Origin of the sequence: Providencia sp. 2023EL-00965 (assembly GCF_033550225.1) — a bacterium.
GTDB classification, from domain to species: Bacteria; Pseudomonadota; Gammaproteobacteria; order Enterobacterales; family Enterobacteriaceae; genus Providencia; species Providencia manganoxydans.
Map to the genome: position 1 here is coordinate 1 of NZ_JAWUEH010000018.1, position 54,664 is coordinate 54,664.

General features: G+C 49.1%; 73 protein-coding genes and 1 pseudogene (1 of these 74 cut by a window edge). 10 read left to right on the plus strand and 64 right to left on the minus strand.

What is annotated here, in order from left to right:
- The first annotated feature begins 32 nt into the window (after positions 1–32).
- Positions 33–365, plus strand: a complete 333-nt coding sequence (qacE, locus tag SC428_RS18760) for a quaternary ammonium compound efflux SMR transporter QacE (protein WP_053515552.1) — start codon at positions 33–35, stop codon at positions 363–365.
- A gap of 248 nt (positions 366–613) precedes the next feature.
- Here qacE and SC428_RS18765 read toward each other — a convergent pair whose 3' ends face one another.
- Together SC428_RS18765 and SC428_RS18770 are read right to left on the minus strand one after the other, a co-directional pair.
- Positions 614–1,237, minus strand: coding sequence for a recombinase family protein (locus tag SC428_RS18765; protein WP_003155741.1), 624 nt, complete (start codon positions 1,235–1,237; stop codon positions 614–616).
- 61 nt (positions 1,238–1,298) lie between these two features.
- Positions 1,299–2,405, minus strand: a complete 1,107-nt coding sequence (locus SC428_RS18770) for a TniQ family protein (RefSeq protein ID WP_053515549.1) — start codon at positions 2,403–2,405, stop codon at positions 1,299–1,301.
- A 120-nt stretch (positions 2,406–2,525) separates the two neighbouring features.
- On the opposite strand from SC428_RS18770, the gene SC428_RS18775 reads away from it, so the two are divergent.
- Positions 2,526–5,441 (plus strand): Tn3-like element IS1071 family transposase, encoded by a 2,916-nt coding sequence (locus tag SC428_RS18775; protein WP_015061186.1) that lies wholly within the window; start codon positions 2,526–2,528, stop codon positions 5,439–5,441.
- A gap of 143 nt (positions 5,442–5,584) precedes the next feature.
- On the opposite strand, the pseudogene SC428_RS18780 reads toward SC428_RS18775, so the two are convergent.
- The 3 genes and pseudogenes from SC428_RS18780 to SC428_RS18790 all read right to left on the minus strand — a co-directional run.
- Positions 5,585–5,725, minus strand: a pseudogene (locus SC428_RS18780) (TniQ family protein); the annotation flags it as partial.
- On the minus strand, positions 5,722–6,630 hold the full coding sequence (locus SC428_RS18785; protein WP_003155746.1) for a TniB family NTP-binding protein: 909 nt from the start codon (positions 6,628–6,630) through the stop codon (positions 5,722–5,724). The gene SC428_RS18785 and the pseudogene SC428_RS18780, both read right to left, overlap by 4 nt.
- 2 nt (positions 6,631–6,632) lie before the next feature.
- Positions 6,633–8,312, minus strand: a complete 1,680-nt coding sequence (locus SC428_RS18790; protein ID WP_000179844.1) for a Mu transposase C-terminal domain-containing protein — start codon at positions 8,310–8,312, stop codon at positions 6,633–6,635.
- Between the two features lie 305 nt (positions 8,313–8,617).
- Between SC428_RS18790 and SC428_RS18800 the strand changes: the two genes are divergently transcribed.
- From SC428_RS18800 to SC428_RS18810, 3 genes are all read left to right on the plus strand, one after another.
- Complete coding sequence (locus tag SC428_RS18800) at positions 8,618–10,195, plus strand: methyl-accepting chemotaxis protein (RefSeq protein ID WP_067423937.1); 1,578 nt, start codon at positions 8,618–8,620, stop codon at positions 10,193–10,195.
- 247 nt (positions 10,196–10,442) lie between these two features.
- The gene (locus SC428_RS18805) at positions 10,443–10,676 is read left to right on the plus strand and encodes a hypothetical protein (protein WP_210790443.1); all 234 of its coding nucleotides are present in this window, start codon (positions 10,443–10,445) and stop codon (positions 10,674–10,676) included.
- A gap of 186 nt (positions 10,677–10,862) precedes the next feature.
- Positions 10,863–11,006, plus strand: coding sequence for a Hok/Gef family protein (locus SC428_RS18810; protein WP_072035187.1), 144 nt, complete (start codon positions 10,863–10,865; stop codon positions 11,004–11,006).
- A gap of 87 nt (positions 11,007–11,093) precedes the next feature.
- Here SC428_RS18810 and umuC read toward each other — a convergent pair whose 3' ends face one another.
- From umuC to SC428_RS18830, 4 genes are all read right to left on the minus strand, one after another.
- On the minus strand, positions 11,094–12,359 hold the full coding sequence (gene umuC / locus SC428_RS18815; RefSeq protein WP_210790451.1) for a translesion error-prone DNA polymerase V subunit UmuC: 1,266 nt from the start codon (positions 12,357–12,359) through the stop codon (positions 11,094–11,096).
- The gene (umuD, locus tag SC428_RS18820; RefSeq protein ID WP_042847304.1) at positions 12,359–12,775 is read right to left on the minus strand and encodes a translesion error-prone DNA polymerase V autoproteolytic subunit; all 417 of its coding nucleotides are present in this window, start codon (positions 12,773–12,775) and stop codon (positions 12,359–12,361) included. The genes umuC and umuD overlap by 1 nt, the downstream gene beginning before the upstream one ends.
- Before the next feature lie 69 nt (positions 12,776–12,844).
- The gene (locus SC428_RS18825) at positions 12,845–13,195 is read right to left on the minus strand and encodes a hypothetical protein (RefSeq protein WP_042847307.1); all 351 of its coding nucleotides are present in this window, start codon (positions 13,193–13,195) and stop codon (positions 12,845–12,847) included.
- Between the two features lie 4 nt (positions 13,196–13,199).
- Positions 13,200–13,910 (minus strand): GntR family transcriptional regulator, encoded by a 711-nt coding sequence (locus tag SC428_RS18830; protein ID WP_196053751.1) that lies wholly within the window; start codon positions 13,908–13,910, stop codon positions 13,200–13,202.
- Between the two features lie 185 nt (positions 13,911–14,095).
- Between SC428_RS18830 and SC428_RS18835 the strand changes: the two genes are divergently transcribed.
- Positions 14,096–14,788: a helix-turn-helix transcriptional regulator gene (locus SC428_RS18835; protein ID WP_042847308.1), complete on the plus strand. Its 693-nt coding sequence runs from the start codon at positions 14,096–14,098 to the stop codon at positions 14,786–14,788.
- Between the two features lie 14 nt (positions 14,789–14,802).
- Here SC428_RS18835 and SC428_RS18840 read toward each other — a convergent pair whose 3' ends face one another.
- From SC428_RS18840 to SC428_RS19085, 50 genes are all read right to left on the minus strand, one after another.
- Positions 14,803–15,471, minus strand: coding sequence for a hypothetical protein (locus tag SC428_RS18840; RefSeq protein ID WP_042847309.1), 669 nt, complete (start codon positions 15,469–15,471; stop codon positions 14,803–14,805).
- A gap of 44 nt (positions 15,472–15,515) precedes the next feature.
- On the minus strand, positions 15,516–15,866 hold the full coding sequence (locus tag SC428_RS18845; protein ID WP_210790439.1) for an acyl-CoA dehydrogenase family protein: 351 nt from the start codon (positions 15,864–15,866) through the stop codon (positions 15,516–15,518).
- Positions 15,797–16,669, minus strand: coding sequence for an acyl-CoA dehydrogenase family protein (locus SC428_RS18850; protein ID WP_210790436.1), 873 nt, complete (start codon positions 16,667–16,669; stop codon positions 15,797–15,799). The genes SC428_RS18845 and SC428_RS18850 overlap by 70 nt, the downstream gene beginning before the upstream one ends.
- Positions 16,670–16,678: 9 nt before the next feature.
- The gene (locus SC428_RS18855) at positions 16,679–18,112 is read right to left on the minus strand and encodes an FAD-binding oxidoreductase (protein ID WP_072035188.1); all 1,434 of its coding nucleotides are present in this window, start codon (positions 18,110–18,112) and stop codon (positions 16,679–16,681) included.
- Positions 18,113–18,142: 30 nt separating this feature from the next.
- Positions 18,143–18,991 carry a GNAT family N-acetyltransferase gene (locus SC428_RS18860; protein WP_166267800.1) on the minus strand — a complete coding sequence of 283 codons (849 nt, stop codon included), beginning with the start codon at positions 18,989–18,991 and terminating at the stop codon, positions 18,143–18,145.
- Between the two features lie 182 nt (positions 18,992–19,173).
- On the minus strand, positions 19,174–19,452 hold the full coding sequence (locus SC428_RS18865) for a hypothetical protein (RefSeq protein ID WP_226617167.1): 279 nt from the start codon (positions 19,450–19,452) through the stop codon (positions 19,174–19,176).
- Between the two features lie 71 nt (positions 19,453–19,523).
- Positions 19,524–19,847: a hypothetical protein gene (locus tag SC428_RS18870; protein WP_042847315.1), complete on the minus strand. Its 324-nt coding sequence runs from the start codon at positions 19,845–19,847 to the stop codon at positions 19,524–19,526.
- Positions 19,847–20,410, minus strand: coding sequence for a hypothetical protein (locus SC428_RS18875; protein WP_042847318.1), 564 nt, complete (start codon positions 20,408–20,410; stop codon positions 19,847–19,849). Before SC428_RS18875 ends, SC428_RS18870 begins: the two co-directional genes overlap by 1 nt.
- Entirely contained in the window at positions 20,407–20,889 is a 483-nt protein-coding gene (locus SC428_RS18880) for a hypothetical protein (protein WP_166267802.1), read from the minus strand. The genes SC428_RS18875 and SC428_RS18880 overlap by 4 nt, the downstream gene beginning before the upstream one ends.
- 32 nt (positions 20,890–20,921) lie before the next feature.
- A complete protein-coding gene (locus tag SC428_RS18885; RefSeq protein ID WP_042847321.1) occupies positions 20,922–21,341 on the minus strand; it encodes a hypothetical protein in 420 nt (139 codons plus the stop codon).
- Positions 21,342–21,349: 8 nt separating this feature from the next.
- The gene (locus tag SC428_RS18890; RefSeq protein ID WP_042847323.1) at positions 21,350–22,120 is read right to left on the minus strand and encodes a hypothetical protein; all 771 of its coding nucleotides are present in this window, start codon (positions 22,118–22,120) and stop codon (positions 21,350–21,352) included.
- A gap of 25 nt (positions 22,121–22,145) precedes the next feature.
- The gene (locus SC428_RS18895; RefSeq protein WP_042847325.1) at positions 22,146–22,508 is read right to left on the minus strand and encodes a hypothetical protein; all 363 of its coding nucleotides are present in this window, start codon (positions 22,506–22,508) and stop codon (positions 22,146–22,148) included.
- 123 nt (positions 22,509–22,631) lie between these two features.
- A complete protein-coding gene (locus SC428_RS18900; RefSeq protein ID WP_166267804.1) occupies positions 22,632–22,961 on the minus strand; it encodes a hypothetical protein in 330 nt (109 codons plus the stop codon).
- Between the two features lie 152 nt (positions 22,962–23,113).
- Positions 23,114–23,995, minus strand: a complete 882-nt coding sequence (locus SC428_RS18905; protein WP_042847328.1) for an AbaSI family restriction endonuclease — start codon at positions 23,993–23,995, stop codon at positions 23,114–23,116.
- A gap of 50 nt (positions 23,996–24,045) precedes the next feature.
- On the minus strand, positions 24,046–25,761 hold the full coding sequence (locus SC428_RS18910) for a DUF4942 domain-containing protein (RefSeq protein ID WP_052219395.1): 1,716 nt from the start codon (positions 25,759–25,761) through the stop codon (positions 24,046–24,048).
- Positions 25,762–25,885: 124 nt separating this feature from the next.
- Positions 25,886–26,494 carry a hypothetical protein gene (locus SC428_RS18915; protein ID WP_042847330.1) on the minus strand — a complete coding sequence of 203 codons (609 nt, stop codon included), beginning with the start codon at positions 26,492–26,494 and terminating at the stop codon, positions 25,886–25,888.
- Positions 26,495–26,566: 72 nt separating this feature from the next.
- Entirely contained in the window at positions 26,567–27,019 is a 453-nt protein-coding gene (locus SC428_RS18920; protein ID WP_042847331.1) for a hypothetical protein, read from the minus strand.
- A gap of 12 nt (positions 27,020–27,031) precedes the next feature.
- Positions 27,032–27,499, minus strand: a complete 468-nt coding sequence (locus SC428_RS18925) for a hypothetical protein (RefSeq protein WP_042847333.1) — start codon at positions 27,497–27,499, stop codon at positions 27,032–27,034.
- A gap of 88 nt (positions 27,500–27,587) precedes the next feature.
- Positions 27,588–28,235 carry a DUF2726 domain-containing protein gene (locus SC428_RS18930; protein WP_052219397.1) on the minus strand — a complete coding sequence of 216 codons (648 nt, stop codon included), beginning with the start codon at positions 28,233–28,235 and terminating at the stop codon, positions 27,588–27,590.
- Positions 28,236–28,272: 37 nt separating this feature from the next.
- Positions 28,273–28,641: a hypothetical protein gene (locus SC428_RS18935; protein ID WP_042847335.1), complete on the minus strand. Its 369-nt coding sequence runs from the start codon at positions 28,639–28,641 to the stop codon at positions 28,273–28,275.
- Positions 28,638–28,958: a DUF1064 domain-containing protein gene (locus SC428_RS18940; RefSeq protein WP_052219416.1), complete on the minus strand. Its 321-nt coding sequence runs from the start codon at positions 28,956–28,958 to the stop codon at positions 28,638–28,640. Before SC428_RS18940 ends, SC428_RS18935 begins: the two co-directional genes overlap by 4 nt.
- A 242-nt stretch (positions 28,959–29,200) precedes the next feature.
- On the minus strand, positions 29,201–30,196 hold the full coding sequence (gene rdgC, locus SC428_RS18945; protein WP_042847513.1) for a recombination-associated protein RdgC: 996 nt from the start codon (positions 30,194–30,196) through the stop codon (positions 29,201–29,203).
- Between the two features lie 239 nt (positions 30,197–30,435).
- Positions 30,436–31,257 (minus strand): DNA adenine methylase, encoded by an 822-nt coding sequence (locus SC428_RS18950; protein WP_166267806.1) that lies wholly within the window; start codon positions 31,255–31,257, stop codon positions 30,436–30,438.
- Between the two features lie 54 nt (positions 31,258–31,311).
- A complete protein-coding gene (locus SC428_RS18955; RefSeq protein ID WP_052219399.1) occupies positions 31,312–31,953 on the minus strand; it encodes a nucleoside triphosphate pyrophosphohydrolase family protein in 642 nt (213 codons plus the stop codon).
- Between the two features lie 226 nt (positions 31,954–32,179).
- Entirely contained in the window at positions 32,180–33,448 is a 1,269-nt protein-coding gene (locus SC428_RS18960) for a DNA polymerase III subunit beta (RefSeq protein ID WP_226617165.1), read from the minus strand.
- A gap of 148 nt (positions 33,449–33,596) precedes the next feature.
- The gene (locus tag SC428_RS18965; RefSeq protein ID WP_166267808.1) at positions 33,597–33,929 is read right to left on the minus strand and encodes a hypothetical protein; all 333 of its coding nucleotides are present in this window, start codon (positions 33,927–33,929) and stop codon (positions 33,597–33,599) included.
- On the minus strand, positions 33,926–34,387 hold the full coding sequence (locus SC428_RS18970; protein WP_042847339.1) for a hypothetical protein: 462 nt from the start codon (positions 34,385–34,387) through the stop codon (positions 33,926–33,928). Before SC428_RS18970 ends, SC428_RS18965 begins: the two co-directional genes overlap by 4 nt.
- A 54-nt stretch (positions 34,388–34,441) precedes the next feature.
- On the minus strand, positions 34,442–34,963 hold the full coding sequence (locus SC428_RS18975) for a hypothetical protein (protein ID WP_042847341.1): 522 nt from the start codon (positions 34,961–34,963) through the stop codon (positions 34,442–34,444).
- Positions 34,964–35,069: 106 nt separating this feature from the next.
- Entirely contained in the window at positions 35,070–35,495 is a 426-nt protein-coding gene (locus SC428_RS18980; RefSeq protein ID WP_042847343.1) for a hypothetical protein, read from the minus strand.
- Between the two features lie 856 nt (positions 35,496–36,351).
- Positions 36,352–36,834 carry a hypothetical protein gene (locus SC428_RS18985; RefSeq protein WP_162762209.1) on the minus strand — a complete coding sequence of 161 codons (483 nt, stop codon included), beginning with the start codon at positions 36,832–36,834 and terminating at the stop codon, positions 36,352–36,354.
- A gap of 420 nt (positions 36,835–37,254) precedes the next feature.
- Positions 37,255–37,605 carry a hypothetical protein gene (locus tag SC428_RS18990; RefSeq protein WP_042847355.1) on the minus strand — a complete coding sequence of 117 codons (351 nt, stop codon included), beginning with the start codon at positions 37,603–37,605 and terminating at the stop codon, positions 37,255–37,257.
- 67 nt (positions 37,606–37,672) lie between these two features.
- Positions 37,673–38,194 (minus strand): single-stranded DNA-binding protein, encoded by a 522-nt coding sequence (gene ssb / locus SC428_RS18995; RefSeq protein ID WP_052219401.1) that lies wholly within the window; start codon positions 38,192–38,194, stop codon positions 37,673–37,675.
- 248 nt (positions 38,195–38,442) lie between these two features.
- A complete protein-coding gene (locus tag SC428_RS19000; protein WP_162762210.1) occupies positions 38,443–38,718 on the minus strand; it encodes a hypothetical protein in 276 nt (91 codons plus the stop codon).
- 164 nt (positions 38,719–38,882) lie between these two features.
- Entirely contained in the window at positions 38,883–39,167 is a 285-nt protein-coding gene (locus SC428_RS19005; RefSeq protein WP_042847360.1) for a hypothetical protein, read from the minus strand.
- Between the two features lie 110 nt (positions 39,168–39,277).
- Positions 39,278–40,198, minus strand: a complete 921-nt coding sequence (locus SC428_RS19010; protein ID WP_042847363.1) for an SPFH domain-containing protein — start codon at positions 40,196–40,198, stop codon at positions 39,278–39,280.
- Positions 40,199–40,221: 23 nt separating this feature from the next.
- The gene (locus SC428_RS19015; protein ID WP_042847366.1) at positions 40,222–40,653 is read right to left on the minus strand and encodes an NfeD family protein; all 432 of its coding nucleotides are present in this window, start codon (positions 40,651–40,653) and stop codon (positions 40,222–40,224) included.
- Between the two features lie 282 nt (positions 40,654–40,935).
- Positions 40,936–41,097, minus strand: coding sequence for a hypothetical protein (locus tag SC428_RS19020; protein WP_162762211.1), 162 nt, complete (start codon positions 41,095–41,097; stop codon positions 40,936–40,938).
- Between the two features lie 50 nt (positions 41,098–41,147).
- Entirely contained in the window at positions 41,148–42,053 is a 906-nt protein-coding gene (locus SC428_RS19025; RefSeq protein ID WP_042847368.1) for a hypothetical protein, read from the minus strand.
- Positions 42,050–42,577 (minus strand): hypothetical protein, encoded by a 528-nt coding sequence (locus SC428_RS19030; RefSeq protein WP_042847371.1) that lies wholly within the window; start codon positions 42,575–42,577, stop codon positions 42,050–42,052. Before SC428_RS19030 ends, SC428_RS19025 begins: the two co-directional genes overlap by 4 nt.
- Before the next feature lies 1 nt (position 42,578).
- A complete protein-coding gene (locus SC428_RS19035; RefSeq protein ID WP_113767330.1) occupies positions 42,579–43,217 on the minus strand; it encodes a hypothetical protein in 639 nt (212 codons plus the stop codon).
- Positions 43,214–43,804, minus strand: coding sequence for a hypothetical protein (locus SC428_RS19040; protein WP_042847373.1), 591 nt, complete (start codon positions 43,802–43,804; stop codon positions 43,214–43,216). The genes SC428_RS19035 and SC428_RS19040 overlap by 4 nt, the downstream gene beginning before the upstream one ends.
- 161 nt (positions 43,805–43,965) lie before the next feature.
- Positions 43,966–44,397: a hypothetical protein gene (locus SC428_RS19045; protein WP_316928216.1), complete on the minus strand. Its 432-nt coding sequence runs from the start codon at positions 44,395–44,397 to the stop codon at positions 43,966–43,968.
- A 267-nt stretch (positions 44,398–44,664) separates the two neighbouring features.
- Positions 44,665–45,270: a DUF2913 family protein gene (locus SC428_RS19050; protein ID WP_042847377.1), complete on the minus strand. Its 606-nt coding sequence runs from the start codon at positions 45,268–45,270 to the stop codon at positions 44,665–44,667.
- A gap of 161 nt (positions 45,271–45,431) precedes the next feature.
- Positions 45,432–46,022, minus strand: a complete 591-nt coding sequence (locus SC428_RS19055; RefSeq protein ID WP_166268309.1) for a hypothetical protein — start codon at positions 46,020–46,022, stop codon at positions 45,432–45,434.
- Between the two features lie 63 nt (positions 46,023–46,085).
- Entirely contained in the window at positions 46,086–46,625 is a 540-nt protein-coding gene (locus SC428_RS19060; RefSeq protein ID WP_042847383.1) for a hypothetical protein, read from the minus strand.
- Positions 46,626–46,639: 14 nt separating this feature from the next.
- Positions 46,640–47,344, minus strand: coding sequence for a hypothetical protein (locus tag SC428_RS19065; protein WP_042847384.1), 705 nt, complete (start codon positions 47,342–47,344; stop codon positions 46,640–46,642).
- 28 nt (positions 47,345–47,372) lie between these two features.
- Positions 47,373–47,762, minus strand: coding sequence for a hypothetical protein (locus tag SC428_RS19070; RefSeq protein ID WP_042847385.1), 390 nt, complete (start codon positions 47,760–47,762; stop codon positions 47,373–47,375).
- 88 nt (positions 47,763–47,850) lie between these two features.
- Positions 47,851–48,177, minus strand: coding sequence for a PerC family transcriptional regulator (locus SC428_RS19075; RefSeq protein WP_042847386.1), 327 nt, complete (start codon positions 48,175–48,177; stop codon positions 47,851–47,853).
- A gap of 278 nt (positions 48,178–48,455) precedes the next feature.
- On the minus strand, positions 48,456–48,803 hold the full coding sequence (locus SC428_RS19080; protein WP_042847387.1) for a hypothetical protein: 348 nt from the start codon (positions 48,801–48,803) through the stop codon (positions 48,456–48,458).
- 130 nt (positions 48,804–48,933) lie between these two features.
- Positions 48,934–49,497, minus strand: coding sequence for a recombinase family protein (locus tag SC428_RS19085; protein ID WP_042847388.1), 564 nt, complete (start codon positions 49,495–49,497; stop codon positions 48,934–48,936).
- Between the two features lie 184 nt (positions 49,498–49,681).
- Between SC428_RS19085 and SC428_RS19090 the strand changes: the two genes are divergently transcribed.
- The 3 genes from SC428_RS19090 (at position 49,682) to SC428_RS19100 (ending at position 51,490) form a co-directional block, all read left to right on the plus strand.
- The gene (locus SC428_RS19090) at positions 49,682–50,032 is read left to right on the plus strand and encodes a type II toxin-antitoxin system RelE/ParE family toxin (protein WP_042847389.1); all 351 of its coding nucleotides are present in this window, start codon (positions 49,682–49,684) and stop codon (positions 50,030–50,032) included.
- Position 50,033: 1 nt separating this feature from the next.
- Positions 50,034–50,333 carry a helix-turn-helix domain-containing protein gene (locus SC428_RS19095; RefSeq protein ID WP_042847390.1) on the plus strand — a complete coding sequence of 100 codons (300 nt, stop codon included), beginning with the start codon at positions 50,034–50,036 and terminating at the stop codon, positions 50,331–50,333.
- A gap of 140 nt (positions 50,334–50,473) precedes the next feature.
- Complete coding sequence (locus SC428_RS19100) at positions 50,474–51,490, plus strand: hypothetical protein (protein ID WP_042847391.1); 1,017 nt, start codon at positions 50,474–50,476, stop codon at positions 51,488–51,490.
- A gap of 50 nt (positions 51,491–51,540) precedes the next feature.
- Here SC428_RS19100 and SC428_RS19105 read toward each other — a convergent pair whose 3' ends face one another.
- The 5 genes from SC428_RS19105 to SC428_RS19125 form a co-directional block, all read right to left on the minus strand.
- Positions 51,541–51,942 (minus strand): hypothetical protein, encoded by a 402-nt coding sequence (locus SC428_RS19105; protein WP_042847392.1) that lies wholly within the window; start codon positions 51,940–51,942, stop codon positions 51,541–51,543.
- A gap of 431 nt (positions 51,943–52,373) precedes the next feature.
- Positions 52,374–52,898, minus strand: a complete 525-nt coding sequence (locus SC428_RS19110; RefSeq protein ID WP_052219403.1) for a hypothetical protein — start codon at positions 52,896–52,898, stop codon at positions 52,374–52,376.
- 33 nt (positions 52,899–52,931) lie between these two features.
- Positions 52,932–53,150: a hypothetical protein gene (locus SC428_RS19115; RefSeq protein ID WP_042847394.1), complete on the minus strand. Its 219-nt coding sequence runs from the start codon at positions 53,148–53,150 to the stop codon at positions 52,932–52,934.
- A gap of 273 nt (positions 53,151–53,423) precedes the next feature.
- Positions 53,424–53,738, minus strand: a complete 315-nt coding sequence (locus SC428_RS19120; protein WP_042847396.1) for a hypothetical protein — start codon at positions 53,736–53,738, stop codon at positions 53,424–53,426.
- 76 nt (positions 53,739–53,814) lie between these two features.
- The gene (locus SC428_RS19125; RefSeq protein ID WP_042847397.1) at positions 53,815–54,024 is read right to left on the minus strand and encodes a hypothetical protein; all 210 of its coding nucleotides are present in this window, start codon (positions 54,022–54,024) and stop codon (positions 53,815–53,817) included.
- A gap of 215 nt (positions 54,025–54,239) precedes the next feature.
- On the opposite strand from SC428_RS19125, the gene SC428_RS19130 reads away from it, so the two are divergent.
- A protein-coding gene (locus SC428_RS19130; protein WP_094962948.1) for a PAAR domain-containing protein crosses the window boundary here: on the plus strand, positions 54,240–54,664 show its 5' end (the start). It continues 733 nt past the right edge of the window; 425 of the gene's 1,158 nt are visible here — the first part of the coding sequence; the start codon lies at positions 54,240–54,242; the stop codon falls past the right edge of the window.

Sequence of the window (54,664 nt, forward strand, 5' to 3'; positions counted from 1 at the left end):
TAATAAGCCCTACACAAATTGGGAGATATATCATGAAAGGCTGGCTTTTTCTTGTTATCGCAATAGTTGGCGAAGTAATCGCAACATCCGCATTAAAATCTAGCGAGGGCTTTACTAAGCTTGCCCCTTCCGCCGTTGTCATAATCGGTTATGGCATCGCATTTTATTTTCTTTCTCTGGTTATGAAATCCATCCCTGTCGGTGTTGCTTATGCACTCTGGTCGGGACTCGGCGTCGTCATAATTACAGCCATTGCCTGGTTGCTTCATGGGCAAAAGCTTGATGCGTGGGGCTTTGTAGGTATGGGGCTCATAGTTAGTGGTGTAGTAGTTTTAAACTTGCTTTCCAAAGCAAGTGCCCACTAATAAACTCAGTCATCTAACAAGTCGTTGCAGCACCGCTCCAGCACTTCGTGCCTGCGCTGGACAGTTTTTAAGTCGCGGCTTTATGGTTTTGCTGCGCAAAAGTATTCCATAAAATCACAACTTAAAAACTGCCGCTGAACTCGGCGTTGAACGACAGCTTTCCCAAAAGCTCTACGGCTGCTCTGGGTCGACACCGGTAATCGGATCGTTGCCGCACTGAACAGCGCCCCGTTCCAGGTCGCCTCCATTTATGCGGCTGAACCGAGGGAGAGCAGCTTTACGCCGTCTGGCCGCAGTTCGCCCTTGGGCGACACGTGCCGGTAGAGCGTCTGCCGGGTAATCCCGAGTTCTTCGCAGAGATCGCCCACCTTGGTTTCCGGTTGCCCCATGCTGGCCATCGCCAGGCGTAGCTTGGCGGCGGTCATCTTGAAGGGGCGCCCCCCTTTCCTGCCGCGAGCGCGCGCCGAGATAAGTCCAGCGACTGTTCGCTCGGAAATCAACTCACGCTCGAACTCGGCCAGCGCGGCAAAAATACCGAACACAAGCTTGCCGGCGGCAGTCGTCGTGTCGACCGCCGCACCGTGACCGGTCAGGACCTTCAGGCCCACGCTACGCGCAGTTAGGTCGTGCACGGTGTTGATCAGGTGGCGCAGATCACGGCCAAGCCGATCGAGCTTCCACACGATCAGCGTGTCCCCTTCACGAAGCGCCTTCAGGCAAGCAGCCAACCCTGGGCGATCATCGCGCCTGCCCGAGGCCAGATCCTCGTAAAGGTGCGCAAGGCTCACACCAGCGGCGATGAGCGCATCGCGTTGCAAATTGGTGGACTGGGATCCGTCCGCCTTCGATACCCGCATGTAGCCGATCAGCACCTTTTCACCCGTCACGTATACGTTCGATTATGTGACAGTGTGAGCCGGAAAGCTCTATCCGTCAAAATTTGTCACTTAACCCGTCATTTTGTTTAAGACATGCAAAGGGTGCATCAGGCAGGTAATGTGACAGAAATTCCGGCGGGATGCCTTCCTTCACGAAGGTGGCGCGCAACCGTTCCAAGGAAGCGGGATCGCGCCGACCATAGGAAGCCAACGCGAACAGCGAGCGTGCCGTCTCGGGGTTGTGTCGCGCTTCAATGATGGCCTCGTCGATGGCCTGGACTGCACGCTGCCAGTGATTGATGGGCTCGGGCTTCGGCGCTTTCGTCGGCAGGCCACTGGTGAACCCGGTTTGGGGCTCGGACCAGAATAGCTTTGCCTGCTCGCCTGGCGGGCTGATGTCCCTCACCTCAATCAAGCTGATTGCCGTTGCCGCCGCCTCCAGCATCTGTAACCGTACTATCGGATTCAGGGTTTCATACGGTCGCCACAGACTTTGCCCAGCACGCAGCGGATGCCCGCAGCCTTCCCAGACTTGGCGGGGATACCCCGCGCAGGTTCCGCACGCGGAAAGCGGGGTGTTCAGCTCATCGAGCAGCGTGCGAAGAAGTCGAAACCACAATCCGGCGTGGATGCGTCGGCGCGGCAGCTCCACGTGACCGGTTGTCAGTGCCTGCCAGGTACGCTGGTCCATCGCCGCAATCGCGTCGCTGGCGGTGCGCGGTTCGGCGTCGGCGTTCTCCCAGCCGAGAAACCGCCCTGGCACGCCCCAATAGGATTCCAGCCAGCAGCCATGCAGCGGGCAGCTCAGCATCAGGGGCAGCTTCCACGCGAGCAGTACGGCTTGGTTCTCCGGATCGCTCAGGCAGAGCGGACAGGCGCGGTTTATCGGCTGGCTGGGCAGCCAGGCACGCCAGCTCGTGATGGATCGCGTCTTACGGCGGAGTCTTGGCAGCAACACCGAGAGCTGAAACGCATAGGTTTCCAAGGCGTCTGGAATCTGGTCATCAAGGCTGTCCAGTAGCCAAGGCACCCATCCGGCGAAACTCATACAGCGCAGCCGGTCCAGCTCGATGCCGCTCCGCTGGGAAAGCAACGCCAGCAGCGAGAGTGGTGGCGCGGTGTCCAGGTCATCGACCTGGGGTCTCCTCGTTTTCAGTGCAATAAGTGACGGTACGCAAAGCTAGCACTGGCGCGGGGGTGGTCTGGGTAGACCGTTGATTTCATTGACTTTCCTGTTCGCTTTGTAAACGGGTATGGTGGCCTCCCACTTTTGAGGTTCACGATGCAGGGTTGGCACACAACGTTTTTGGGGATGCGTGGGCTCCCCCGCGATATCAGCGACTTCGAGATGAAGGCATTTTTCACCTTCGATGGTGCCGAGCGCGACGCAATCAATGCACGCCGAGGTGATTCCCACAAGCTTGGTCTGGCGCTCCATATTGGTTTCCTGCGCATGAGTGGGCGTTTGCTCGGTGCCTTTCGGGTAATTCCAGTAGCCTTGTGGCGCCACCTTGGCAACGAGCTTGGCATTGCAGCACCAGAAGTCGCCTCGCTGAGAGCCATGTATGAACGCGGGCGCACGCTATTCGATCACCAACAAGTAGCCTGCACGGTCCTTGGATTCCAGTGGATGAGCGAGCACCAGCGCCGCTCACTGGTACGTGAACTGCGCGACGAAGTGGCGCGCTGCGCCGACCGCGATCAGCTACTCGTGCGGGCGCGTCAATGGCTGTACAAGAACAAGCTGGTGATCGTGCACGAGCGGGCAATTCGGACACTGATTGCGGCGGCACTTGCCCAGCTTGAAGTTGAAACAGGCACCGCCATCGCCGCCAGCGTTGATCCAGCAACACTTGATCGCTGGCGAGCCTCAGTTTCAGAGCTGCGCCCAGATGGACAAACCCAGCAGAGTTGGCTATGGGCTGCACCGGCGAAACACTCAACCCGCCAAATCAGCGAGGTACTGGAGCGCATCGACCTGCTTTACACGCTGGACGTTCATAAGCACCTGGCAGACATCCCCGATCTCATCTTGCGCCGCTACGCGCGCCGACTTGTCTCCAGGCCGCCCTCAGCCGGAGCCAAGATCAAAGAGCCAGCGCGCACCGTGGAGGTCGCATGCTTTCTTCGGTATTGCCTGTTCACCACCACAGACCAGTTGATCCTTATGGTGCAGCGCCGGATCGCCGATCTGTGGCGTCAGGCTGCCGCCGATGTCCCCGCTACCGTCAATTGGGCCGCAATGTACAAAACGCTGCTCGGCGAACTTGTTGCCTTGAGCGCGCAAGGTGCGGTGCCAGATGCTGAGTTGCGTGCCCGTCTTGAAGCCTTGATCACCGAAACCCAGAAACGCAAACCACCGAGCAGGGCCTCCCTGGTCCGCGAGGGATTGATTGATGGAATTCGCCCCGTGCGGTCGTTGCTCGTCGCCATTGCAAAGCTGCCCTGGCAGGCCACCGGCGAGCATCCTGCCATCGAGTACCTTGCCAAGCTGCAAGCTTTATATCTCAAAGGATCCAGAAAGCTGCCAGTTGAAGTGGTGGCACCAAGTCTGGGAATGATCTGGCAGGTTTCGATCTCCAGCCCAGACCGGGAACGGGCGTTTCAGGCGTTGGAGGTGGCCACCCTGTTTGCCCTGCGCCGCGCGGTGCGCAATGGCTCGGTCTGGATTGAGCACAGCCTGAGCTTTCGGGGTCGTGCGCGCTTGTTCTTCACGGACGAGCGTTGGCAGGCAGAGTCCAAGAAACACTATGCCCGTCTATCGTTACCCAGCAAGGCTGCCACTTTCTTGAAGCCTTTGCTGGCCAGAGTAACTGCCGGTGTCGATGCGGTGGCCGCTGCAGCCCGCAGTGGCGTACTGCGCGTGGATGATGAACTCCATTTGTCGCCATTGCCCGCAGAGGACGAAGACCCAGAAGTGACCAAGCTGCGCGCGGCTTTGGATCACCGCATCGGTGAGGTTCAATTGCCGGAAGTGATTCTGGCCGTTGACGCCCAGGTGCGCTTTAGCTGGATCATGCTCGGACGTGAGCCGCGCTCTACCGACGAGCTGCTGATGGTCTATGCCGGCATCATGGCCCACGGCACCAGTCTGACTGCGGTCGAATGCGCGCGCATGATTCCGCAATTGTCTGCCACCAGCATTCGCCAGGCCATGCGCTGGGCGCGGGACGAACGGCGTCTGAGCCAGGCCTGCCAGGCTGTGCTGGAATTCATGCAGCGACACCCGATTGCCGCCACCTGGGGGCGGTCCGATTTGGCATCTTCTGACATGATGAGCATGGAGACCACCAAACGGGTGTGGCAAGCCCGGCTTGATCCTCGGCGCAACACACCTTCCATTGGAATCTACTCCCATGTAAAAGACCGGTGGGGCATCTTCCATGCGCAGCCCTTTGTGCTCAATGAGCGCCAGGCGGGCGTGGCCATTGAAGGTGTCATCCGCCAAGAAAAGCTGGAGACCAGCCAGCTTGCTGTGGATACCCATGGCTACACCGACTTTGCCATGTCACATGCCCGTTTGCTTGGTTTTGATCTTTGCCCGCGGTTGAAGGAACTCAAACAGCGCCACCTCTTTGTGCCACGCGGCACCAAAGTGCCCGCAGAAATCGCTGCGGTGTGCGAAGCCAATGTCGACGTCGCTTTGATCGAAAAGCATTGGGATAGTCTGGTGCACCTGGCAGCCTCGGTCATGAGCGGACATGCCAGTGCGGTGGCAGCTCTTGCGCGGTTCGGTTCTGCCGCCCAGGGCGATCCAATCTATGAGGCTGGCGTGCAATTGGGGCGGTTGCTGCGTACGGCGTTTTTGGCTGACTACTTTGTCAAGGACGCTTTCAGGAACGAGTTGCGCCGGGTGCTCAATCGGGGCGAGGCTGTTAACGCCCTCAAGCGCGCCATTTATACCGGCCGGATCAGCCCGGCGCAGGCCAAACGTGTCGATGAAATGCAGGCTGTGGCCGATGCGTTGAGCCTGATGGCCAACATCGTGATGGCGTGGAATACCTCACAGATGCAGGCGGTCCTGGATCGCTGGTCGAACCGCCGCCAGGTCATTCCACCGGAACTGATCGAGAAGATTGCGCCCACCAGGCTGGAGAGCATCAACTTGCGGGGTGTGTTTCGCTTCCCGGTTGACCGCTATGCTGACCAAATCCTGCCTTCGCGGCCAAATGCATCGATAACTGGCACCAATGGATGAAACCGACCACGGTTTGACGCCACGAATCGCAGATTTGAAAGTGAACAGGAAAGTCAATGAAATCAACGATCTACCAACACCACCTCCGCGCCAGTGCTAGCTTTTCGTACCGTCACTTATTGCACTGAAAACGAGGAGACCCCGACCTGGCCGTGACCAAGATCGTGCTCCAGCAGGTCGGGCTCCTCCATGTGATAGCAAAGGGCCACGCGGTTGAGCCATGAGGACAGCGCCTCGCCTTCTTTCGGGGCGGGATGCAGCGGCCAGCGCGGCGCAGGCTTCACATCAGTTCCCGCTCGAATTGCCGCCGCCGCTCGCTGGGTCCGGTGTAAACGGCCATGCTGAGTGTGCGATGGTTGATCGCTTCCTCGCCGCTCTCCACGGCGACGATGGCCGCCGCCATCAGCAAGTGCGCCAGTTCCCCTATGGTGCCCTCGCTGCGTGTGAGCAGGTAGCGAGCCATGTCCAGCGTGGCAATTGGGGAAGGCCGGCGCAGCGGGAGCGAAGCGGCGAAGCTGGCCAGCAGTGAGCAGCAATCGTCGTTGGCCTCCCATACCGGCAGCATCATCGGCTCGAAGCGATTTTCCAACTGGTCATCGGAGCGGATGGCTAGGTAGGCGTCGCGCGTGCCTACCCCAACCAACGGGATGCGCAGTTCGTTGCCGAGGAAGCGCAGCAGGTTGAGGAATTCCCGGCGGTTGACGCTGTTGCCGGCCAGCACGTTGTGCAGCTCGTCGATCACCAGCATGCGCACGCCGACCTTGCGCAGCAGTGCCAGAGCCAGTTGCTCCATTTCCGGCAACCGTGGGCGTGGGCGCAGCGGCGCGCCCATCGCGGCGAGCAGCGCGACGTAGAAGCGGATCACGGACGGCTCGGACGGCATCTGCACGACCAACACCGGGATGTGCTCCTGGTCGGCGTCGGAGCTGGCCGGGTGGGTGCGGCGGAACTTCTCGACGATCATCGACTTGCCATTGTTGGTCGGGCCAACCAGCAGCAGGTTGGGCATGCGTTGCTTGTTTGGCCACGCATAAAGGGCTTCCAGCCGGTTCAGCGCCTCGACTGCGCGCGGATAGCCGATCCAGCGGTCGGCGCGAAGGCGCTGGATGCGCTCGTCCGCCGGAAGACGGGCCAAGCCCTGGGCCGCCGGCAGCAGGTGGGACAGGTCGATGATGGGATATTCGTCCACGGCTACCACTCCTCAATCTGGTCGAACGGTTTGGCGGGTGGCAAGTTGTCTGCCTGCGGGTCGGCAATATCCGTATCCGGCGGAACGGGCTTGTCCGGCCGAGCTGATGTCTTGAGGTGCTGGCGGCGATCCGCGTCACGCCGCGCCTTGCGTGTGGCCTTCTGCGCGCTGGTCACAATCTCACGCATCTGGCCGATCATGCGGAACAGCGCCGACTCATCCACCTGTTCGCGCCCTTGCTGCCGCAGTTTCGCCAGCGCCTGCCGTTGTTCCCAGAGGGTGACAGCCGGATGCGACAAGGTACGGTAGGGAATTTCCAGGTAATGCTGTCCCTCCGGTTCCAGGACCCAGATACGGCTGATGTCGCGCGGATCGCGCCGGATCAGAAAGGACGGCCAGCGTTCACGCCGCGCAATCCACGGCTTGAGCGCATCGGCGTAGTAGTGGATGTGGTCGATGACAAAGCCGGTGCGGGTCAGCGTGCGCCGGAGGATCGGCAGAAAATCGACCAGGAACGAAGTAGCGCGTGTGACGACGGCCGGTACGCCGACACGCGCCACGGCCTCGGCCCAGCGCGCGGCCGGCGGTTGGAGCAGGCCGTTGTGCACCGAACCGTGGTAGGTGCCGACCGCCAATGTGAGCCAGCGCTCTAGCTCGCGCAGCGTCAGGGCGGCCTTGTTTTCGGAATCGTAGTCGCCGCGCTGGTCAGGGTTGGAGAAGGTCGTTCCCGGCAGTTCGTCGTGAATCATCTGCATCGCCGTGCCGATGATCCGTTCCACGATGCCGCCATAGTGCGGCTGTCCCAGCGGGCGATAGTCCAGCCGGATGCCATGCTGCTCGCAACCCCGGCGCAGGGCCTCGCTCTTGAACTCGGCCGCGTTGTCTAGGTAGAGCAGCAAGGGCTTGCCGCTCATCTGCCAATCCATTTCCACGTTCAGTCCTTCCAGCCAAGGGCGCTTGTCGCAGGCGACATGCACGAGGCACAGGCCAACCGAAACGGCAGACGGCGCTTCCAGCGTGACGACCATGCCGAGCACGCAGCGGGTGAACACGTCGATGGCGAGGGTCAGGTACGGGCGGCCAATAGGTTGCCGGTCGCGGTCATCGACCACGATCAGGTCGATGACCGTATGGTCTATCTGCACCTGCTCCAGCGGCGCGGTCACGGCAGGAGGCTCGCCGCCCACACCTTGTAGGTCACGAGCGGCATCCTGGCCTTCCCGCCGGCGGATGACCTTGCGCGGGTCAAGGCTAGCGATCCGTAAGGCCACGGTATTGCGCGCCGGCACTCGCAGTTTTTGAGCCTTGCACACCTGAGTGACTTCGCGGTGAAAGGCCGCTAGGCTGCGCTTCTGCTTGGTCAGGAACCGCTTTTGCAGTAGCTCGTGGATGACGCGCTCGACCGGTTCCGGCAAGCGCCCCTTACCTTTACCTCCACCGGACTGGCCGGGCACCAGATCCGTCACGAGGCCGCTGCCTTGCCGGGCACGCCGGATCAGAACGTATACCTGGCGCCGAGACAAGCCCAGCGCCTGAGCCGCCATATCGGCCGCTTCGTGCCCGACCGTCTCCGACTGCGCCAACGGACTGATGATCTCCGCACGACGGCGCGCACGCTCCCAAGCCTCATCAGGCAGAGTGGCCACGCCTTGTTCTGGAATCCGTGGGGTGTCCGTCGCCATGCTCACCTCGCTTTGGTGCACACGAGTATTGAGCATAGTCGAGATTGGTGCAGATCACTTCTGATATTGAACTGTCAGGAGCTGGCTGCACAACAGCCATTACGCCCAATCAACTGGTGCAGTCGTCTTCTGAAAATGACAGCCCTGCTTGACATCAAGTTAGGGTATAGCCTAGATTGACATGCGCGATGCAACCCTTAACTTGCTTGCACCTATCGTTTCCATGCTAGCTTTATCGTAACGCTAAAGAAATTGGGCTTAATGCCGAACACAATAAAATAAAACAGCCAACCCTTGAGGCTCTTATGCGCCAGAATTTACCAGTGACGGGTCGAAACTTAGAACTCCCAAAAGATGCCAATATTCTTTCGACTACCTCCCCTCAAAGCCATATCACGTACGTTAATCCTGACTTCATTAAAATCAGTGGTTTCACTGAGGAAGAACTATTAGGCCAGCCTCACAACATCGTAAGACACCCAAATATGCCGCCTGCTGCATTTGAGCATATGTGGAGTACATTAAAATCTGGCCGCTCATGGATGGGGCTAATAAAAAATCGCTGTAAAAATGGCGACCACTATTGGGTAAGTGCTTATGTAACGCCAATAGCTAAGAATGGTTCGATTGTTGAATACCAGTCTGTAAGGACCAAGCCTGAACCTGAGCAGGTTTTGGCTGCGGAAAAATTATATGCTCAATTGAGAAGCGGGAAGGCCGCGAGGCCGAAATTGGCTGCTAGCTTTTCCGTGAAAATACTCTTGCTCATATGGGGTAGTATTATATCAAGCGCAATGGCTGCCGGCATGCTTACTGATACATCAATAAGCAGCTTATTGTTAGCCACTTTAATGTCAGGAAGCTTAAGCTCTGTTAGTGTTTTGGCTATTCTCTCTCCTCTTGGAAGACTGGTTGAAAGAGCCAGGAATATTTCCAATAACCCATTAAGTCAATCCCTCTACACTGGGCGCACCGATGAGTTTGGCCAAATAGAGTTTGCTTTACGAATGATGCAAGCTGAAACAGGCGCCGTAGTAGGTCGCATAGGTGATGCATCAAATCGGCTTAGCGAACACACCCGAGGCCTACTAAAGGATATTGAGTCAAGCAATCTACTTACAGTTGAGCAGCAGGCAGAGACAGATCAAATAGCAACGGCAGTAAACCAAATGGCGGCAAGCATTCAAGAGGTTGCGAGCAATGCACAGCATGCTGCAGATGCGGCCGTAAGAGCAGACACTGAGACGGCATCTGGCCAGCGTCTGGTAGCCCACACAAGCCAGTCAATCACTGCCCTTGAAGGTGAAATTAGGCAAGCCGCTCAGGTTATTCATGAGCTTGAAGGTCAAAGTAACGAGATATCAAAAGTTCTTGACGTTATACGAGGGATCGCCGAGCAAACGAATTTGTTGGCACTCAACGCAGCAATTGAGGCCGCGCGTGCTGGTGAGCAGGGGCGTGGTTTTGCTGTTGTCGCCGATGAGGTTCGCAGTCTTGCTGCTCGCACCCAGCAATCGACAACGGATATTCAAAGCATGATCAGCGCTCTACAAGAGCGAGCGCAATCCGCTGTTACAGTCATGGAGCAAAGTAGTCGGCAAGCGCACACGAGTGTAGCTCACGCAGAGGAAGCAGCTACAGCTCTTGATGGAATTGGCCAACGTGTTAACGAAATTACCGACATGAACTCGCAAATAGCGACTGCGGTCGAGCAGCAGGGAGCAGTAAGTGAAGACATCAACCGCAGTATTAACAATATACGCGATGCTGCTGATACCAATGTACAGACCGGGCAGAATAATTTGCAAAGTATGAAATCTGTCGCTCAGTTAACTAGCGCTCTGAGCGAACTGGCAAAACAGTTTTGGGAAAAACGAGGATAACGCTTTTCAGTATCTCGACAGGGATAACTTACTTTACCATCGGTTATCCCTTTTAGCCGCACAAATTTTAGCCATGGCTTTTCAGGAAGTCAGGGCTATCAGAATGGCCTTAGAAAGCCTAGTCAAAGAGCTGTCACGAGAACACCGTTAGCTTAGCGTACGATTTTTTCCGAATTCTGCGGTTCCCCCATTTACTTCCAATCAATCCAAAGAATTACCAGGCTTAGGCAAGCCGTGGGCAAATTTTTTGGCTGATAATTTCTCTGGATTTGGTTTAGATTACCATCCCGCAGTCGTCGGTTACGCAAAGGAATACATATCTCAAAAGCATCCATTGTTACCTGCAAATATAGTCATTGCAACCACAAGTAAAGCGCCAGAGATAGAGCCAGAACTGGACCGCCGTTTTATTATTCCAAATTTATATATCCCGTCTGGTGAAGATGCAGATGGTGAGGTCATTCGTCATACTGATGATTAATGAGATCAGATGTTTGTGGGAAGTAAAAGTCTGTTATTATGGATTTGGGTGCTTGAATCATTTTGGTTCGAGCATTTGCAAGTTCCAAAAAGACGAAAGCCCCGAATTATATATGACAATAATTCGAGGCAGTCTCCAAACGTAGCAATTTGATTCTGCCTCCTTTAACAAAAGGAGTCAAGAGGAATGACCAAGTTTGCCCTTATTAGGCTGATTGCCGTATGTATTACGGTTTTGTGTTTCTCTCTGCTAATGCGAGATAGGCTTTGCTCTTTGAGTGTAAGCAGCGGAAATACAGTGGTTCAAGCTACTCTTTCCTGTAACGAGTAGTCTTGTGGGGGAGTTATCTCCCCCACATTTCTCTTTCTTTTGCCATGTTCGGTGATGCAAGCACCCTTTTCAATGCCTTCCTGACGATCAACGCACCTTCGCAATCGGGAGGTCATTGACGTTTGTTGTATATTCCGGAGACAGCATGCCGCGCGTCATTCCCCAGGATGGGTCACATCCTTTTCCAGCAAAGCCAATATTGAATTTTCCAGATCGATTCATGTTATCCAATAGAGCCATCAACTCTTCACTTCTTTTAAAAGGTTTGGCGGTGGAAAAAAGGTCGAACTGAGTAACATTTGAACCGGAAAAATCAGACAGCATCACGCCTGCTCGGTGGTATTGATACCCTTCCCTCCAAATTGCCCCCAGAGCTTTAACTGCGGCATTAATGATATCTCTTGTGTCTGCGCTAGCGTACACCAGACGCTCAGTAGCCCGATTGCTATACAAAGGGCCTGGCGAATAATGGCTTGTGCCAAGGAATACACTGACGACGCCACACAGTTGCTTTTCAGCCCTCAATTTCTCACTCGCTCTCTCTGCATAGGAACAAATTGCCTGGTGCATTTCGTCATAGCATTGAACTTTTTTGCCAAAAGATTTCGAGGAAATAATTTGCTCTTTAACTTTTCGCACTTCTTCTATTTCAATACAGGACTCACCGTTGAGCTCACGAACCGTCCTTTCAACGACAACGCCGAAGGTTTTTCGGATCGTAGCGATATTAGCATCAGCCAACTCTAACGCGGTATTAATGCCCATCATACGCAGCTTGGCAGAAATGCGACGACCCACCCCCCAAATCTCATCAACCGGTAATAATGACATCAATTTTCTTTGTCTGGTTTTTTGGCTTAATTCGACTACGCCCCCGGTTTTGCTCCAGCGCTTTGCCGCATGATTAGCCAGCTTGGCGAGTGTTTTTGTCGGACCAAAACCAACGCCAATAGGAACATGTGCAATTTGCAAAATGTCTTTTTGGATGGCCCGGCCAAATTCCTCGTACCCCCCTAACCTTTTACTTTCTGGCACGATCAGAAAGGCCTCATCCATTGAGTATACTTCCATGACATCTGCAAAAGTGGATAACACAGACATAGTTCTGTCTGATACATCCTGGTACAAGGTGTAATTTGAAGAGAAGACTTGAACATTGTTTTTTTTAAAGAAATTTGCATTTTCAAAGTACAGAGCCCCCATTTTAATACCCAGCGCCTTTGCCTCCTTTGAACGTGAGATTACGATATGGTCATTATTTGCCAGAACAACAATAGGTAAGCCCTGGAGGCGCGGGTTAAAAGCAGACTCGCACGAACAATAAAAACTGTTAATGTCGCAGTGAGCAAACATCATAACGTTTTGTGAATAACGTAGGTCACAACCCCAAAGACGGTGAACTCAGCCCAATCAGCTATAGGAATTGGAGAAAAACTTGGGTTCATCGGGATAAGTGCTGGATACGGCGTTTTTTGGAGTTTTTTGATAGTAAATTCGCCATCTATGGAAGCGATGATAATGTTTCCGTCATGCGCCTGTAGGCTACTGTCTACGATAACAATGTCACCATCGCTAATATTGGCGTCGATCATTGATGTACCTGATACCCTCAAAAAATAGGTTCCCGCCGGGTGTGTTATTAATAATTCGTTTAAGTCTATGTTTTTTTTGGCGTAATCAGCGGCTGGGGAGGGAAAGCCTGCGGGAATGAGCGCCTCGAAAAAAGGCAGTTTTATCCCCGCTGGTAATTCACATAATGAAAATTGCATAACGCCACCTTTTGAATAACTGTAAATATATACAGTATTATTATTCAGGTGCGAATGATTGTCTAGTTGCTATTTTGTGATGGTATTCCGGTAAAGAATATACTCGCGATACAGAAGCATGATAAACCCACCCGCGACAAAGCCTGAAATGCTGCTCTGATATCCTTCTGGGGGGTGATAGCCTGCGATGGTAGCGAGTAAAATACAAGGCATACCAACCAATATAACGATTGTCCTTACGGCCTTTTGCCTGCCCATTAACATTAAAAAGGCAAGGCCAAGTATGAAGCCAAGCAATGTCGTAGCATCAACACCCAGACTAACAAGTCGGACTATGATTAAGGCGATTATAAATATTGCGATGAGCAGCTTATTTTTTTGGTTGCGGTACATGTAATGAATGAATTCAAGTAACCGCATCACCTCAACCTTCCCCGTGAATATCCATATACAATTTCATACCACTGTCGATGGAGTTCGTAAATATCTTAATTATAAGATCTGCATTTCTGTTGATAAGAGCATCGCGCAAAGGATAATAATATTTAGGCCATTCCTCTAAGGAAGTTGTTTCATAGAGGAAGTGGAAGCTAGGCCCCACACTTACCCAAAGCTGTGTAATCAACGCCATAAGCTCAGGGGAATCAGAAAGCGTAAACATCCGCAGTCTCAACGCCCAATGCAATTGAACGGCGGTTTTAATGTCCCCCGACAAGTGTGCCGCTTCGAGTTCGAGCGTCAATTCCACCAGTGAATTAAGCGCTTCGTCAGACATGATATTTATTGAACGAGTGATGGCGGGTAGTTCTAGCATCTTCCGTATGCCCATCAATTCAATAAGTCGATCAGGATGAATATCCGGAACCAAAAAAGCGTGGGAAGGTGAAACATGTAACGCTCCATACGAAGAAAGCCTTACCAGTGCTTCTCTTACAGGAGTAATGCTCATGTTTAAAGATTCTGCAATTTCCTTGGTGATCATCTTTTGGCCTGGAGCAAGAAACCCCAGAATTAAGGCGCATTTTAGACGATTTTCAACTTGTTGGGTTAGACTGATTCTACGCGGAGGTTTTGCATTTAATGACAATAGGATCTGGTCTGAAATGTCACATAGTTGAAATTTATTTTTATTCATAATTGAAATTCTCGCGGAACTTTAACCTAACAAAATATTTTTAGGAACATTTTATTAGAATTGAATATTCTAAAAAAATCAATTTTCAGAAGTAACGAATTCTTTCATTATCATAGATCATGATGATTTTTGAATGAACGACGGGTATCCTAAGAGTAGTCATAGCTGTGTACTCTGAGGTTACGGTGAAACGGTTATTTAGCTTGGATGACGTTGATATTATTGAACAAATTTTGAAGGTTTCAGATGCGCTAGGATGCAAAGGCTTCTCCTATGCGGTCCAGCCTAAAAGCAAAAAAGGTGGTTCCGTAATCGTCTCGAACTTTCCACCACACTGGCAGGTTAGATACGAAAAACTATCATATCATCACATAGACCCTATCATGACATGTGCTAAAAAAAGTATACAGCCTTTTCACTGGGCTGATGCTGGTAGCAAACCATATCAGGATGTCAGAAATATTCAGATATCCGACCATGCCATTCCTGGTGTACTGAATGGATACACAATACCTTTGCATGACCACATGGATAACGTAGTGGCCTTTAGTGTTTGGAATGACAATTCATCCAGCGAACTCCAGCGACCTCATCATCCAATAAATGATAATATATATAGAAAAATCATAACCCTACATGAGATGATGTTAACCAAAAAAAATGAAGTGGCTGAAATAGAACAACACATCCTTAGCAGCAGGGAACTACAGGTGCTGCAACTGTCCGGACATGGAAAAACCTACAAAGAGATCGCTCAGACTCTATCAATTTCTGAGAACACTATAAAATTTCACGTTAAGAATATCCTAACCAAATTGAATTCTAGCAATATGAGACAAGCCATAACTACGTTAAAAAAGACTTCTGGCTATTTTTAAGTGGAGAAATAGCTTCAGAAAGAGTCACCATACACCCGCTCGGGCAGCGCGCTGAGTTTTTCACAAATCTCGCCCCTAACAAACAAGCAGTAATCCCGCTTACCAACCAAATACACATCGTAATCCACCAGGCAAGCATGTGCATTTGATAACTTCACAAGCAAAGCACTCATAATGTCCGGGAAGCCTGGCGCTTGATTCAACAGGTGAAAATTCACTGTAAATCGCGTAGGTAGAGACTCCAGAATATCTCTTTCATAAAAATCATTTTCATTCTGAACACCCCAGTAAAAACTTATCTTTCGTTCCGAATCTTTATTTGCTTCAGTGAGTAAAATAGAGCGAGCATAAGAATAACCAGAACCAAAGGCCAGAACGATGACAGGCCTACCGCTGTCTGAACGAAGCCAGGCGTTCCCCATAGGCCCGGCAACAACAACGTCATCACCGACCTTTAGTTTTTTGAGAAAACTATCATGCTTCCTTGTGTCGGCGATATGTAACTCGATCACCTCACCTGAGTTTTCGGGAGAAGCTATCGAAAAATACCCAGATCGGCCGCAATTTAGAATAACCTGAACATATTGACCGGGCTGATAATTTAGTTCAGATTCAAGTCGAATCACTACACGATAGATGTAAGAGTTTAGAGCTCTCATGCTTGATACAGTTGCCGTTACCATTTTTGCCTCACGTTAAAGGCTGGGGATGACCCAGCCAATAAACATCAAATGAACAGGTTGTTTGAATGGTTGTTTAGTAGAAATTGTCCACACTGCTGAACAATAGACTCACTGGCAACAGCGTGCTGATTCATGGTGTAACTGTCGCGCAACCATTTATCCATCGGTGTTTCGTTTTTATATATCGAAGCACCGCCCACCAAGTCATAAATGGTTGAGATGATTTGACGGGAAACCTTGAATGCTTGTTGCCTTGCCAGGGCAACTGTAATGCGGTGAGCGTTGCTCAGCGGCTCTTTACCTACAAGGCCATCCCATTGCTCATTCAGTGATGAATAAACGGCACATCGTGCGCTATAGAGCTCAATTTCACACCGTGCAAGAACCGCCTGCACTCGTGGACTTTTTTCCACGAAACCGACAGTGAGCGGTCGTATTTGTGCTCAGCAAGGCTGATCGCATAGTCCAGAGCAGCACGCGCCATCCCGAGTGGTATTCCTGCCATGTTGCGCAGGATAGCATCAGGAACATCGTGTAAAGGCCCTTTGCGATAAGGCTCATTGAAACTAAAACTGTGCTCGTAGGGAACGAACATGTTATTGGCACCATAATCACGACTTCCACTTCCGGCAAGACCAGTCGTGTGCCAGTTATCGTGTAATTCGTACTCATCAGGTTTTGCCATCATAACCCGCCAAATTGGCGCTCCGTGGCGATCAACGACCTGATTACCATCCTGATAAACGAAACACCCTGCGCTGAGTATATCGCAATGACTTAAGCCACTGCCAAACCGCCAGCGGCCGGAAACACGATATCCACCAGGCACTATCTCTGCTTTACCTTGAGGATGTATCCAGCCTGCCGTAATCGAGTCAACGGTGAACATATCACGCGCCACAGGCTCATCTATAAAGCCTGAGTAAATACCTGAGTCACTGCCGATCATTGCACACCAAGCCACAGCAGCATCACCAATAGCCAGTTGCTCGATAACCTGGGTTTGCTGAGGTGAGGTTAATTCCAGCCCTCCCCATCCTAATGGGAAATTCATCCTGAATACGCCAATCTCCCTGAGTTTGTTAACAATATGGGGAGGTAGTCGGCGCTGTTCTTCAAGTACACCACCTTCAGCTGAAACTTCCTTTGCCAGCTTTTTTGCATTAAGTAACAATGATTCGAATGAGATTGCGTGCATTGCGATCACCTATAAATATCTGTCATTACTGATAATGTTATTGGGGTCAATGAATTGCTTTAATTCACGAACAAAGCTTCTTTCACCCACACCAGGAGTAATTGGATCCGCCCACTTGGCATGTTCAACACCTAGCCGGTAAGGGATAAATCCTTGCGCCGTAAATTTTTCATGTAATTTACTTAAAGCGGTCAATGAATCTGCCGACTCTTTTTCGCTTTTCTTAAAAGCGATTGAGACAACCAGGTCTATGACATCACCACTAAGGGCGTTGATCGTAGCCCCGCAAAGAACTCCGGTTTCGTTGTGAACTTCATCAATTAGCTGATAGGCCATTTCCAGCGCATCAGCAGTGAAAGGAATCAACGGAAGGAAAAAGATCCAGCCAGTGCCACCTGTATCAACTTTGTCGTGTCTAGCTCCCAGCGTTTTTCTAAGCAGAGTGTCATTTAGGGATGAATCGCCAACATGGGCAGCTTCAACCAAATTAGCGATCACATCAGGCCCAGGATAATTACCTTCAGTTACCGAATTCGATGTCACATTTGTAAATACCTGCGAAGATTCGCACAATTTTTTAATCAAACCGATTCGTTGCGAGACATCGTCAGATAGACCGTCCACACACAAGTGAACGGTATATAATCCGTCACTACCGCCATAGGTTGAGTTGGCCGTGGTGTCATAGATCTTCAATACGCCGCTACTCAGGCCGTTAGCCACCCATTTCTTCAATGTTTGTATTGCTGGTGAAAGCAACTTTCGGCTGAAGTTAAATCGGACTACATGTGTACTTTCAGGGCGGGTATGTAGTTTTATTACCCCTGCCGTAACAACACCAAAACTAGATTGCGTAAAAAACTGCACTAATGAGGGGCCTACACCATGCGGGTATATAGGCGTTTCAACACTTCCGGGCCACCAGCCAACACGGATGATTTTTCCCGTCGGCAACAGGACTTCAATGCCGACAAGGTCTTCAGTTCGTTGATGACGAAGTCCCACCCCTCTGTCCAAGGCATTGCCGAGGAAGCTGGAGTGAGCGGAAGATGCTGTAATGTTCAACATTTTTTGGGTGCCGATTAACAGCTCAGACAGTTCGCCTTGGGTCACGCCAGGCTCAATAATTGCCCAGCCTTGGTCTGTATCAATTTTCCGTACTGCATTTAATTTTTGTAACTCAACAAGGTAGCTACCGTCCGCAACATCCTCCCTAGAGCCCAGGCCCCAGTTGTACCCAATGCTGACAGGATGCAGCCGGGTGTTAGGAAACTCACTTGCACCTATCACTATTTGCTGGAGGTCTATGAGTGAGTTTGGACGTAAAATGCCTTTAATTTTTCTACGTCGAAAAGCACTGACGTTATCTGGTAGCCGTTTTGCCCTGACAACGCACTCACCATCTACACGCGATGCAATATAGCTAAGGAAATCTTCTTTCATGGTATTCTCTTATGTTGAAAGGTTGGTGTTTCAGAGTTTGGTTTTGACGTAACTTAGTTGGTCACTGAAAGTGCCATCTTGATTAATTAGTCTGTGTTTACTGACTCCTTCATGTACATAGCCTGCCTTGAGCGCGACTTTTTTGGAGGCCACATTTTCGGGTTTAACTCCTAATTCAAGGCGATTAAATCCTCCATCAGTCATCAGCCACTCAGAAAGCAATTTCAGGGCCTGAGATGCATACCCCTTTCCTCTGAACCCTGAAAAAACGCCGTAGCCAACATCACCAACCTTGGGTGGCACTACAGGCCGAAGGCTGATCCGACCAATTAATTCTTGTGTCTCATTTTCGAAAATAGACAGCATCATTTTTTCCCCCAGTAGCCAATATAGGCCTGCCAGACGGCAGTCTTTATCAAACTGAGAGAATGGGATGTCAGGATAGATAGACCAAAAACGAGTGACAGAGTCGTAGTGGTCTTGGAACATACGATGCCCATCGGGTCGGGCTGAAATGCGTAGCGTTACCACGCCATCGGTAAGGCCTTCTTGCGGGAATGGAGTGAAGGATTCGTGACCAGATTTAGCGCTGGAATAATGCAGTTCAACAATATCGATATCAGCGCCCCTGGGATCTTTAAACGCTATCAATCCACTGGGACTGAGTCCGGCATTCAGCGCTGCGGCTACTGCTGGTAGATTGTCTGAGTGAATTAGGCTCAGAACAGTTTTTCCTGCCTGCTCAAGCTCAAGAAATTGAGTCGTGAGTTTTAAAAATGCAGCCTCTGGGTCTGAGCACTCCCCCAGGGAGTGATAGATGACATTGTTAGAAATGGGATGTTCACTGAATAGAGACATTACACCATCGGAATCGCTCATTTGAACAACCCTGTGATGCATGTTTAGTTTATCTAAGACGTGCTGAGTGCTGTTACATAGCGGTGCGGAAGATGCATGATGTAAGAAATTCATCGTTAAACCTGTGAGATGGTTGTTTTGGCTAGGACGCTCAAAGCATATAGCCAATTCTTACAGGTTTAACCTACACAACAGGGTAGTTTTTATGGGGCAGTGGTATTAATGACCTTTGTGGCGACTTCCAGTTCGTCAATGGCAACGTTGCCTAGAAGGAGACCTAATCGGGTTGTAAGATTTAATTGGTTATTTGCATACAGCCAAGCCATTGCTCCCATACAATAGGATTCACGGCCTGAAGACTGATACTGCCCTTCCTCTCTGTCTTCAGCACCGCCCTGGTAGGTTGTCTTGTGGCAGAAAAAAACCTCCTGATCAGAAGAAAGCAATGTGCGCTTAATGTCATCCAGACGGCCCTCTGTCAACGGGATCCCTCCCGTCGTTCTGAACGGACAATTTGCGCAAGGTTTTTTAACGGCAAACAATTTTTTAATGTTCATTTCTGTTCCGTATAAATAATCGATGCACCTTTCCAGCGGCGAGTAGTGTTGAGCATGAAGTTAGGGTCGATACTGCGGACCGCCTCGGCCATCATTCGTGGTAAATCGTGCTCCACACCGACAATGTCGAGAGACATACAAAGGCCGGAAGCGTACTCGTTCAACAGCGTAGCAGCCAGCTCTGGTGTTGATACGCCGCGCTTGACTTCATCTTGCCGGACGGCCAGAACACCACCAAATTGGGCATAGACATCGCGCCGAATAGCATCAAGCAAGTGCGGCCAAAAAGCGCCTTTTGGTAACTCACTTAGGCGATTCATCAAAAAAGCCTCACAAGGAAGTCAGGGGTTGACTGCTTGGTATATAGATTACCATCACATCGTTCGCCATCGAAAGATTCCCAGCCCCATGCGGGGTCAACAGAGGTTCCTTTGAGCACTCTATCAATACGTGGCAGTTGAAGAAGGGCTTCATCGTACAAGGCCTGGTTGGTTTGCTTAAGCATCGGCAAGATCCGATTACCCATTTCCCACAGGTGGAACAGGATACCTTCATTTACGCCGGGCCTTGCTATCTCGTGTAACTCAGGAAGTGTCTTATGAATGCGACTTAACTGATGTTCCCAGTTCACATAGAGATCAACCTCTGCCTTGATTGCAGTGCGGTCAGTAATGATATTTGCGCCGTATATACGGTGCATTAACACGATGACATCCAATTCACATAACCCGTCATTGAGGAAATTGAAGGTCGGCAGGTTGAAGTGCATGAACTGAAGGTAAGCAACAGCCAGATCCACCTGGTGCAAGTTCATCATGGTTTCTATTGCGTAAAAATCATCTTTTCGGGTGGCGTATGTATGGGTAATGCGAAACTTATTCATTGCTGACCGCCTATGTTCCAGTGCCCTGGGATTACATCGCTTAAACGCATGAATGGTGTGTGTTGCTCATCAGAGGGGTAGCGTTCATCCAAAGCGGTAAAGACATCATCGGCATCCAAATCCGTTGCTCGAAAATCGTCCACCAGCCGACGAACTATTTGCCCTTTCCTCTCCAATTCAGTAAGCAACAGGATGACACGACATAGGGCTTGCTTAGCGCTGGCCTGCGCGTATCGAAGTTCACATGCGGCGACATTGGCTTCAGGGCTGATTGGAATATTAAGTTGTAGATAAGCCGTGGCCGCAGCACGGTTGTGTTCAAGGCTTCTCACCAATGCCCTGATCAATACAGGCATCGCACCAATGTGATGTGGTGATATCACGATACTAAGAGCGTCACTCTTAACTATCATTTCATTGGTGATTTTCCATTGATAATCGCGGTTTTTATTGTCCTGAACATACAGTAAACGGACCAAGATCAGGACAGCCGCGATCAGCACATACATCATCATTTAACCCCGTGCTTGATGTCTATTTGTTCAGCACGCGCAATGCTCCCGGCAATCAGTTGCTCGCATTTCTCGCGACGAAAATCTGAACTTGCGCCGATCTCATCGAACTGAGTTTTTAGCTGGCCGGTGTATTTCTCAACGGTTTCCTGCATATAGTCGGTCATTGCCTGCGCCCTTTCATCAGAATCCTGTTCAGCACCTAGCGCTTTAGATAACGCCCGCTGCATTTGTCGGGCAATTTCTTTGCCGCGCGAACTGGGGCTTTCAATGTAGGCTCGGCACTGTGCGATTGCGGCGAGTACAGCGCCATGCGAGCCTGCAATTTCGCCTATGGATTCTTTCGGCAAAGGTGCAGATTGAGCCGGAATAGACCCCAGAGAGAGCACCGCGATGAATATAGCGATAGAACTTTTCATTGTTAACCTCACGGTTTCATTTCGACGGGTAAAGCCAGCACGGCAATGCGATGGATAGCCGCAGTGATTAGCGCAATGGGCACGATCGCAGTGTAAACCAGCCAGTCACTATTAAGTGACGTGTACGACCACAGTGCGAACATGGCAAGGGATAGCATGGAAGTGGCAATCATGATGCTGACATTGCGGAACACGGCCAAGACGACGGCCTTGAAGTTGCTGAACAACGCCCCTTCACAACACACTACAGCCCCCACGAACATGATCATCATTGGCAGGACGAGCAAGGTCGTGAACGTCACCAGACTGTACATGTTGAAGTAGACTGGGAACAATGAAAAGAACCCCTGGGACTGAACGGCTGGAGGGGTTGATAACGGTACTGGTACTTGAGCATTACTTGCGGCAGCGCTGGCTGTCGGCATGTAGAGGCTGAGGCACCAAAGCACAAATACCAGCAAGAGTGTGGCAATAAGGCCAGTAAACAAAGTCACAATCAGGTTCCGAATGTGATTTTTAAATGGCAGTCTTTTGCCCGTGATTTTCTGTTGTGTCAGGGTCATCATCACCAGCGAGGTGATGAAAACAGGTTGGAGGATAAAAAAGCCGATATCGGCCATAGAAAGCCGCTGCATTAGCAAAGAAAGCAATCCTCCGCCGATAAAGGTCGGGACTATCAACATGAGCAAACCGTAAGGGCTCAAAAAGGATTTACACGTTTCGGTGAAAATGGATTTGATCGAACGGGTGCTAACTTTCGCGTGTCGCATTTTGGACATTGGACATCCCTTATTTGAAGGTTGGTTATTGGCCGCAACGCTTTTGAGGCGAAGCGTGGGAAATAACATTGGTGAGGTCACGGCGCTTTCGGCGGGTATTGAGGTCAACAACGTTGGAGTTAGAGGTTGTTGAGAGCAAGGCGGTCCGTTCGGCAGGACGATAGGCCTTAAGAGTAACGCCCTGGAATGTTAACGGGACTCCCTCCCCACCATCTTCATTGCAACGCCCCCCGGCGAGTTCATGCAGTTTCATACGCTGCTTCACATCCGAGGCTTTACGGCGAAACTCGTCCATGCTCTGACGGTCAGCCAGGCACTGGGCCAGATCTTCGTTGCTCAATGTGAAGCGGTATACCACCAGCTTTAACCAATATTTAAAGTTACCCATGACTCTTCCTAAATGGTTTCGAATGGGTTAATTGTCTCATGCAACTACTGCTGACAAAGAATGCAAAGGAGATCGAAATGACCTCCTTTTCTTTCAGAATTTCAACGCAGAATGGAGGATGATTTATTTCGAGGCTGTCATTGATAGGTACTTTTTACACTGCTGGTGGACACGACCGGCAAGAATGATCGAGGCGCTATAGTCGAGAACATCTAACCCAAAATGATAGAGCGTTTCATCGTTAGTCGGCTCAAACCAGCGACGAACGCCACGACGGCCAACTTTCAAGAACCAGGAGATACCTGTGGCTTTGTCATGTTCGATGAAGAGTCTTTCAGCCCCCTGCTCATCGGTGATGATAAACCCTGCCCCTTGCGGGTAGATAAGGCCTGAAGCACCAGGAGGAATGCAAGTTGATTCATTGGCTGAGAAAGCCAGTCGCTTTCCACGCAAATTTACAAACTGAGTCACGCTATTGTCCTGAAGAAAAATGAACAGCAGATAAAAAAAGGCAGGCATTGGAACCCACATGCCTGCCTATGTGTGACGTCATTTTAAGATGAGGTGAACCTGTGACGAAGTAAAATGGGCGACAAAACGCGGTGCTATTTTTGCCCTGAAAAAACCTTCACGCGTGTATCTACCCGCTTGAAAACATTAACGCCTTCAGTTGATTCAGACTCGTCTTGGGTGAAAACCCCCAGAAATCGATATAGCGTTCGATTCAGTTCATCGCGCGAATGAGCCATTACGATGCGGTAACACCATGTTTCCTTATAGTTACGCTCAGGATTAAGGCTTTCTTCCCTTATCAGATCGCCATTAATGGAAAGTGAATTATCCCATTCTCCTGCCTTGTATAAACGTGGAAACCAAACCATCACATCCCCGGTCAACCCTATTGCTTCTACAGCGGCTTTGGGTAATCGCCAGCCTCCTGATTGATGGTGGCCTTTATCTCCATAGCCAAAGCACTGTAAAGCATCACGATGATATCTGAATACAGCGTAAGGTCCCGCCTCCAGGAAACCTGCATCAATATGTTTTTGAGCAGTATAGCGTTCTTCATAGTCCCAGGAGAGGAACAAACCTTGCATTTCCAGCTGGGCTTTTCTATCCCTGACGAACTGGATAAATTCGTCAACGAGTTGATTGATGGCATCCAGGGTTAGGTTATTGGTCGGAATGCGTTTTTCAATAAATCCGGTCGCTTCCAAAATATCTAACCGACGAATACCGTCAGCCTTTTTTGCATCATCGCTGTCATGGTGTGCTTCGTCTATCTCAAGATACAGCTTAAGTTGAGGGAAAAGCAGATCAGCAAGGTAAATCTTTCCAGATTCTCCTTCCTTACGGATGCACTGCTGGCAAACGAACTCAAGCTGCGGATCATCCAACTTGTGAAAGATTCTATTAATGATGTAGTGCTCCCAGCGCTTGTGTGAAATTTTTGATAATGCTCGGAGAACGTAGTCGGTTTTACTCATAGGTTTACCAGTGCGGCCGTTATGGCAAATCCCATTAACGGCCGAGAATATTAATGGAAATCAATAGTAAATAGTCTAACTTGCACTCCAGTTCCTTCAAAGGCATTTTCATATTGGCCGACCTGATGTACATCACACTCACGATCTATCAACGCCTGAATACTTTCGTCAGTAGCGCTTCCAGGTAAGATAACCACAATACGCCCTTCACTCTTAACAAACTGCTGCGCATGCTGTAGGTGCAATTTCCAACGATTGTCGGAGTATGGAGGATTCATTAACACACGCTCAAATAGGCCCAGTTGCGTTACCGTGGTACTGAGGAAATCTTGCTGGTGGGTATCCCAGCGCAAGCGAGAGCACATGGCTGCGACATTGTTTGCCTCGACCCCGATCACCTTAACACCTTCTGGCAAATTGCGAAGTAGCGCACCAAAGCCGATGCTGGGTTCAAGTAAAGTATCACCCTCACGCGGGTCGCATTCGTCCATAGCCGCTTTCTGGAGGTCCCCCGTTGTAGGGTAGAACTGATGTGTTTTTTGGTCGGGCAAGGTACCACTGATTGCGATCGCTTTAAACGCGTCCATCGGCCAGAATTCAAACTCGTAGACTTCAGGCTTTACCTCCACCGCGCCAAGGATACGGAAGATACTATCAAGTTCCTTTTTTACCAAGTCGGTGTATTGGTATGGTCGGGGCATCACGATAGTAAATGGAGCCGCACCATATTGCTTCGCACTGTGTTGGTTGTTTCGGGCCATTTCAGCCAATTCTGTGCAGGTTGGGAACGCAATCCGGTAATCAATTAAATCGCCCGTGTATTGCGTGTTTCGAGGTGCCTTGTTGGTTTTTCCTCTCTCTTTGAATTGAGGGATGAGGCCTGGCATACGGTAAGCCAGTACCGTATTGAGGTCATCGCAAACAGTCTCGGAGACCTGAATATGTACATTGCCGTTAAGGAAGCCTTTACAGGTCAGCGCGCCACCGTCTACCGATATCCATTCTCCCACGTTACTGCTGAGGGATTGCTCCAACGCCCACTTATTCACGATTTCAGCGCCAGGACGGCCTTGCATGAGGCCGATGATTTTACGCAGATCGCTGAGGTAATCCATATTGTCATAACCGCGTTTATAGTCGCGGCATGGCAGGCAATTGGTGATCACCATCTTCGGACTAAAACCTTGAGCCTTGTTAGTTTTGTGAAACACTGACAGTTTTTTGAATACGCCTTCGACCATTTCTGCGAAATAATCTTTTTTCTCAGTGGTCAGGCTTTTTGCAGTGGCGAGCACATTCTCTTCTGTGAAGGCAACAGGCCGTAGGGCGGCAAGTCGATCTGGAGATGCTTTGCGCCACTGCCTAAGCGTGTTGTACCACTCGTCTTTCCGGGCGGTTGGCATAAAATTACGTACACCAGTGAGATCCAATACTTTTTGCCAGAAGGACTCATCCAATGCGCAGGTGGCTCGCTGGAGATCAAACAGACAATCAACGGCCAATGTTGTCCCTATCGAGTTGTTACATCCGTCAGTAAAATAACGAAATGCCTGGCTATGACGTTTACCCATAACGACGAGGTGCAATGAGTCAATTTCGCTACGTGCATCGTGGTATTCTGCGAGTAGTTGCGTAAGTGCGTTGAACAGACGAAACCCTTCGTGTGGGGTTATACCGGCATGATGACCATCTATAGCTTGATACAGAGGAAGTATCGGCTGAAATTCAGTGGCGGGGTTGGGTTCGTAGATGGCTAAACTTGTCATGGGGTACCTCACTGGAAATAGAATTATTATCCGGTGGGACTAACCGCTGACGAAGGGAAAAAGTCAAAAAAAAAGCCTCGTCCTAACGAGGCATCTATTAAAATGAGGTACTACTTATTATCTCTCAACACACGTCGTCTTCAACATCCTCACCGAACTCATCGAAACAAACCCGCGTCGGGAGAGCGACTCCTTTGGGGCGAAACGTATGATGGAGCTGGAGGTTGTTCAAAAACTCTGCTTGTATGAGTATTTTTATACTGTTACGTAGAGTATCTGAGGTCGGGTTTAAGATCCAGCCACATTTTACGCGTATACCACGTTTATTCGTGATCAGCGCGGTGCATTCACTTTCATGATCGGACTCTTGATTGCAGTTCGGGCAAAGGAATACCGGCGTAGAGCCGCCTTCCATGAGGGCCTCGCGAAAGTCTTCAGCGGTCGGCCAGATATAAGCATCGCAAATTTCCGGCAGACGCTGCTCGTTATAGAACTGAGCCGGTGCATCATGACCTCGAATACCCTCCAGTGACTGAAGGATCCGCTCTGGCGAAAGAGATAACACATCGCTGTATTCTTCCAACTTCGCGTAGGTCGTGTTGCGCATTATGGTCACAGTTAACACGTCCGCGCCCGATCGCAAGGCTACATTTTCAAGCGCCTGAATAGCTCCCTCAACCGAGTTCGGTGGTAATTGGGTATGAATGCGTTGCGCTATCAGTGACTGGCTCATTTTCACTTCCTCAGGAATGGTTGTAATGCCGATTTTACTTCGGCTTGTGCCGCTGACTGAATTTTCCAGGTACTACAATTTGCTGCTCATGGTTAGGCCATCACTTGTCGGGATGTCAAAGCACAGGGCATTTCCAGACTGATATTCGTAGTCACCCATCAAATAGCAAAGTTTGAAATTCCCGCGATGGTACTGGCGCAATTCAAGCGGCAGACCCGGATTGGGGAAGATCTGTAGCTGAACAGTAAATTGGCCTTTTGTGGTCTGGAAATCAGTCTTCAAACCAGTGCCCGTTTCATTTGAGGCTCGAACAACAGGCTGCGTGACCGTGCCAACATCCCAGGTGGTGATCAAGGTTGTCGAACGCAAGTAATAAATCACGGAAAGCCCGGCCACAAGCAAGACCAAAAGAAATGCAATCAGGAACTCCCTTGACGTAATTGTGTACGACCAGTGTTTTTGCTTTTTGCGCGTGTTTTTTTTACGGCGCGGAGCTCTTTTAGGAGGCCGCTCAGGAGTAGTCATAAAAACCTCTTTTTAACTTTTCGTGGCAATTTTTAAGCCAGCCAACATGTACATCACTTGAATTTCACTCAAGGTGCTTAGGTTTAATTCTTGTATATATCTACATATCCCTTCCGGGGTTTCAACGATCGGCATGCCAGGCAATACACCTCCGCCAGCACGCTTTGCGAGATGCAAACCTGCATAGAGATGTTTGATCTGATGAGAAGAAAGCGCCGATATATCCAGGTGTGTCAGATAATCCCGCTGCCGCTGAATGCTATAGCGTTCGCGGACATCATACTCATCAGGTAGTGCAACAACGCCTTCTATGCTGGTTGCTGTGAATTTATCAAAGGGAGAGGAAATGCCAGCAACAATGAACCGTTGTTCGGCAACATTAACGACCTCACCTTTGGAAAGATGACCGTCCTGGTGCTGAATGAATACCGTGGATCCGGTATACAGGTTACCTGTCCAATATCTATAGGATTGAGACATTCCACGCCCCCTTTAAGTGATCTCACAAATACATGATATCAGTAGTTCAGAATCGACAAAGCCCGAACAAGTCGGGCTTTCATTTGGTTTATTCGAATTGACCGTCGGAGATGGTCTCCGATATATCTATCGCGAGATCGTTATCGCTGATATCTGCCAGGCGCTCGTAGCGGTAGAGCGGGATATTCAGGTGGCTGAGCAGGCCAATCAGAAATGCACTGTTCTCAGATTCGGCCAGTCGCTCTTCAGTCAGCATGACCAGTACAATTTCGCCGCTATGCACATCGCTTAGAACAAAGTTAAAGTTCATTCGCGACATAAACTGCATGGCACTTTTGACGTCCAGACTTTGGCTCTCAAAATCCTTTTCTTCGGCCTGAATAATGTCGGTCACTCTGACGCGTGGTGCAACCGCATATTGGTCGGCAAACATCTCAATCAGGCGAGAGTACAGATTGCTGGCATCGCGCGGGAGAATAAATTTATGGCGTTTGTACCCAACGTAAATGGCCGGAGTCAGTTCGTCATCACTGGATATCACGCCTTCGTGATCTTCCCTTTGATAAATTCGCTCACCCGTTTCGGCATCAATGGGAAACAACTCGTCGAGCGTTGGCTTCCGGCTCCCCTTTTCGCCGCCCGGTTTTTTTTCCGACTTCCCGGTAAAAAACAGTAAGTAGGCCAACCCTAATACACCTGCAATAAATACGGCCAATCCAATCATCTTGAAAGACATGACGCACCCCCGTGCCTGTCTTGGTGAGTAATTCCTGTTATACCGGCCTGTCCGCAATGTCGTTGCGGATCAGGTAGTCAGCCAGGTCCCTAAGTGAAGAAACGCCCAAGTCCCGCAGTACCGCAGGCGGGCGCTCTTTATTAATTTCGGCTTCACGCGCTTTGCGGACATTCTGCAAATATCGATACATCTCTTCCGGCAAAGTCATGGCTTTGGCACTCAACAGCGGGTAATCGCTGCGGGCAAACCACGCTTCATAGGCCGCATCCTTGCGAACGTGATACATGGAGGGATCCATTTGCCCCTCGACGGGCGGTTGCCAAGTATCGTCATTGCGCTTCTTGCGCTCCGTGGATAAGAACCAGGTTTCGAAAAATTGCTTTACCACGCTATCAGTTACGCTCATGGATTTTCCTTGTTGTACCACGGAGAGAAGTCTTCAAAATTCCAACCTCCCTCATCTTTGAGCCATTTCACGGCCAGAAAACGGAAGGGATAGTGTTCTGCTGCAAGCTTTATCTTGACTCTCGCGTCCTCTTCCCAATGCCCTTTCACTTCATGCACCTCCAGATCACCCGAGGTCAGCATGACGAAAAAGTCCGCTGTATACGTTGTTTTGTCGGCAAGGCGCAGTTTGATTGATTCGAACTTGAACCAGGCGACTTCACCAGCATGCATACGCCATTTCAGATGTTCGGCGTAGCGTGCTTCTGTTTTATTCATTGTGCCCGTTCGCAACCGCCCCAGCGCTTGGGTCCGTAGCTTTGCTGTCAACTCTGCGGGTGCAGACTCAAGGCTTTGCTGGATGGGCGTTACAGGCTGCACGTCTTTCTTTGGTACCGATTTTGAACTCGCGCTCCGGCCCATTCTCTGTTCGTATTCGCGTTGCTGTTCTTCAGTCCAACGAAGCATTAGACGTTACCTTCGGTTTCGATTACCTAATTCATACCCGGTATGGTTACACGTTATTCGTCGTCATCCAGCTCGCTGTTATCGGCCGCCTCACCACTTTCATCGCCTTCCTCTTTGTCACCCCCGTCAGCTTCAGTTGAGGACTTAGCTTCCCCGCCGAACGCAGCAATTAACTGATCAAGGAGCTCCATAATGACTCCGGTAAACAAAACGAAGTCTGCATCAAACCTCTGCACTTCATCTTCACGATCAATATCATCGTTTTGCTCAATGAGGGCGTCAGCAAAGTTCAGCCTTGAGATGACAAAGCTGTCGTTGATGACGAAATTAAGTTGCTCCATCCAGCTCATCGCCAGCTTAGTGACCAACTTGCCAGCTTCGATGTGGTTAGCAATCTCATCGCAAACCAGATCTTGTCGTTTTGTCGTCACAACGCCACCGTCTTCCAGAATAGCTTCCAGGGTCGCTTCATCGCACAACGCCAGGCCTGGAGGCAGCTCGGAAGAGCGAACCCACTCGGTCAGCTTCAGCTCAACCGGAGTTTCTAACGTGAAAGGTATGATAGGCAGAGTGCCCAGTGTTTTACGCAGGAGCGCTGCCGCGTCTTCAGCGCGTTTAAAGCTGGTGGTATCCACTATGATCAGCCGGGATTTGGGATCAATCCACATGTTCATGTTGGCGTATTTACTCAGTGCTTTGGGTAGCAATTCCCCTAGCACCAGGTCGTTCAGCGCTGAAATTTCTGTGCGTTTCAGACGACGATTTTGCTCTTTTTCCAGCTTGGTCACACGCTGGCGCACGAGCTCTTTTACCGTGGCCGGAGGAATGATTTTGCTCTCGTTACGCTGAGTCAGCAGAATGAGGCCATTCGCCTGGTGAGTAAGCTCTTCGTACTCTTCACCCAGCGGGCTGACCCAACCAGTGCGCGCCATATCCTGCGGGCCGCACGGCTGAAACATGAAGGGTTTCAGTTGTTCTGTGATGTTACTGAAGTCAATCTGGCGGGTGATGCGGTACACCACGACACTTTTGGGACGAAAAAGAGGCATAGCTCCCTCACTATGATTTTTAATCAGAAGGGGCTTGCCCTTTGATTTTTGTTTTGACAGGTACTGGATGCGGTCACGAATAGCCAATTGCACCCAATACACCACATTGTTGTCTTTGATAAATTCAAGGTATTGGCGACTAGCTTCAGCAGGGTCATACCGGTGAATGATGGCAATTTCATCGCAGAATCGCTCAGTTAGAGGATCCTTGAGCGGTGGAATTTCAAACACCGGCACGGTCATGCTGAGGTCTTGCCGGAAGATACAGCCCGACGGATAGCGATAATTTCATTCGCCTTTTTCCCTTCCCCCGTTCCGTTATAAACACTGCGTGGGGCAGAAAACCCTTTAACTGCGAATCCGGCATACATCTCGCGGATGTTCTCGGCATCATGGCTGGAAGCCACCACATGCACCCCTTCCTCCGGCAGAGTATTCAAAATGCCCACCAGCTCGCGTTGTTGGGCTTCAGAGAATCCGCTTGCGTGATAACCTGTAAATTTGCCCGGATTGACATAAGGCGGGTCACAGTAGACCACGTCACCTTCACCGGCCAGTTTCAGCGTTTCTTCATAGCCTGCGCAAAGCAGATCCACATTTGCAAGGCGGTCAGCCATGTAGCGGATTTCTTTCTCTGGCAGATAGGGTTTGCGGTAATCGCCCCAGGGTACGTTAAACTCCCCTTTACGCTTGTTGTACCGGCACAGACCACGATACCCGTGGCGGTTCATGTAGATGAACATCGCGGCCATACGGACTGGCTCAGCTGTACGTTCGTTAAATTCTTTACGGATCGCATCGTAGTGTTCGCGAGTACGGCACGTAGCATAGAGTTCAGACAGTGCAGCAATAACGCTTTCAGCAGCGTTGCGGATGGTGTCGTAAGTGTTGATTACGTCGGCGTTGATGTCAGCCAGTACGTAGTTTGAATACGCGGTATTCATCATCACTGCACCCGAACCACAGAAAGGTTCGATCAGACGGGCACCCTTTGGCAGCGCCAACTTCAGCTGAGCCATGACGCCTTGCTTACCCCCAACCCACTTCAGAACTGTATTCATTATTTCACCATAGAAAGCGGGCAACCCCACGTTGCCCACATGAATGGATAAGGCTTACTTGATGCCGTTTACCAACGCTTTGCGCTCTTCGACGAGATTACGGTTCTCATCGTGTGCCAGGAACGCTTCAAACTTCTCTGGATAACGGACGGCCAGCTTGACGATATTGGTTTCCAGAATACGGCCATAATGGATACCGGAGGCCGATGGGAAAACACCCAGGCTATACCAGTTCAGGTCGCCGAACTCTTCAGACAGGTTAACCAGGTCCAGCGACTGTCCTTCAATCGTGTTCACCAGCGCTTTGCAGATTTCTGCGGATTCAGTAAACACCCCCAGAGAGGCATGCAGAATGCGCGAGTCGATTGCACCCAGGGAACCGAGGCCGATATTGTGTGCTTTGCCGTCAAAACCAGTCATCATCATGGTGTTGGTGTCGTCATGCAGCTCATCAGCGGAAATGGACTCCGGCGAAAGCGTGCCGATCAGGTCTTGCAGGTCGGCCAGGCCTTTTTTAAAGCGATTAATGTCAATCGGTTTACGGTAAAAAATACCTTTTTTAAACTGGTCCAGCATTTCACCCAGTGAGTGAGCCGCTGACAACAACAGATACAGGTGAGGCACACTCACGCCGCTGATGTTAGGGATCACCGATTCGGTGCGAAGGGCTTCTTCATGGTATTGCTTCAGTTCCACGTAAAATCCTCAAGTTTCTTTATTGCTGGTGGAGCAAGAGGTAACTTTTGAAAAATAAATGTTACCCATGCGGGAGAAAGTGCTCTCATCATAACCGTTGACGTTTCCCATTCCCTTCGAAAAGGCGGTCAATTTGTCGTTGTTTTTCAGTGGGAAATGCCAGCAGCTTTGCACGATTGACGTGCGATTGCTTTTGGTTAACAAAACAAACAGTTAGTGCGACTTGTTAGAATCTGACTGGCATGATGATGTCGCAGCAGTCATCGCCGAAGCCGATTTCCAACCCTGTTACCGTGTCTTTCAGGGCAACAGTTATTTCTGTTTCTTCGTCTGAATGTGAGATCAAGCTATTCAGTGCGCGAAGCAGGTATTCGCAGTTGATGCCGATTTCAATTTTGTCTTCCTGCTCCCCTGCCACTTTTTCGATATCCAGCACTTCCTTGCACTCGATCAGGTTTTGATTAGGGGACTTAATCATCAGCGCATTACTTTTGAAAACGAATACGCCTGTACTGTTCGCATTCTTACTGACTGCGCCTGCATTGATGAGCGGCAGCGCACGGCTTAATGCGTCACGGAGCACCAAGGCATTTATGCTGAACTTCTCTGTATTGTGCTTAACAACACCTGCAACACGATGCCAATCGGGATAGCTGCCATTAATCAGATTGGAGACCAAGGTGACATCACCCAGGTTAAAGGTCAGGTAACTTTCGCTGTAGTCAATACGGAAATTTCCTTGGTTTGCACCCAGCAACTTCATGAGGATAGGACATACTTCGATCGGCAGGATGACCCCAGAAGAAGTCCCAGACAGAGATGCAGGGGCTACTGGTGTCACGATCTCTTCTTGTGGTTCGTTCGTAAACAGTACGTCTTGAGTCATTACAGACATTCGGTGCCCATCGGTCGCGACGGCGTTGAAGGTATTTTTATCCAGACTCAGGAAAACCCCATTCATGTAATGGCGAACGTCATTCTTACCCGCAGAGTGCATGACACGTTGCAAGGTTCGATGCAGCATATTGGCAGGGAAAGTGATGCTGTACTTGGCTGTCAAATCGGACTCGTCTACAACCGGGATTGTGTCCATACACAGAGGAATGTTGTAAGCATTTTTGCCGGTACGAATGATGAGGCGATTTCGGTCTTGGTCGCATCGTACATTCACGGTTTCTTCACCTTTCATGTTACGGAACAAGGTGCTGATATGGGTTGCAGGTACAGAGGCCACCATATCACCGTTGGCTTTATGGACCACTCCACGGGAGATCACTTGCCCGGTATTGTAATCAACACCGAGCGCGCTCAGGTTGTCCCCTACCAGGGTCAGGGTCAACATTTCCAATACTTTGAACTGAACGTTACCACGCTTAATGATCATGCAAGGCGCATCGATGATACGCAGCATGTCATTTGCAGAGATGTCGAAGCCTGGCAGATCTTTGAAGGTACGCTTCTTTGGTGCCGCTTGCTGATTCAGAGTTGTGGTCATGTCGGATCCCTATAATTTAGTAAGTAGTCATAATTAGACTACCTCGACCCAAACTGGTGACGAATAGCAAAACAGCGAATTATTTAGGATAAGTGAAGTATTATGGCTTCACAAAATAAATGGGGTCACTTGACCCCATCGCCTTCTGTTAACGCAGACAATCCGCCATAGTAAAATATCCGAGCCGCCGCATCATGTCGTACATCTGGCGGGCTTTACCGTTAGGACCTTCGTGCTTACCCAATTTGTAGATCAGAACGCGCATCCCCATCAACACACTTTCTGTATCGGGTTCACCTTTGAGCAGGGGCTTATCTGTATTCTCCAGCCAGGCTCCGTGCTGTGCAAAATGCAGAATATCCCCGGCCAGTAATTCAGGCTGCTGTAACATAAGATGGCAAGTAGTGAGTGCAAACTGAGTTGCTTCGGCTTCACTGACGTTCAATGTAATTGCCAGATCAGCCGCTGAATTAACGGTCATAGTGCATTCCTTTCCCATGCCTCTGGGTTCCCTCCCAGCGTCAGCACCAACGCCTTGAGTCTTTCCGTTTCCGCATCCGCTTCCAGTCGTTCAGCACGAAGGCGCTCATTTTCAGCTGTCAACTGCTCGTTAGCCCCACGCTCAGAGTTAACTTCATCTTGAAGTCGCTTGAGTTCAGCCGGATTGTCTCTGTCTTGCTTGGCTTTTTCACGGTAGAAAGTCAGTTGCTTGCCGAATGAGACGTTCAGTTGCTGGAGGGCATTAAATTGGCGCAACAAACCTTGATAGTCAGGAGCCGGGGAATAGCTGCCTTTGTAATCACCGGACAGGTTAGCCAGCGTTGAGATCAGCTGTGTGATGAGCTCTGAGGGGGCCGTGACTTTTCGCAGATTGTCAGCACAGACCCCTTTCTCTTTCAGCGTCTCAAGTGTTTGGTTCAAAATCGACTTCATGTTCATGATGAATTACTCCGGTTGCTGATGTTGAAAAAAGTTCACTCACCTACGCGAGCATTATGCTGACCAAGGTTTACCCACCGCATCTAATGCGGCGATAACGGTTTGACGATAGGCGGCAACTGCCCCCGCGACCTGTGCGGTATAGACCCTGTCAGAAGATAAATCGACGGGTTGGTTGATGTGCTCCACCAGACGATCCAGCGCCGCAATTAGGTGCGTGACATTCTCATAGCCAAAATCACTGTCTGCCCGGTCATACAGGGCGATGACGGCATGGTGATGTTCGCCATGCTCTTCGAAGTGCTCGCGAAATTCGTCAGCCAACGCACGCATCGTAGCGATAGCGGAATGCGTTTCGGGTGTCAGCAATTGCGATGCCGGTTGTTTCAGGCGAGCATGGTGGCAGCGGACCCAGGCATTCCATTCCACGTTGAGGTCGATACGTTCAGAGTCATCATCATCATCGACAAAGCCTGCGGCTACTAGCTCAGCGGCCGTGGCGTGGTTGATGTTTAAGCGCGATTGCAGATCCTGTATGAACAACTGCCGCAGGTTCAATAAGCATGGGTCTTTCATGGTGTGTCCTTCTGGATAATTTGAGATAGCATAACGTGGGTGATATGGCTCACGAAATTTTTGCGTAGAAAACCCGCTGGTTTAGCGGGTTGATGATCTGGCTGGGTTACTTGGGGCCACTAAAGGTGTTTTCGATAACTTTCTGACTGCGTTCAACCCAGTCGCTGCTGTTTTCACAGTTAACGTTGGCTTCGAATACCTGGCGTGCGGATGTGTACATGGGGCTGTTGTACCCCCCACGATTGGCAAGCATGACGCGGATGCCGTTGAGGTAGGGATAAATCGGGTCCTGCAAGATAGTCTGATCCACATCACCAGCTTGCTGACAATGCTGGGTGCGCATTTTAATAATGTCCTGAGCAACCTGTAAGCACTCAGGGCAGCTGGCTTTGTAGGATTGGAATTCTGCCATTGATTTTCCGGCAACAGGTCGCCCACTCGCATTGGTAGGAATTTCAGCAAAGGCACTGGTCATACACAATGCGGCAATGGCTCCGGCCAGAAATGGTACGCCACGGATACGTTTAAACATGTTTTTTCACCTTGTTAATGTTCACCCAGACGGGTAGCTCGATCCTACTACGGACATGATTTCCACTCGCCCGAAAAGGCCAACAAAACGAGGACTAAAAACGATGACATGGAGCCAGGCTAAAGATAGCTTATTCATATCGTATATGATTAGGCGTAAACATGGAAAACACCACGCAACACCGGAACTCATCGTTACAACAAGACGTAATGTACGTATTGCTTAAAATTAGGGCGCGTAACAGCAATCCAATTCCTTTCACAGCCATCTTCTCGATCCTTAACAAAGGCCGTTCCCGTGAGGTAGAACGCCCCAATTTGCGCATATCTTGTAGAACGTTGGTGGAGCGAAGGCTGTTGCTCAAGTACCGTGACCCACGCTCACTAAAAGTCGCGTACACATTAAGCGAGATTGGCATTGAATTGGCAGAGACTATCCGCAAAGGGCGCGAGGACGAATGAGGAAAAGAAGACCGGCACAGGGCGTGCCGGTTCAAAGGCTAACCTAAATAACGACGGCTAATGGAAATAACACTGCGACGACGAGCTGGTAATAAAGCTGCTTGCTTATCAATTACACGCTCGGCATTATCGACTTGAAACTTCACGCGGTAGCCCTTCCCTATCAGCGCTCGCCGCATGTGTCTGTCCATTTGGTCACGCGACCAGCCGAAGGCAAATTCACGATCACCACCACTACCAGATTGAGGCCCAGCGATGATATCGCGGACCCGTTGTTTCAGAAACTGACCACGAAGGCCGTATCCGGACAGCTTCCGGCGTAGCTTTTTAGTCGTCATTGAGTGCGTAGACTGTCCGTTTTTCACGTTATTTCTCCACTTGTTACGCCCAAGGGGCTAATTGATACGTTGGCCTGGCATTGGATTCGATCTGTCTCCACGTAGTGAGGCTTTGATAATCCCTATGGATTGCTCAATGCCACGGGTATCTTGCCCTTTATTGGCAAGGATGTGCTTTTGCTCATTCAGCGCCATGATGGCATTTTCAACACCAGCACTAAACACGTCAGTCTTCACCTTTTCAGTGGTGATAACACCATTGGTGACAGCCTCAAATCCATTAACGATTTCGTTAAGTGCCAATGCGCCTTCTGGCTCAAATTGTTGGTAGTTGTGTAAGTCAATGAACGGCAGCAGGTTATCCAGCAGGCCGCGTAGCGCATAGAACATTGTCAGCAGATACAGGTTGTCATTCTCAGTCGAACTGTTATCGGCGATTTTTTTTGACAGTGTTTCTTGGGCTTTCGCGTTATACCGAGTTGCCCAAGCCTCACTCACGCAAGCCAAGAAGCGTTCCCCTTCTTGTTCGGTCGCTTCCAAACTCGGGACGCCAAAAGAACTTGGTAAAGCCTCTCTCCAGGGGATCCGAGATAAAAACCTCCATTAAATGGCTATTTTCAGCCAGGAGGGTATGTTCATGGTGTTGAGCGCCCATCGCGAGTTCATTCAGGGCTTTAGTTGTTTTTGGGTCAATCATGCTGATTTTCCATATCAGCGGGATGCGTATGCACTGGCGCGCGGCCATGTCGCATGTGGTACAGGGTATCGCGGTGCTGTTTGGCATCCATCGTGTTATTGTTTTTGTTTCCCCAAGACAACGATGAAATTAATTTTTTGAAGAACGCTTTCAATTTAGCCTCTCTGATTTACGGCAGAATTTATTTCTTAATCAGTGATATCTGCGAGTGAAAAGTGGTAACACAAGAATGCTACCACCGGTTTAACCGCTGTCGAAACACCTTATCTCGGCAACAATCCACAATCTCCGGCAATGGTTAAAACGTCACCATTGCGGATCACAACACCAATGTTACGGATATGCTCAATCTTGCCTGCCGCACATTCACTGGCCTGCGCCATTTGCGTAACCAGCTGGGAAGATGCTGCGGTAGCCTTATCCAGTGCCGCTTCAGGGGTATTCAGGAAGAATACATAGAATGTAGCAACCGCCCCCAGCATGACCATCATCACACTACGAAACAGCAATGACGCAACAGCAAAGCCTGCCACAGCAATCCCCGCGTAACTGAGTGCCTGGCCGATACTACCGTTGTTGAGAATGGCATTCAGTGATGCCTGTATTTCGTTCATGTCAGACTCCGAGAGATAGAAACAGTAATGCAGCCCGGAAGGCTGCATAACGGAACGATGGTGGATGTTAGAATGGTGGGTCGTCGGTATTTGGCGCACCCCAACCGCCTTGGCTGTGCTGTTGCGAATTTTGTTGCGGAGCACCCCATCCTCCTTGCTGGCCGCCAGGTGCATTATTCGGTTGATTATTTGCCTGGCGGGGGTTTTGCTGGTTCTGTTGCTGCCCGCTGGCAGGGGCTGAACCGAGCATTTGCATAGTGCCACCAGAAGCCGGATTGACTACGATCTCAGTCGTGTAGCGATCCGTGCCGCTTTGGTCTTGCCACTTACGCGTGGAAAGTTGTCCTTCGATATATATTTGCGAGCCTTTGTGCAGGTACTCACCAACAACATCGGCTAATTTTCCAAAGAAAACAACGCGATGCCACTCTGTTTTTTCTCGTTGCTCACCCGTCTGCTTGTCACGCCAGGTTTCAGATGTTGCGATTGAAATATTGGCTACAGAGCCACCATTTTGCATTGCACGGAGTTCGGGATCTTGGCCGAGATTCCCGACAATGATGACTTTGTTAACACCACGTTGTGCCATACGACTATCCTTCTGGTATTGATGGTTGACTGAATTACCATCTTTATTTTACGGATGTGCGTCAGATGACAAACCTTTAAGGGGGACAAAATGGGGTGCTTTTCCAGAAACATTCTTAGGGAAAGGAAAATAAAAAAAGCCCGGAAGCCGGGCATGGTGATCGTTATGTCTAACGAGGTAAAACACTTTTTTTATATTTAATAGTGGTGCTGGCTAACTGTATTGCATTCCCTGGTGAGGCGCAATTGCTATAGGAGTTGTGATGCCAATTCCGCAGCATGTTTTTGAGCAATATCAGGAATATCGATGGCAGAGATAAGCGCATGCTTAGCGCCGTCAGCACTGACTCCGTACACCACCCATCGTAGCGTATCGCCAGGCGCTGCAACCAGCTCATCGACATCGCCGCTCGCCGGAAGATCAATGATTTCGTTACCGATACCTTCGGCACCGTAAGCAATGCGGATAAAGCCGTGCCCTGTTCCCAGAGGCAATTCGTTAAGGACAAACTCACGTAGCGACACGAGTTCTTTCTCAGCGGTTTGTGTTGCCAGATAATGAAGGTTTGGGATGCGGCTTAAAATTTCAGCCGCACTGGCGGTGTCGCGGGTCGTGGACATCAAAATATAAGCAGCCCACAGAGCGCCAGCGTTGAATTCATTTGAAGTTAGTGTAGTCATGGGAGTCCTTATCTTTTTTGTCGCTTGAAGCTTTCGCTTCCATATTGTTTGAAATATTCAGTGAAGCCTTTATCGCTTTCACGCGTTGCAGATTCAGCGGCCGCAGTTGCTTTTCGCATGTCACGCTCGGCGACTTCTTTGCTCAGCTGCATATATCGAGTCATGTTGTCAGAACTGGGATCCGTAACCACCTCTTCATAGGCAGATTGGTAGCGTTCATCAAGTGATAACCCAAACGTGGTTGAACATCCTGCCAGAAAAAAAGCCAGAGGTAAAATGATTAATTTATTCATGTGGTTACGCCATTTTCAGAGCCAGAGTCTGTGTTTCGTTTTACAGATTTTGAGAACCAGACTCGGGCTTTCGTTTCTGATAAGGCCACCAAAGTGATGGCCGATTGAGGTTATTTGGACACAGCAGAACCGACAGACATCAGGGAACCTGCATTGATGAGACCACCAACGCTTTGCGCCAAATCAGCGGGCATAGCCACCACTTTCGCGTTAGGGCTGGTTGCCAGCACAGAGAGAGTCTCAATATAGTTGTTCGCTAACTGGAAACTCATTGCTTCGCGCCCCCCCTCAATCGTGAGTGCTTCAGCCAATTTCGACGAAGCTTTGAATTGCCCATTAGCCAGCGTTTCCAGCGCAGTAGCTTCGCGAACAGCCGATTGCTGCTTCGCCTCTGCATCCAGGATCATGGCTTCCTTCTTGCCTTGCGCCTCCATAATGGCAGCATTTTTATTACCGGCCGCGAGCTCTTCGGTCGCTTTGCGTTCACGAACCGCAGCAGCTTGCTTTTCCATTGACTTCAGCATTGAGTCGGAAGGTGTAATATCCTGAATATCCACAGTACGCAGGCTTAGGCCCCAATCAACCATCTGCACGTCCATACTCTGACGTAAACGTGCGGCCAGTTCGTCACGGTTGGTCAGCGTCTCATCGAGCTCCATCCCACCAACGGCGTTGCGGATCGTGGTCATGACCAGATTACGCACGGCGGTGTTGAAGTTATCAACCCCGTAGGCAGCTTTTTTCGGATCTGCGACGCGAATGAAACAAATCGCATTAACCTGCGTCATGGCGTTATCTTTTGTGATGGCTTCAATGCCTTTCACTTCGATCATCTGATCTTTCGCCGACATACGGTAGGCGATGTTATCCAAAAACGGGATCAGGATGTTCAGTCCGGGATTTAACGTCGTATGGTATTTACCCAGGCGCTCGACCACCCATTGGTCCGCCTGAGGCACGATGCGCACACACTGGTACAGCGTGATACCGAGAAACACAACAACAACAGCAAGACTGATAAGTCCAATCATGTTTTTTTCCTATCCAATCAACGTTATTCCGCAGTCACTGCGGCGACTAAAACAACACCACTACCAACACTCACAATTCTGACACGAGCGTCGCGTGGCAGCACCTCTTGTGATTTACACGGCCATTGCTGGTTACCCTGAACCGGCTTTGTCAGCAAAATCACACTTTCCCCACCTTCCGGTAACGCAAATGCCAATTGACCGACCTCGCCGATCAATGGTTCTTCCACGTATCGCTTCGGCTTATTGCGTGAGAACTTCACCCAGAAAAACGCACAACACACCGTTGCAATGCACCAAATGCTAATCTGCCACTGCAAACTCACATCAGGAGCAATCAGCGTGATAGCTGCTGGAATTATCGCGGCCAGCGCCATCCATAGGCCAAAAAAAGTCAATGTGAACAGCTCAATAATGCCAAAAAGTGCGCCCAGTCCCACCCAAATCCAAACCACTGTAACCCCCTTAAAACATCTAACCGATCATAAAAACGTAAGCGGCCAACTTGTAGGCCCCGGTGCCGGATAGCAGAGCAATTAAGCCACAGAGAAATGACCACTCTTTTTCACGCCTGCGCATGACAAGGCCATCTGCCCGACTGCACAAATAAGGCATAAGTGACAGCCCCAAAAATGTCAGGCAGGTAATGCTCAGCAATGCAGCAATGAACGTTAGCAAATGAGCAACCTCTCAGGTGGTCGGATGAAGGATACAAAAATTACGCAGGACGCTCAGCATTAAACGTCCGCAGAATGGGGACGAAAAAAGTACCAGGCGACAATGCCCAAATCAGCAGCAATCCAAGGGATATAAGCCCAGGAATGATAGCTGTCTGGAGAAATGGCAATCCAACTGAGTTGCACCAGTAGTGTGATAATACTGAGCAGCCAAAATGTCATGAGATACCTCAACGATAGTGTTAGTTCGTATGTAGAGAGTTAATCACGAGTCATTCGGGTGACGAAGTTTTCAGGACCTTTTGGGTTACTCCTTCAACGAATTTCCACCGATGGCCGCGACCTTCAAAACCATAGGCTTCACATTCGTAGCCTTGGCGCATCAATGACGTGTTTATGCCGCTGACCGCACTACTCCGGCTCGCCCAGTGATAGCCACCGTTGACGTTTAACCAGTCAACAATCTCAGCAACATGCCTTTGTTTACCATCCCCCATCAACGTTTCAATACGGATCATGGTGCGTTTCCAGTCGGTCATAAATTGTCCCGTGCCTGTGGTGCCCGCAACGGCGATCCGCATATCGTCGTGAAGCTGAGCCCGCAAGATTTTCCCTTGATGACGAGAGCCAGGAACCATGCGAGGTTCAAGCTGAACCCTGAGAGAGTAATGGGCTTCACTGATCTTTTCGGTGACTCCGTCATAACGCAGTTTTCGTGAAGGCGACTTCTCAACTTCCAGCAAACCGATACCCCACTGACGCATGAGTAACAATGGAAAGTCTCGGCGGGCAGACGACTTCTTACAGGCCACATAGATGAGATGGGGAAGGCCTACCTTGTTATTGCGATATGGATAGAACCAGGCCATAGCTTGTTCCAGTACCGGCAAACCGATCGCTTTTTTGCACTCAATGACCTGTACAAAAGGACCTTTCGTGGCAACAAAATCAGGACGCTTTCCGTGGTGTTTTAAATGTACTTCGGGATAGACCTCCCAATGCAGCCACTTCATCCAGGCTTCAACGCACGCGGCAATTTCAGCTTCCGTCATATCGTTGCTGTCAGGCGAAGCGAACTCAGGCTGGTGAGGCAGGTAAGTGGTAAAGCTACATTCCACACCATCATGCGTACCGAAACGTCGGTTGTGTTTAATCATGTGGTCAGCATAGTGACTCATTGGGCATTGACCTCCTGATCTGCCGCAAACATCATTGATAACGCGATAGTGACCTGGGTGACTGTGCGATGGCTAAACGCCATGATATATGCCTGCGCAGCGGCACGAGCGTTCTCGTCTTCCACCTGCGCTATAGTTATGAAAGCTTCGGTATGGCTGGTGGGATATACCCAGCCAGCCCACCAGCTTAACGTGTAATTGAACAGTAGAATAAATGCTGTGAATAGCGTCCAAAGTGTTGCAAACGCAATCAGGCATAACATCATGCACGACAGGAACAACGCGGCCAGTGAATGCCAGCTGTCTACATCAGTGGTGATGACCCGCACAACAAACCCGACGGCACTGGCCCAGAGTGCAACAGACAGTAACCCACGTTTTCGATATTGCTGCTTCGCACCATTTCGCGCCATCATGATTTTGAACCACAACATGAAGAGCGTCAGATAGACTTTTTGTGTGAAAGTGGCGTTAGCCCAGTGAGGACGCACGCTCTTCTCCAGATACTGGTTGGCGTATTTCATCTTAACGTTGGCTCCAGTCGTGCTTCAGTGCAGATATGCTTGGGCGCGGGGCTTTGCCTATCCACTCGCAGCAGGTGAACCAGAATCGGTTAAATTTGTAGGGGATGTGGGTGTAATACCGATCGCCGTCATCTTCTTTGATTTTTTCACCGGCAATGACGGGGTGTTGGTGGCAGAACGGGCATGCCGCTGCACCGTCTGCCATTTCTGGCGCGATCGGGAATTGTGTAGCACCTAACATTTCCGGATCACCCGGCATGCGATGACGCCAGTGGGTGCCTTCTGGCAAGGTGATGAATTCATCGTCCAGTACGTATTCAAAGGTTGGCATCAAGACGTGATGCACACCGTGTTTACGCCAGCGTAACTGCGCCAGAAATTCAACTGTTTCCTCCGGCTTGGATTCCATCGGGACACGGAAGCGATACACGCCGGGAGTGCTTGGTAACCCTTCCCCCTTGGTGCCCACGGGATGCCAACAAACGTTCGCAGTAGGAATTGGATTGTGGTTGGCGTCATCCGCCATTGGTGAAAATGATTGAGAGTCAAACATGATATTCAGCACTCCTTTCGTGCAGATCGCTTTACCGAGTTGAATGAAAACACGCAGGCGCGCGCAGAATGACGAGGGTAGTTTCATCGGCGCACCTGCCCTACAGTGGCAATGCCGTGCAAGATAAACTCTGGAGGGGATCCGTTTTCAATGCGATAGATGGATAAGAAGACAAATAGCGCAACCCAGACAGTCATAAGCGGCGAAAGCATGAACGGCAACACTGTCCAGGTGGTCAATAGGAGCAGGCTCAACGATGCCCCTGCCACAATGAAAATCTGATAAAGCACCAGCTTGTAGTTGGCGACCATACGCAATAGCGCATGTGTCCGAAAGGTTGCATTATGGCGGAAGTTGCGAAACTCAATCCACATCAACCCGATCCAAAAGACATACGGGCTAAGACTGGCAGCGGCGTTAATCAGTAACATATCCCGCAGCGCCATCATCACTGAAGCTCGGTTGGTCTGTGAATATAATTGCCCTTCCGCAAGCAGGTGTACGGCACGAATAAACCCGTTATCCGCAATGTTCAGCAAGAGAACAATGATCGCGAAAACACCGAAGCCAATACGCAGAGCATTGTGTGACATTTCAGAGGTTTTCAAGCCCCAACCGATAGCGGATGTAGCCCCACAAATATAGCCGACACCCAATAGCGTTGACTGTGTCAACGAGGTTTCCTCAAACCCGGCCAGAGAGAACCAGCAAAGGCAGAAAACGCACATCACGCTAAGGCAGCACAAAAGACTACGTCGAGAGATGAGCGGGTAACGCAGTGCGCATGCCGCAATGTGTTGAAGCTCAGCAAACGGAAGAATAAACAAGCTCCGCATCAGCCTGCCCTCCGGCTTTCCAAAGCCAGTCGATTCCGGATCAGTGTGTAACGGTCATGGAAAAGGTGGCTTTCTGCAATTCCACTGGCCTGGCGACTACAGAACCAAGTCACATCATGAACTTGTGCATAAGAGACGTGTTCTTGCTTGTTCAGCAGTACAATGAGTTCACGAATGACGTCTTCTGGCGCACCACTGGCCGCGAACCGAAGCAAAGCTGCATGCGTAAACGGGGTTTCAATCGCGGAGATTTGGTAAAACAGTCCACCAGGATAACGCGCTAATGCGATCATTGAGACCATCACAGCGGAAGCTGCGCCTATCAGTGTCAACAATGGCATTACACCACCCATCGCTATAAAACTGGCCCCAGCGCTCACCATCGTCATTCCCGTGATCAGTGCAGTTGTTCCGGCCAAATTACGCTTCATGGTAACGCGGCGCATGCCCTCTAACGAGATATGACCCGCTCTCGCTTCCTGTTCAAGGAAATGCGAAAGGGACTCGTTGTACTCGGTGCCGGGTGTAATACTGCCTCTAAATTTGGACATAGTGCCCCCTGTGCTTGTATTACTGACAGGTTAACCCTGAGGCACTGACTGACGAAATTAAAAGGGCAGCAGAATGAGGGGGTTTTAAGACAAAAAAAGAGCCTTTTATTGAGGCTCTCTTTTGTGAAAATGGTGCAGCGCTTAGCGCTAATCCGGTAACGCGAGCAGGTGATAAAACGGCTTTTGCGCCAATTCCGTATTGGATAGGCCCCAACAGCAAGAAGCCAGCAGCGACTCCACTTTGTCCACCCTCCCTGTTAACACCACTTCGACTGGGTCGGTTTGTGTGCCGTCGTTATTGAAACCGGAGTCTAATGAGGCTTTTCTGATCCGTAGGTAGTCCGTATTTGCATTTAATCGTGCCGCGTCCATCTTCAGCCATTCCACTTCCGTTAACAGTGAGTACGGCCAGCCCATTTGAGACAGGGTACCCAAGATCGTTGTCAGCCGATACAAGTCGTTTTGAGTGGTCAGCTTGCCAGTCCCGCTGTCGTACAAGTATTGAAGCTTTTCCTTCAGCTTGGCATTGGTGGGGTGATTCTCACCTTGGCTGATAAGCCAGCGCAAGTCAGGGGCAACGTCCTTGTGAAAACGCTTTTGACGCATTGCCTGCTTCAACCATTCGAAGAGAAAAAGGTGCTCTTGTATATTTCCGTTAGCACGGCCATCTCTTTTGGCAATACCCAATGCGGTAAGCGCACACCAGGCAAGGTGCGCGCTCATTTGGTTTAAGGTCGTCTTTGTTTGGTTCATAACGTCAAGTATTGCCTATATTTCTCTTTTGTTTACAGCGCTATTTTACCCGAAATCTCACTGATATTCATGACACAGTTGCCCTGGGGCTGAGTTAAGACGTTAGTCAAATGCGAAGTCTTTAAAAGCACACTGACTACGTTAGCACCTTTTTCGCAATGTTAGTGGTCTGGGTGTTCTAACGAAGGTGTATCCTGAGTCAGACCCGTTTTTGCAATACTGTCAGTCAGCGAATTAATATTTTTTTCCATCTTAAGGCGAGCATCGTGATTGTCTTTTTCTTTTTTTGCCCGGAAAAGCATGGCATCCACGGCTCGGGTATGCACCGCGCTCATCGGCACGCCGGACATGACAACTGCATTGAGATAGTCAATGGCGGGACGCTCGTCCTCTGGCCCATAGCCCAATTTGTCGTAGGCATCCTTAGACACCGTATAAAGCAATTCAATTTCACTGACTGTTAACAGAGCCTTGAACTTAGGCAAAGCCCCATAGAAGAACAGACGAGTTAAGACCAGGATGCTACCACAACCCAGCGCGTAGTACCCCGCCAGATCCATTACACGGTGAAATTCTGAGTCACCGAAACCGACCAGATGGGTACATAAATAAGTAAAGCCATACAAGACCACAAAAAATAACATTGGCGTCAGCACAGCCGACAAGAGGATATTTTCAATAAACACAGTGACCTTCAGCATACGGCTATTACTCTGCCGTTGCAGGTACAGTTGAATGTCTGTCTTATCCATATTCATCATGCTCTCTTTGAGCGCTCAAACCGTTCGTGTTAGACGGTCTGAGCGTTACGATATTTAGGGGCGGCTATACGACCGTTTTGTTTTTTCAATGGCAGATTCGAATGTCTGGCTCAAGGCGTTCAGCTTGGAATCACGTTCATCCGCCTCGACCAATGCGTTAATTTTTCGCCGGTGGCGATAATTCATTGGGATCCCTTCCCTGATCAGAGTGTCGAGGTAATCAATACCCGACTTTTGTATTGACTCTGAACACCCCATTTCTTGGTATACGCTGAACGTTTTGGAACAAAGCGCCTCGATTTCACTTACTTCCAGCAGCGGGCACAGGCGTGGAAACACACACGAATAGTACAAATGCACAAAGGCCAGCAAGCAGACACAGCCCCCGGTAAAGAAGCACAACGGGATGAATAAGAGCTCATCCACAATTTTCGGCATGATGATCAGGTGAGCGATAGAAAACAGCAACGCCATGATAAGGAAGGAGATAAGCGGTGGTGTGAGGATGCAGTCCATCAGACGTGTGAACTTCAACAACCCACAGGAGCTTTGACGTTGTAGGTACAATTTGATGTCAATTTGTTCAGTTTTCATGTTGTCCTCTTCGGTTAACGGTCGTTTGCTTTTTTCTGTACATCTTCACATTTGGGCGAAACCCCGTGCGAGCCCTGCTCTTGCGCACTCAGGATCCACCAGCCATTTTCGACTTTATGCCTTGGGCTCAACCCGTCATCATCCGCCCAACGCATTGCTACCACGAAGTTATAATTGTTAAGCCAGCGGACAGCTGTTTGACAGTACAAGGCATTTTGCAGCATTGCTTTAATGCGATTGCTGATTTTTTTTGCCTCAGCGGGACTGCTCGTTGGGTTGACGTTGAAAATCAGCGCCGGATCTGCCTGCATCATGCTCCAGGTGATAATGTCTGCTTCAGAGACTCGTGCATGGCACTGCAAAAACTCGTTATTTCGGATGGCAATACGCGACACCGCACTTGGCCGAACAGCATTGCTTTCCAAAAGTGTCGGTAATTTATCTCGGTACTGCATCTGGTCAATTTGCTTCGACTGTAATGCCGAATCTGGTTTTTCCAGTGTATGCGACCCGTGACCCGCGATTAAATATCCGGCATGGTGATTGTGCAGCGCCTTGTAAATCCACATCGGGAACCGGTGTTCAGCCGTCATGCTGGTGGCAACAATCAATGCCTGATCGTAATCAGGGAAAAACACTTTTTTATGCGACCCGAATTGAATGGTTTTTGCGCCCATCAATAGTGGTGAGCCTACAGAACGATGATAAGGTGCGGCCAAGGTAGGTCCTCCGATACAACGTTGAAAGTTAGAAGGTACACATCGAGACGTAGCCCGACTTCTCCGATACGTCTTCCGGCTTTTTATCCAACTTGACTTGGCGATCTTCGTCGCGCATTAAATCGTACCGCAACACCTTGGTGCCCAGAGATTTTGACATGTCTCGGCAATGGATAAGGATGTGAACACGATTGGGTGGCAGGTGCGGGAACCGCTGCAAAAGGATTTTTGTGAACACGACAAACGACGTTTCATTGGTGTCAAATCCATATAGGTCTTCCAGGATGAAGTAAGTGTGATTTTTATTTCCCAACTTCCCCGGCTCAGGGCACAGCTTGACGCGAAAATGAATGGCCTCGCAGGACCATTCACGGTGCGGCAGCGCCATGAGTACGAAGTCTTTTAGTAAAGTGGACATAGAACCTCTCTGGTTGTGTTAGTTGCGCCCTTGGGCGATAAAAAAATTTTACGGGCAGTGATCCCGGTGACGAAATAAATCAGATCTGTTACAGGCAAGAGTTGCTTTTCACACAGAGGCGTACATACGCCGCTTCGACTTTCTGATGGATTGACGTAATGTCGTTGTGAATGTTGCTAAGTTCGATCCGCCTGGCATGGTAGGCGTTGGATAGTTCTATGCAGCGAAAACGTTGAGCCGCGATGTACTCGGCATGACTGGGGTTTTCCTGCATCGCAACGCCCCACTGCTTAGCAGCACGTAAGTACAAGTGTTTTGCCTCAAGCTCAAGTGCGATTTTGACTGCATCCACCTCGGGCAAATACTGTTTACCCAGGCGGTCAACGATATTCGATAAAACCTTCCTGCGTGCCATCAGACCAACTCCTACGGATAGTTGAAATATTGTACGGAATTGAGAGGATGGTACGATCGGTTGGGAAGTTGACGAAGAGAAAAGCAGGACAAAACGAGCGCCTTTTATTGCGTCTCGTTTTACGACGTCGCTAGCTTGGATATTAAAAACTTAAGGGGCAATTCAAAAGATTCTTTGTAGAATCTAAATTGTACTAGCACTGACTTGTGCTCGATGCTACGGCAAATCACAAATCAATTTTAAATATTGGCCTGTACTAAATATTCATATAAAGCGTTCTATGCCCCGGATTTATCTAGCACCACAACAGCTGGATTACTCTTTATATTTTTAATAATGATTCTGCCGTTGTTATACACTATAGTACGATGAGTTTTTGTTAGAGAGTCATCCCAATAACAAGGGTCGGAATCAAGATCTTTCCAATCATTTGGATTGTTTTCTTGTGGACGAAAAACCCCCATGCGAGTAGTGAAATCATTTTTAGGAAGACCATAAAAATCTTCAACCTCTGCCATTATACGAACCAGCAGAGAGAGCGCCTCTTTACGATCAGCAACAGGGGGGTGAGCTAGAAGTTTTTCGAAAAACAAATTAAGACGAACAGCTCTTGGGGGAAACGCCATAAAACAACCTCCAAAGTAATTAGTGATAATTGAATACCCATTGGATAAGAATCAAATCCCATATATTACACATTTATAACATGTTTTCATGTGGGGAAAATTATTTTGTGTCATTTAGCTATCTATTTCTCTATGTTATCCCACTCCTTTTCTCATTGATAATTTTGTAAACGGTTGAACGCGCAATCTGCATTTCTTTGGCAATGACAGTACCGCCTAACCCGCTTGCCTTCAGTTCTAAAACTCGTTCACGGTCAACCGACCGTTTGCGTCCAAATTTAACACCTTTGAGTAATGCTTCTTGCCGCCCCTCGTTTGTTCGTTCAAGGATTCGTTGTCTTTCCGCTTCAGCAACTGCTGATAAAATGGTGACCACCATCTTTCCCATTGAACCTTCCGTGCTTATGCCATCATCCAAAAATCGAACAGCGACACCCATTGAGTCAAATTCTTTTATTAGTTGGATCATGTCTGCGGTGTCTCGGCCGAGCCGGTCTAACTTTTTCACTAGGATAATATCACCCATCTCAACTTTAACTTTGAGTAACTGTAATCCTTCGCGATTAATATGGCTTCCCGATTCTTTATCGGTAAATAAACGGTGCTTTGCAACCCCAGCATCAATTAACGCTTTTTTCTGAATGTCAAGCGATTGTTGGCTGGTGGATACCCTAGCGTAACCAAAAAGACGCAAAATGTGTCTCCTAATTCATTATCGGACATATAGTGTCTATTAATTAAAATAATCGACTTAATAGACACTATTTTATTATTAATTTCAAGTGTCCGAAATATTATAACATATCGGACATTAATTAAATTGACAATATACCTTCCAGGTTATATCATTCATTATAACTCGGAGGTTATATATATTTATGTGGGAAATATTAACGAGAGATCTCTTTGATTCTTGGTTCGAAGAGCAAAATGAGGAAACTCAGATTGAAGTGTTGGCAGTGTTAATGATTTTACGTGAGGATGGCCCCAATCTTGGACGCCCTCAAGTTGACACCCTGAAGGGCTCACAGTTTCCCAACATGAAGGAACTGCGAATTCAGGTTGGTGGTCATCCGATTAGAGCGTGTTTCGCATTTGACCCAATTCGTCGTGGCATTGTGTTATGTGCCGGTGATAAGAAAGGAAAAGATGAAACCCGTTTCTACAAGAAATTAATCAAGATGGCCGATGCGGAATATGCAGCGCACTTATTAGAGCAGGAGAAATAACATGTCCACTTTAAATGAACTACTTGCAAAACAATCCCCCGAAACGCTGGCAAAAATTGAAGACCGAGCAGAAGAAATCCGGCGTGAAATCACACTAGCTAAAATTCGTGAGGAACTGAAACTTTCTCAAACTGAGCTAGCTCAATCACTGGGCGTTTCGCAACCTTCTATTGCTAAGCTTGAAAATGTTGATAACGATCCGAAGCTTTCAACTCTGAAGCGCTACATTAAAGCTTTAGGCGGTGAACTTTCTATCGATGTAACGTTACCGAATGGTAAGAGAATTGGATTGCATCTTTGAGCATAAAGCCTCTCAAGTTCATTTATAAATAAAAATATCTTTATTAAGCATGTCAAGGAGGAGTACATAAAAAAAATGGTGGCGCTGTTGCAAATTAAGGTGAAATTATGCATGTCAATTCAATAAGGTGAATTTTAGTGATGCAAAATATTGATGAACAAGAAATATTAGAGTTAATGATTGCGAATTATTCAAACTCTAAGTTTTCTCAAATAACTGAGCTGTTAAGGATGTCTAACAAAGGCAATGACTTATTGATGGAGTTTAGTAAATATGAAAACAGATTAAATTATTACCTATCTTTAACTTCTATTTATCACACCATAATTAACATATCTTCGATTTATGCTAGCCTAGCGCTACTTGACAATGATGGCGGAATTAAAAGCCCATCATCTAACCCAAAGGGTGTTTCAAGAATGAAGCTAGAGCCTTTCGTTGGTTTGTTGATTATCCAATTTCAAAAATTAGCAGAAACACATATAAAATATACAAAAGTAGTCAAAGACGAGAAAACAAGAATTTCTAAAGAAGAGAGTGAGTTGAAGATTTTTGAATTTATAAAACGCATAAAATCAATACGTGAATTTCAAAATTTGCGTGACGGCTCATTTGCACATCCATTCGAATTAAGAAATGAAATTAAAGTTTATAAGAACCAGGATATTGCTGAAACTTTTCAAAAAGCTATAACTGAATTCTGCGCCCCTGATATTCAACTAATAAAAGATAAGCTAGTGAATATGGTAAATAAAGAAACTTGTACAGGGGCTACTTATTTTAATAAATTAATGCTTTCTTTGCCAGAGAGCGAAGTTAATGAAAAGGAAGAATACAAAAAGATTATCAAAAGACAAGAGAATACATTTCGTGAATTTACTTCCTCCGTTAATAAGCCTGATTCTTTCAGTAACTTTAATTTATTGTTTCATGGTTTTTTATCATATTATTTTTGTGGATCTAATTTGGTTATAGAAAAAAATGAATTGAAATATAAAACAACAATGAAGGATTGTGTTTTTATTAAGTCATTATATGATTACTCCGAATATGTTAAAGTGAAATATTTAAGAAATATTGTGATCTATCTTTTGAATGAAGACAAATCATTTAACGAGCTACATCAAAAAGCCAGAACGTTAAAAGACAGTATTTGATATAAGTAACTGTTTTTCTATTCATAAACCGCCCCAAGAGGGGCGTGATGTCACTTTTCTCTATAAAAAATAAAATAACATTTTTGAATGCGCATGCTGTTGTTGATGTAACCGCAAAGACCTTCTCTGCCATTAGCGTCACGGCCGATCCACAATCCAGCCAGGCGCTTGTCTGGCTTTTCGGACAGTACATAGACCTTATTGTTGAATCGCTCTACGCTTGCTTTTGGCGTGCCTTCTGGAATGTTAAACTCACCCAGGTGCGCGTAGCTGTTCAGCCGCAGAACCGTAATACTGCCCTTTTCACCAGGCTCGGCTTGCTGCACTGATTCTTTGGTTGCCTGCCCAGCCTTCCCGGCGTAGACCGTGTTTGGGTCAAACTGTGGCGCAGCAAATGCGCTGCCGGTTAAAATGATTAGCGCCCCCACCAGCGCCAGGATTTTAGATTTCATCGGATACCCTCGTTGGATGCGCCCTATACCGCTTTAGGCGCAGATTATCAGCACAATCTCACACCCCCACGGCATGTGAATGGCCCGTATAAAGAGCTCCATAATTCAGGAGAAAAGGCGTTTTTTCAATACGAGCGGAGGGAAAGCGCTACGAATTGAGGACGAAAAAGGCGATCCCTGCACAGGCAATGCAGGTAGTCATCACCAATACCCCGAAATAGCGATAAAGCGATGAGAGGAATATGAAGATAATCAGCCCAATCAGAGTCGCGAGCCAAACACCCGGCGCTATCCCGAAGGCATACCAGGCATCAGCTGGAACCCAATACCTCGGCCAGTAGATAGAGATGAGCGCCTTGCCAAAAAGAATGCATCCAAACAACAGACTGATCAGCAGAGCATAGTGGAAAAATCGAAAGTAGAGCCCACCACTACGCATTCGGCTTTGGCTCGTAGTCACCTGGTTCAGTGGCAATAACTTCACCCAGTTCGGGGCTGTACCGGAGTAATTCGTTTTTATCCAGGTACTCAACGTGGCGTTTTGTTTTGCTGTTCGAGAAGCCGAGCTCATGCGCCAGCATATTGATAGAAGGACCGATGCCGGTGCGCTTCATCATGCTTTTCACCGCTTTGATAATGGCTTTACGATCTTCTGTCAGGTACACCTTATCAGTCAGTTCATCATAGCCCTGCCCTTTAGCAATACGCATCGTTCTGGCCGTGGTTTTCTCTCCATCTATAATGATACGGCCTTGCTCATGCAGCTGCTTCACACGCCGGGCAACCAGCCCCTTTGAATAACCCAGGGCCTTACCGATATCATCGTAAGTTGGTGGAGCGCCCTCTTCTTTGATGCATTTAACCAGGTAGTTAAATAGCGTCTCCAGATGGGCTGAAGGGACTTTAGCTTTCGTCACCAGTGGCTCAGTTTCGTTTGCAGGTAGTTGGTCTGACATGATCTTTGGTCACCTCAAGCAATATTAGGCTGGTTATGGTAATGGGCGGATCCGGGTCACACTGGCGTTAACCTGGCTTACCGGCGTTTTGCCTTGCAGGAGAGTTCTGGTTTCAGACAGTGAGATTAACGCATCCTCCAGCAATTGAATTTCTGCGTCGGAAGAGGCTTCACTAATGGCTGAATTAATCCTTTCGCCGACTGTATCGAGCTCCTGAATCACACTCGAAATGACACCAGTAAGATGAGACATATACCACCTATTCGTTATGTTTACTCTATTGTAAAACAGCGCTCAAATCCAGATGTTTAACGCGCTTTCTCATGCCTGCTCTGAGAGACAATTTCCAGACCCAGACTTGTGACCTCATAATGACAGCTGCCTTTATGCTTCAGGAGTTGCCGGGCCACCAATGCGTCAAGAATGATCCGGCTCCGGCTCAGTGTCTGAACGGTTAGTGGGCAACCCGGCCACCATTCTCCATCCTGCTGGTTAACGATATCGTGCAGCAACGCGTGCTGAAGTTTACCCAGTGGTGACGACATGGTTTTTCCTTTTCAATGCGGCTCGCCGGGCTTTAATGCGGGCGTGCGCTTCGGCTTGGGGATCGGTGCATAATTGAATCGCAAGTAAGAGCTGGTGGCGCTGCTTCCGTTCATCAGCGGTCATAAAATTGAGAGCAGTAAAACCGACGGGCATGGTGCCGTGGATACGGTAGCTCTCATCGAAGCGCGCTTGCGCTGCTGCGCTGAGCGCATTGAAACGAGCAGTGACTTCATCTCGGCCAATGTCATTGAACAGTGCGATAGCGCTCAGTTCGTCTTGGGGCGTGCTGGTCATAACGATTTGCCTGTTTGATTTGTTTACCCCTTCATTGTCACATCAGACCGTCCGGTGACGAAGGGGTTAGGCGAAGTTATTCAGTCCAGTGCGTGAGCTCGTCATCCACGATGTAATCAGCTTCATCCTGCTCAAACTCTTCGGCATCAGAGATGCTTTCTAAAGACGACTCAGCCCAATCACGGCATTGGGCCTTCCGCTCATCCTCACTACCGAACTCCCAGGATACCGAACGGGACAGCCAGGCGTTGTACAGTAATTCAAGGTTGTTTGCTTTAGTGCTCATAAATCTCTCTGATAATAATTAGATCGGTTATGAATGGTTACCTACACAAGTAAAGCATGAGGTGTACGCTCGGCGAAATTCCTGGCAGGAATGGAAATGGGAAGTTGGTGTATTGTAATGATTAGATTATTTATAGTTAGATCAATGTCTGGTATTAATATATTATTTTCGTTAATTAATTATATATCACTACCATATCACACATTGGAGGTGTTATGTCTGGAGTAAGACCCATCATTATGGGTAAGGCAATGGCTTTAAATGGCGACAAAACAACTACCGGTGCAACATGTATTGCAACCATAGAAACTGTAACGTGCTTTAATAAAAAAGCATTAAGAGTGGGTGACCCGACAACAAAATGCCCGAAATGTGGACAGACAGGCACCGTTGTTTCTGGGCAGCAAGGTTTTCTAAATCATGGGAAACTTCAAGCCGTACATGACTCAATTGTACAATGCGGCTGTCCGGCAGGTTCTAACAAGGTTATTGCTCATAGTGTAGCAGCACAAGCCCAGCCAAGTCGTTTTGCAACTCAAGCCCCAGCACCATCAACACCTTCACAGGGAACCAGCTTTGGCAGTCGGATCAACCCCGTAGCGCCAGCACCTTTAAATGGTGAATGCAGGGTTTCAGATAA

Excerpts from the sequence above, each read along its gene's own strand:
- SC428_RS19035 (WP_113767330.1), bottom strand. The coding sequence starts at position 43,217 with ATGAAACTACCCTCGTCATTCTGCGCGCGCCTGCGTGTTTTCATTCAA.
- SC428_RS18905 (WP_042847328.1), bottom strand. The coding sequence starts at position 23,995 with ATGAGTAAAACCGACTACGTTCTCCGAGCATTATCAAAAATTTCACAC.
- SC428_RS18850 (WP_210790436.1), bottom strand. The coding sequence starts at position 16,669 with ATGCACGCAATCTCATTCGAATCATTGTTACTTAATGCAAAAAAGCTG.
- SC428_RS18950 (WP_166267806.1), bottom strand. The coding sequence starts at position 31,257 with ATGAATACAGTTCTGAAGTGGGTTGGGGGTAAGCAAGGCGTCATGGCT.
- SC428_RS19080 (WP_042847387.1), bottom strand. The coding sequence starts at position 48,803 with ATGGCGTTTCCCCCAAGAGCTGTTCGTCTTAATTTGTTTTTCGAAAAA.
- SC428_RS18925 (WP_042847333.1), bottom strand. The coding sequence starts at position 27,499 with ATGTCTCAATCCTATAGATATTGGACAGGTAACCTGTATACCGGATCC.
- SC428_RS18965 (WP_166267808.1), bottom strand. The coding sequence starts at position 33,929 with ATGACCGTTAATTCAGCGGCTGATCTGGCAATTACATTGAACGTCAGT.
- SC428_RS19090 (WP_042847389.1), top strand. The coding sequence starts at position 49,682 with ATGTGGGAAATATTAACGAGAGATCTCTTTGATTCTTGGTTCGAAGAG.
- umuD (WP_042847304.1), bottom strand. The coding sequence starts at position 12,775 with ATGCAATTTTCATTATGTGAATTACCAGCGGGGATAAAACTGCCTTTT.
- SC428_RS19100 (WP_042847391.1), top strand. The coding sequence starts at position 50,474 with ATGCAAAATATTGATGAACAAGAAATATTAGAGTTAATGATTGCGAAT.
- qacE (WP_053515552.1), top strand. The coding sequence starts at position 33 with ATGAAAGGCTGGCTTTTTCTTGTTATCGCAATAGTTGGCGAAGTAATC.
- ssb (WP_052219401.1), bottom strand. The coding sequence starts at position 38,194 with ATGGCACAACGTGGTGTTAACAAAGTCATCATTGTCGGGAATCTCGGC.
- SC428_RS18885 (WP_042847321.1), bottom strand. The coding sequence starts at position 21,341 with ATGAAAAGTTCTATCGCTATATTCATCGCGGTGCTCTCTCTGGGGTCT.
- SC428_RS18890 (WP_042847323.1), bottom strand. The coding sequence starts at position 22,120 with ATGTCCAAAATGCGACACGCGAAAGTTAGCACCCGTTCGATCAAATCC.
- SC428_RS19105 (WP_042847392.1), bottom strand. The coding sequence starts at position 51,942 with ATGAAATCTAAAATCCTGGCGCTGGTGGGGGCGCTAATCATTTTAACC.
- SC428_RS18775 (WP_015061186.1), top strand. The coding sequence starts at position 2,526 with ATGCAGGGTTGGCACACAACGTTTTTGGGGATGCGTGGGCTCCCCCGC.
- SC428_RS18915 (WP_042847330.1), bottom strand. The coding sequence starts at position 26,494 with ATGAGCCAGTCACTGATAGCGCAACGCATTCATACCCAATTACCACCG.
- SC428_RS18870 (WP_042847315.1), bottom strand. The coding sequence starts at position 19,847 with ATGAATCGCCTAAGTGAGTTACCAAAAGGCGCTTTTTGGCCGCACTTG.
- SC428_RS19120 (WP_042847396.1), bottom strand. The coding sequence starts at position 53,738 with ATGACCAGCACGCCCCAAGACGAACTGAGCGCTATCGCACTGTTCAAT.
- SC428_RS18825 (WP_042847307.1), bottom strand. The coding sequence starts at position 13,195 with ATGCGGTTACTTGAATTCATTCATTACATGTACCGCAACCAAAAAAAT.
- SC428_RS18875 (WP_042847318.1), bottom strand. The coding sequence starts at position 20,410 with ATGAATAAGTTTCGCATTACCCATACATACGCCACCCGAAAAGATGAT.
- SC428_RS18910 (WP_052219395.1), bottom strand. The coding sequence starts at position 25,761 with ATGACAAGTTTAGCCATCTACGAACCCAACCCCGCCACTGAATTTCAG.
- SC428_RS19055 (WP_166268309.1), bottom strand. The coding sequence starts at position 46,022 with ATGGATAAGACAGACATTCAACTGTACCTGCAACGGCAGAGTAATAGC.
- SC428_RS18930 (WP_052219397.1), bottom strand. The coding sequence starts at position 28,235 with ATGTCTTTCAAGATGATTGGATTGGCCGTATTTATTGCAGGTGTATTA.
- SC428_RS18920 (WP_042847331.1), bottom strand. The coding sequence starts at position 27,019 with ATGACTACTCCTGAGCGGCCTCCTAAAAGAGCTCCGCGCCGTAAAAAA.
- SC428_RS19060 (WP_042847383.1), bottom strand. The coding sequence starts at position 46,625 with ATGAAAACTGAACAAATTGACATCAAATTGTACCTACAACGTCAAAGC.
- SC428_RS18810 (WP_072035187.1), top strand. The coding sequence starts at position 10,863 with ATGACCAAGTTTGCCCTTATTAGGCTGATTGCCGTATGTATTACGGTT.
- SC428_RS19110 (WP_052219403.1), bottom strand. The coding sequence starts at position 52,898 with ATGTCAGACCAACTACCTGCAAACGAAACTGAGCCACTGGTGACGAAA.
- SC428_RS18860 (WP_166267800.1), bottom strand. The coding sequence starts at position 18,991 with ATGAGCGATTCCGATGGTGTAATGTCTCTATTCAGTGAACATCCCATT.
- SC428_RS19030 (WP_042847371.1), bottom strand. The coding sequence starts at position 42,577 with ATGAAATACGCCAACCAGTATCTGGAGAAGAGCGTGCGTCCTCACTGG.
- SC428_RS19010 (WP_042847363.1), bottom strand. The coding sequence starts at position 40,198 with ATGATTGGACTTATCAGTCTTGCTGTTGTTGTTGTGTTTCTCGGTATC.
- SC428_RS18960 (WP_226617165.1), bottom strand. The coding sequence starts at position 33,448 with ATGACCACAACTCTGAATCAGCAAGCGGCACCAAAGAAGCGTACCTTC.
- SC428_RS19020 (WP_162762211.1), bottom strand. The coding sequence starts at position 41,097 with ATGACATTTTGGCTGCTCAGTATTATCACACTACTGGTGCAACTCAGT.
- SC428_RS18980 (WP_042847343.1), bottom strand. The coding sequence starts at position 35,495 with ATGTTTAAACGTATCCGTGGCGTACCATTTCTGGCCGGAGCCATTGCC.
- SC428_RS18840 (WP_042847309.1), bottom strand. The coding sequence starts at position 15,471 with ATGGTAACGGCAACTGTATCAAGCATGAGAGCTCTAAACTCTTACATC.
- SC428_RS19125 (WP_042847397.1), bottom strand. The coding sequence starts at position 54,024 with ATGAGCACTAAAGCAAACAACCTTGAATTACTGTACAACGCCTGGCTG.
- umuC (WP_210790451.1), bottom strand. The coding sequence starts at position 12,359 with ATGTTTGCTCACTGCGACATTAACAGTTTTTATTGTTCGTGCGAGTCT.
- SC428_RS19045 (WP_316928216.1), bottom strand. The coding sequence starts at position 44,397 with ATGAAGCGTAATTTGGCCGGAACAACTGCACTGATCACGGGAATGACG.
- SC428_RS18970 (WP_042847339.1), bottom strand. The coding sequence starts at position 34,387 with ATGAACATGAAGTCGATTTTGAACCAAACACTTGAGACGCTGAAAGAG.
- rdgC (WP_042847513.1), bottom strand. The coding sequence starts at position 30,196 with ATGCCTCTTTTTCGTCCCAAAAGTGTCGTGGTGTACCGCATCACCCGC.
- SC428_RS18800 (WP_067423937.1), top strand. The coding sequence starts at position 8,618 with ATGCGCCAGAATTTACCAGTGACGGGTCGAAACTTAGAACTCCCAAAA.
- SC428_RS19070 (WP_042847385.1), bottom strand. The coding sequence starts at position 47,762 with ATGTCCACTTTACTAAAAGACTTCGTACTCATGGCGCTGCCGCACCGT.
- SC428_RS19025 (WP_042847368.1), bottom strand. The coding sequence starts at position 42,053 with ATGAGTCACTATGCTGACCACATGATTAAACACAACCGACGTTTCGGT.
- SC428_RS18990 (WP_042847355.1), bottom strand. The coding sequence starts at position 37,605 with ATGAACGAAATACAGGCATCACTGAATGCCATTCTCAACAACGGTAGT.
- SC428_RS18975 (WP_042847341.1), bottom strand. The coding sequence starts at position 34,963 with ATGAAAGACCCATGCTTATTGAACCTGCGGCAGTTGTTCATACAGGAT.
- SC428_RS19050 (WP_042847377.1), bottom strand. The coding sequence starts at position 45,270 with ATGAACCAAACAAAGACGACCTTAAACCAAATGAGCGCGCACCTTGCC.
- SC428_RS19005 (WP_042847360.1), bottom strand. The coding sequence starts at position 39,167 with ATGAATAAATTAATCATTTTACCTCTGGCTTTTTTTCTGGCAGGATGT.
- SC428_RS19095 (WP_042847390.1), top strand. The coding sequence starts at position 50,034 with ATGTCCACTTTAAATGAACTACTTGCAAAACAATCCCCCGAAACGCTG.
- SC428_RS19115 (WP_042847394.1), bottom strand. The coding sequence starts at position 53,150 with ATGTCTCATCTTACTGGTGTCATTTCGAGTGTGATTCAGGAGCTCGAT.
- SC428_RS18935 (WP_042847335.1), bottom strand. The coding sequence starts at position 28,641 with ATGAGCGTAACTGATAGCGTGGTAAAGCAATTTTTCGAAACCTGGTTC.
- SC428_RS18830 (WP_196053751.1), bottom strand. The coding sequence starts at position 13,910 with ATGAATAAAAATAAATTTCAACTATGTGACATTTCAGACCAGATCCTA.
- SC428_RS18855 (WP_072035188.1), bottom strand. The coding sequence starts at position 18,112 with ATGAAAGAAGATTTCCTTAGCTATATTGCATCGCGTGTAGATGGTGAG.
- SC428_RS19075 (WP_042847386.1), bottom strand. The coding sequence starts at position 48,177 with ATGGCACGCAGGAAGGTTTTATCGAATATCGTTGACCGCCTGGGTAAA.
- SC428_RS18895 (WP_042847325.1), bottom strand. The coding sequence starts at position 22,508 with ATGGGTAACTTTAAATATTGGTTAAAGCTGGTGGTATACCGCTTCACA.
- SC428_RS18940 (WP_052219416.1), bottom strand. The coding sequence starts at position 28,958 with ATGAATAAAACAGAAGCACGCTACGCCGAACATCTGAAATGGCGTATG.
- SC428_RS18790 (WP_000179844.1), bottom strand. The coding sequence starts at position 8,312 with ATGGCGACGGACACCCCACGGATTCCAGAACAAGGCGTGGCCACTCTG.